This is a genomic window from Dyella terrae, from assembly GCF_004322705.1.
GTDB classification, from domain to species: domain Bacteria; phylum Pseudomonadota; class Gammaproteobacteria; order Xanthomonadales; family Rhodanobacteraceae; genus Dyella_D; species Dyella_D terrae.
Genome location: NZ_SIZZ01000002.1, coordinates 457,079 through 514,749, shown reverse-complemented (window position 1 = coordinate 514,749; position 57,671 = coordinate 457,079). Strand labels below are relative to the sequence as shown.

Genomic DNA, 57,671 nt, shown 5'->3' with positions numbered 1-57,671 from the left:
GCCTCCGGCATGGATGCGGACGCCGCGCGGAAGACGCAACACCCGCTGGTTATGCTCGCCCAACAATTGATCGCACCGAGGTCGCCATGAACGTTCGCTCGCTTTCTCCCCTGGACCGCCTGCTGGCCGGTGTCGAGCGCGCCCTGGAAACCGTGGCCGGCGCACCGGAAGCGGCACGCCCCTCGCCCGCGCTCGCTGTCGAAGAAGCCGAGCTGGATGATGCCGAGCGTCGCCACGCCGCCGGCCTGATGCGCATCAACCACACCGGCGAAGTCTGCGCCCAGGCGCTTTATGACGGCCAGGCCGCCCTCGCCCGCAGCGAGGAGAATCGCCAGCACCTCCAGCACGCCGCCGCCGAGGAAACCGATCACCTTGCGTGGTGCGCCGATCGCCTGAAGGAACTGGATAGCCGACCCAGCCTGCTCAATCCGCTGTGGTATGCCGGCAGCTATGCCATCGGTGCGCTGGCCGCCCTCGCTGGCGACCCGGTCAGCCTTGGCTTCGTAGTGGAAACCGAAAACCAGGTGGAAGCGCATCTTGCCGAGCACATGGACACATTGCCGCCGCAGGACGACCGCTCCCGCGCCGTGCTTCAACAGATGCAGGACGATGAGATTCGCCACGCGCACAACGCCCGCGAACGCGGCGGCATCGACCTGCCCTTCCCGATTCCCTCGGTGATGCACCTCACCTCGAAGCTGATGAAGACGGTCGCCTACCGGATTTGATCAGGTCGTCCCGATCAGCGCGCCAGCAGCGGCGCGCATTTCTTCTCAAGCAGCGACACCAGCTCCGGCTGCATGTAGTCGTAGCGATCGGGAATATCGAGACAGACGATGCGCTTGCCCTGAATGGCGCCGGCAAATCGCTGCGTGAGCTTGTTCCGGTGTTGCCGCTCCATCACGACGATCAGGTTGGCCCACGCGAGCATGTCTGCATCCAGCGGGGTCTCGGCATCCGGCGCCAGGCCGGCGGAAGCCGTTTCCACGCCCGGCCTGCCTGCGAAGATCGCCTCGGCAGTGGGACTACGCAGGCGATTACGACTGCAGAGGAAAAGAATGTGCTGCATGGCCCAAAGAAAAACCCGCCTTTCGGCGGGTTTTTCAGTTACATCAGGTTGCGACCGTGGAAGAGCTCTTCGATCTCGCGGCGCAGCAGCGACTCGATGCGCTGGCGCTCCTTGAACGAGAGGTCGTCCGCGTGGGCTTCGAACAGGTACGTATCCAGGTCGAAGTCCTTGATGTGCATCTTCGTGTGGAACATGTTTTCCTGGTACACGTTGACGTCGAACATCTCGTACTTCTGACGGATGTGCTTGGCCAGGTAGTCCTGCACGGAGTTGATCTTGTGATCGATGAAGTGCTTCTTGCCCTTCACATCGCGGGTGAAACCACGCACGCGGTAGTCGGCGATGACGATGTCCGACTCAAAGCTGTCGATCAGGTAGTTCAGGGCCTTCAGCGGCGAAATGACGCCGCAGGTAGCGACATCGATGTCCGCGCGGAAGGTCGCAATGCCGTTGTGCGGATGCGTTTCCGGGTAGGTGTGGACGGTGATGTGGCTCTTGTCCATGTGCGCGACCACGGCACCGGAAATGGTGTCGCGACCAAGCTTTTCGACCACCGGCTCCTCGGAAATGAGGATGGTGACCGACGCGCCCTGCGGATCGTAATCCTGGCGGGCGATGTTCAGGATGTTGGCGCCGATGATCTCCGCCACATCCGTGAGGATCTGGGTCAGGCGATCGGCGTCGTATTGCTCATCGATGTACTCGATGTAGCGCTGGCGCTGCTCTTCGGACACCGCATAGCAGATGTCGTAGATATTAAAGCTCAGAGCTTTGGTAAGGTTGTTGAAGCCCTGCAGGCGCAGGCGCGGGAGTGGTTTCACCACAGCGACTCTCCAGGCCGTTGTTCGGCCAAAAGCAGAGGCGGGTTAGCGACAAGGGTCCCCGCTGGCATAGTACGACGCGAAATAGGAAGCTTCCGCGACCCTTGTTACCGGCTCGCGACAGGCTGTCGCGACCGAAAGATCGTGAAGTATGCGGCAAAAAAAGGAAAAACTGAACCTTGGCAGGGCCAGTTCCTTTGCCATAATGCCGTGGGGACTGAATGAGACCTGCCGCCCGTCGCCCTGGGCGACGGCGAGACACCATTTTGCTGGGACTGACCGTGGCGCAACTCAAATACCAACTCCAACAAGCTTTTGAACGCTCCCAGGCTCCGGCGAACTTCGCGCCAGACCCGGCTTCCATGGAGCGATTCCTGGCCCTGTGCCACCGTCGGCGCTACCCGGGTAAAACTGCCATCATCCGCCCGGGCGACCCGGCGAACACGCTTTACTACATCGTGGATGGCTCCCTGGCGGTCTGCACGGAAGACGAACAGGGTCGCGAACTGATCCTCGCCTACCTCAGCCGCGGCCAGTTCATCGGCGAAATGGGGCTGTTCGTGGAGCAGGCCCAGCGCGAATCCATGGTGCGCACCCGCACGCCGTGCGAAATGGCCGAGATCAGCTACGAGCGCCTCTTCCACCTGATGGAAGGCCCGCTGCGTGAGGAATGCCCGAAGATCCTCTTCGCGATCGGCTCGCAGCTCACGCATCGCCTGCTGCGCACCTCGCGTCAGGTCAGCCGCATGGCCTTCATGGACGTCACCAACCGCATCTCGCGCACGCTGCTGGACCTGTGCCAGGAGCCCGATGCCATGACCCACCCGGAAGGGACGCAGATCCGCATCTCGCGCCAGGAAGTCAGCCGCATCGTGGGTTGCTCGCGCGAAATGGTGGGCCGCGTACTCAAGCAGCTCGAGGAGCAGGGCATGATCGACGTGGCCGGCAAGACCATCGTGGTGCGCGGCACTCGCTGATATCCGCCCGCGAAGTACGCACGCCAAACCCGGCTTCGGCCGGGTTTGTCGCATCTGGCGTCAGGCCGCCCTGACTGCGTCGGGCTGGTAAATCATGTACACGTCCGCGCGCGCGTAATGCGAGCCTGGCCGGATCGCGGGCTGGAACACGAAGCCGGCCTTTTCGTACATGTTGAGCGCCGTCTTCAGGCGGCTGTTCGACTCAAGGAACAGCGTCGTCCCACCGCGGCGGTGGTATTCAGCGATGGCCGCATCAAGCAACTTTCGCCCCACGCCAAGGCCCTGGAACAGTTCGTCCACGCACATCTTGGACAGCTCGTACACCCCGGGGGACTCACGCAGCAGCGCTACCGTCCCGACCACCTCACCGCCTTTGCGCGCGAAGAACACCGCGCCTCCGGGCTCGATCACGTAGCGTCCGGGGTTGCCGAGCATCTCCCGGTCGATGTCCTCGATCTGGAAGTACTTCTGCAGCCAGTGCGCGTTGAGGCGATAGAAGTCCGGCGCCAGTTCCGGCTGGTAGGCCACGATCTCGACCGGCGCTTCATTGAGCTGCGCATACTCGGCCAGGATGGCTGGCACGATCGGACGCTCGGCCAGCGCCTTCTCGCAGGCGGCCAGCGTAGCCAGCAAGCGCGTGCCTTCCTCACCCAGGGACGCCACGACGCCGCGGCGGATCGCGCTCCAGATGGGCCCCAGCGTACCGAGCGCCTTCACCGCCTTGTCCGTCAGCGCCAGCACGCTGCGGCGGCCGTCGTCCGGATCGCGCAGCCGGCGCACCATGTCCTGCTTCTCAAGCTTGTCAGCCAGCTGGCTCACGGCCGAATGGGTCTGGCCAATGGCTGCGGCGACGTCTCCCACTGCGCTGGGGCCGCTCTCCCACAGATAGCGAAGCACGGGGAACCAGCGCGATTCGATATCGGCACCGCAGGCGCGGTAGACCTCGTCAGCGGCCAGGTAGAAGTGATCGCTCAGCGCCTTGAGGCGGCTGCCGAAGGCCAGTTCGGAAAGGGAGGACAGGTACATGGGGACGTCCGTGATTTGTGTAAGTGCTTACGTAAACACTTTCTTAAATGCGACGCAAGTGGCTTCGGGCCCACGCGCCGCCGCCCCTAACATGCCCTTTACCCCCAAAGGCCTAGCTTCGCCTTCCGTTTGAAGGGAAGCAGTGCATGGAGTGGTCCGAGTTTTTCACCTTCGCCATGGTCGGCCTGCTGGCCCAACTGGTCGATGGCGCCCTGGGCATGGCCTACGGGCTGGTTTCCAACTCCATCCTGCTCGCCATCGGCCTTCCCCCCGCCGTGGCCAGCGCCACCGTGCACACTGCAGAGGTCGTGACCACAGGCGCCTCCGGCGCGTCACATGCGTGGTTTGGCAACGTCCGCTGGAAACTGTTCTGGCGCCTCGCCATCCCCGGCGCCATCGGTGGCGTGCTGGGCGCCACGGTGCTTGCGCGCATCCCGGGTGAGGTGATCCGGCCCTACGTCAATGCCTACCTGCTCATCCTCGGCGTCATGGTGCTACTGCGCGCCTTCGGCCGACGCCTGACGCGGCATCAAGTCCACCACCCCGGCGTGCTGGGCTTCGTCGCCGGTCTGCTCGACGCCATCGGCGGCGGGGGCTGGGGCCCGCTCGCGACCAGCACGCTCATCGCTCGCGGTGGGGCCGTGCGCGGCACCATCGGCTCCGTCAATGCCGCCGAATTCGTGGTCACGATCTGCGTCTCCGCCACCCTGATCGCACACATCGGCATCGATCACTGGACGATCGTCCTGGGTCTCCTGACCGGCGGCGTCGTGGCCGCACCCTTCGCGGCGTGGCTGGTGAAGCATCTGCCGGAAAAAGTGGTGATGCTGGCGGTGGGGCTGCTGATTTCGGGGATCAGCGTGTTTCAGCTGATCAGGACGCTGATCAGCTAAGGCCGTTAGTACCAGTCGACGCGACTTACCGTCCGGCCCAGCGCACGCTCAATCTTCTTACACAACTTGGGTGTGCCGTTGACCAGCACGGCCTCCGCTGCCGGCTTGAGCATCGGGATATCGGCGAAAGAATCGCTGTAAGCCAGGTGCCATTCCTTGATACCCGCCGCATGCAGTTTCTGCACCTTGCGACGGCCTATGTTGTGCAGCTTCACGCGCATGCCGAGCAGGCCCGGACGGAACTCCGAGGCCAGCACTTCCACGTCGGGCAGGCCCAGCTCGGTGAGGATGGAAGTCACCACATGCAGCTCGCAGCCCGTCACAACGACGACGCGATCACCCTCCGCCTGGTGGCGGCGCAACGCCTGCAAGGCATCGCGGTGAAACTGGTTGGGACGACGCACCAGATTCGCGCCGAACGCGCGTGCCGTCGCGGCGTAGCGCTTGTCACTGAAGCCAAGCAACGCCACGTGCACCAGCGTACGCACCGGAATGCGCCAGGAAATCGGCCAGGTGAGCAGCATCCACGGCAAGGCCGGAAGCAACAGGAGCCGGCGGAAAAATGTGCCCGCGTAACGCTCGCGCACGAACACGCTGAATGCGTCGCCGCGAAAAATCACGCCATCGAAATCGAACAACACCGTACGCGGACCGCACGGTGTCGCGCCGACCTCAGTCGACGCCTCCATTGAATCGTCCCCTGTACTCATGGCTTACGTCGTGGCGAACAACTTATGCAGCTCGGCACCCGGATCAGCGGCACGCATGAACGCTTCGCCGACGAGGAAGGCATTGATGCCGGCATCGCGCAGTCGCTCGACGTCCTCGGGAGTGTGGATACCCGATTCACTCACCAGGATGCGGTCGTACTCCATCAGGCTCTGCAGCTCGATGGACGTGTCCAGTGTGGTTTCGAACGTGCGCAGGTTGCGGTTGTTCACGCCCACCAGCGGCACCGGTAGCGCAAGCGCGCGCTCCAGTTCTTCTGCGTCATGCACTTCGCACAGCACGTCCAGATCGAGGTCGGCGGCCAGCAGTGACAGCTCCAGCAACGTCGCATCGCCCAGGGCCGCGACGATCAGCAGGATGCAATCGGCGCCAATCGCGCGCGCCTCGTACACCTGGTAAGGGTCGATCACGAAATCCTTGCGCAGCACGGGCAATGAACAGGCTTCGCGCGCCTGGCGCAGGAAGTCCTCGCTGCCATGGAAGAAGTCCTTGTCGGTGAGCACGGACAGGCACGCGGCACCGGCCTTCTCGTAGCTGCGCGCGATGTCGGCCGGATGGAAATCCGGGCGAATGATGCCCTTGCTCGGACTAGCCTTTTTCACCTCGGCGATCACGGCCGGAAGGCCCGCGTCGATCTTCGCCTCGATGGCGGCCGCGAAGCCGCGGGTCTCCGGCATGTCGGCCACGCGAGCCGAAAGCTCCGACAGCGGCAGGCGGATGCTGCGCTCGGCGATTTCCTCGGTCTTGCGGGCCAGGATGCGTTGCAGGATGTCGGTCATGTTTTGAATCCAGTGGGCGCACCGTGCGCCTAAGTTATACCGTCAGTGCTGCCCTGCGGGCACCGGCTTCAGTTTTCCGCCAGGCGGCGGGTCGCCGCCACGAATGCGTCCATTTTTGCACGAGCCGCGCCGCTGGCAATGGTGTTTCGCGCCAGCTCGATACCCTCGGCAATGGAAGAGACGACATCGGCGGTGTACAGGGCAGCGCCCGCGTTCAGGCAAACGATATCGTGCGGCACGCCGCGACGGCCTTCCAGCGCTTCCATGAGCATGGCGCGGGACTCCCCGGCATTCTCCACGCGCAGGTTGCGACTGGAGGCCATGGACAGGCCGAAATCCTCCGGCTCCACTTCATATTCACGCACTTCGCCGTTGCGCAGCTCGCCCACCAGGGTGGCCGCCCCCAGCGAAATCTCGTCCATGCCATCGCGTCCCCACACCACCATGGCGTGCTTGGCGCCAAGCTGCTGAAGCACACGGACCTGGATGCCGACGAGATCCGGATGGAATACGCCCATGAGGATGTTCGGCGCGCCCGCCGGGTTGGTCAGCGGGCCAAGGATGTTGAACAGCGTGCGCACGCCCATTTCCTTGCGCACGGGCGCAACAACCTTCATCGCCGGATGATGGTTGGGCGCGAACATGAAGCCGATATCCGTATCAACCATGCACTGCGCCACCTGCGCCGGCTGCAAGTCGATCACGGCACCGAGTGCCTCCAGCACGTCGGCGCTGCCCGACTTCGACGACACGCTGCGGCCGCCATGCTTGGCGATACGCGCTCCGCCGGCAGCCGCGACAAACATCGATGCCGTGGAAATATTGAAGCTCGACGCGCCGTCACCACCGGTGCCGACGATGTCCAGGAAATGCGCGTGGTGCGGCGCATCCACCTTGGCCGACAGCTCGCGCATCACGCGCGCCGCGCCGGTGATCTCGCCCACGGTTTCCTTCTTCACGCGCAGGCCGGTGATGATCGCCGCCGTCATCAGCGGGCTGACTTCGCCGCGCATGATCTGACGCATCAGTTCGATCATTTCATCGTGAAAGATTTCGCGATGTTCGATCGTTCGCTGCAGCGCTTCCTGCGGCGTGATCGTGATGTTGCGACCCTGCGCGCTCATGCCGCCAGCTTCAGTGGCTGGCCAAGGAAGTTGCGCAGCAGGTCATGGCCATGCTGCGTCAGGATCGACTCGGGATGGAACTGCACGCCTTCGATCGGAAGCGTCTTATGGCGCAGGCCCATGATCTCGTCGATGGAGCCATCGGCGTTCTCCGTCCACGCCGTCACTTCCAGGCAATCCGGCAGGGAACCCTGCTCCACCACCAGCGAGTGATAACGCGTCGCCTCGAAAGGATCCGGCAAGCCAGCGAACACGCCCTGCCCGCGATGGCGCACCGGCGACGTCTTGCCGTGCATGATCTGCTTGGCACGAATGACCTTGCCGCCGAACGCCTGCCCGATCGCCTGGTGGCCCAGGCATACGCCGAACACCGGGATTTCCCCGGCCAGCTCGGTCAGCACCTGCAGGGAAACGCCGGCATCGTTGGGCGTGCCCGGCCCCGGCGAGATCATGATGTGCGAGGGCCGCAGCGCCCGAATACCCGCCAGATCCAGCGCATCGTTGCGCACCACCTTCACGTCCTGACCCAGCTCACCCAGGTACTGGACGAGGTTGAACGTGAAGGAGTCGTAGTTGTCGATCATCAGCAGCATGGGGACGTCCGCAGGCTTGCGGCCGCTGGCCGCAGGGGGTGGGGACCCCAGTATAGCCGGCCAAATGCGGGATGTCGGGCAGCCGCTGATGCGGATCGGGCTGGCACGCACCTTCGTGCCGACCCGGACCAGGCTTGCACCCGATCCGGGCGAAAGCCCCATCCGCTTAGCGTCCCATGCGCATCTCTGAGCTAAACAGCAGCCAACCAAGTCCCGCTGCCTTGCACTGACCCACCCAGGAAGGTGCCACGCCCCTCGCGCGCGGCGGCGCTGCCTGATGATGCCCAGGCTGCGACGCAACCCAATGCCGAACCGCTGACGGCGCAACGCCCTCCAGCCAGCGACGACGCGCGTGGCCACCACCCTGCACTTTCAGCATGCCGTAGAGCCAGTGAATGAGCCTCGGACGCAGGTGCATCGAACATTGCTGCCTCGGGTTACGCGCCTCCGGTGGGATGGCATAGCGCTCGAGGTCGTCCAGTGCACGTACGGTGTCTGCACCCCACTCCAGACCCGTCAACGATGTCATCAAGGCCGACAGCGTCATGCGACTGAAAAGGTCGGATTTGATGTCGCCTTCCACGTACTTCGCCACGAACTCTTCCAGCAACGCCGCTTCATTGTCTTTGCTGGCACACAAGTCACCCCACAGGGACTTCAGCTCTGCGCTGACATCCGCGCCACGGGATGACGATGCCGCGCCTTCATGCCCAGCGCTTCGGAAAGCCGGCTGTCTGGGCGGCAAGGCAACGGTCGTTGAGGTATTGCCGACATGAGAAGGCTTTCCATCTTCCGAAGATGTGGCGGAAGCATCCGCCCGAACGAACCCGGAGCGTAAAGGGCCGAATAGCTCTTGTGTCGCGTTGATCAAAATGACTGTACCTCGTGTGAAAGTGACTGGCTGAGCGACGACGGCCTCAACAACGACGCCGGCACCGGGCCATCCAAAGATGTCGTGGCAGATGTGCTGCACCTAGCCCAAAACTTCGTAACCCGCCGCGCGGAACTGCATGATGATCGGAATGCGAAGGAACCCAGGAAGCACATTGGAGCCGGGCCGATCGCCTGCCTCTCCGAGGCATTGCCCCAGGCTGCAAGGCTGATGACGCGGATTGAGCGACCAGGAGGTGAACTTCAATCGCACCACGCGCTGGGCTGACAGGTAGCCACTGAATCCCCCGAAGTTTTCCAGCGGCTGCCCCATCATCTTGGCAAGCACCTGGTGACCCGGTGTATCGCGCAATTCGCCATCGATGCGACCAATCACATGAAATTCCGAAATCGGCATGGGCACGGGGTTCGCACTGGGCCCAACGTGATACACCATGCCATCGGGTAATCGACGCTCGACCAACACACCCGGTTTGCCCATCACATAGGAAGGCGCTATATCGATGCGCCTGGTGTGGACATTGATCACGCCAACAAAGTGGCGTTCCCTCTCCATCATCCGGAGATTGCCCAGCGCTTCCGTCGACAGCTGGCCCACCCTGCTTTCGCCGATGAATTCGTCGGGAACCGGTCCGAGGTACTCGCGCCAACGGCCGTCGACATACTGAAGATACGAGTGGCTTCGCACTTCGCCCGATCGACTTTGATTGAGGATTTCGATGACGCCGTCCTGCTCAGGCAGTCGGACGCTGAAGAAGTCTCCGCCATCCTCGCTACCTGCCCGCACATACGTGCGGGCACCGATTGAATAGAAGCGCGCCTCAGGTTGCCGAATCGATGCGCGGTTGAGCTTGACCAGAACGCGGTGCGCTCGAACGCGCATATGCATCACGTGCGGCGACAGCTCCGGCGACCATAGATGGGCCGCTCCAGCCAGCCGCCAATCGCCGTAGACGCGGTGGATCGCCACATTCGACGGGCTCGCATCGCGCGGATACTCGACATCCGCTGCACGCCCCTCGTCGTGGACGATTCGCCAGATGGCGTCACCCGCCTCACTCGCTTCCGCATCCCTCAGTACGCGATAGGAGTGACCGCCCATGATGACAAAGTTGCCTCCCTTCCAACGATGGATGCCGTCGGCCTCTGCCACCGAGGCGGCGATAGCGTTCCGCATGCGAAACGTCCGAAGTTGTTCGGCAGTGGGCACCGGATCGAATAGTTCCACCGGCGTTGTCGCATCGAGGCGAATTCGAGGCACGTGCGCCGCGATGCGGCGCTGAAGTGCCGAGGCGTCATTGATCGGCAAACCCAGGGCACCACGCGCGCCATCGTCCATCCCCTGCAGCATCACCGAGGCAAGACTATGCTGCCGTCGCATCGGATCGACCCGATCGTTTCCCGGCATCTGCGCCTGGTAGGTATAGGAGCCACCGCGTTCAGAGTGCCGCACGATCGTGATACCGGGCTCCGCCTGGGCGTTACCCCACGCCCGCAGCAGTCGTCCTTGAGCGTCGCGGACGGCCACACTCAGGTCGGCGGGATACCCGGGAAGCTGCCGCACCGTTTCGATAAAGAGCGCCTCGGCCCGGAGTGTCATGCCAAGGCCATCCACCGATTGAATGGCCATCCACGCCAGCGCTTCCCGACGCTCAGCACTGACGGCATCCAGCCAGGCAATCACCTCAGGCGACAAGGCGCCCGAGGGATGTTCCGGCCAACGCTTGACCAGCTCAACCAGAACCTCTTCCCGCAATTCCGGATGGCGTCGACGGGCTTCAACTCGCGCTTCCGGATAGCCTCCGATGAATGGCCCGTAGTCAACAGGCCTCAGGTCGCCTTCGCCCAGAGGCACCTCCTTGCGGCGCCGCGCGCGATGATGCAAGGCCGCCAGCACATTGCCCCGGTTGGCGGGATCGGTAAACCACTGCGCAGTTTGATGTCGCAGCCACGCCGCGCTTTGCGTGCGCGACATATGGGTTGGCCACGTGATCGCCCGATGCACCGCCACCTTTTCCCGCGCACGGATCACGCTCTGGAAGAGCGAGTCCTCCGGCTCGACGGAAGGGCCGAGCATGTCAGCGTAGGCGCGGTATCGCCAGGGTCCTTCACGAACCACCCTGACCACTGGCAAAAAGTCGCCCCGCCGGTCCCAGCCAAAGGGCAGGAACTGGATCGGCGAGTCGTCACTGTGACGATCGACCACATGCAACTCGCACTCGGCCATATCAGCCAGTCGCGCCATGACAACGTATTCGGCGCGCGGCTCCAGCGCCCCGTAGTGCGATGACGCCAGGCGCGTGCCCAGGGAGCGTGCAAGGAGGCGATCCGCGGCCGATATGACCGCCTCGGCGAGGCCTGCCGGCGCCATCCGCTCACCCCTCCAGACGGCTTCCAACGTTGCGCGGGATGTGCCGCTGGCAGAAACCACATGTTCGAGATCCGCGTCGGTCAGATCCCGCAGCTCCGGATGCAACATGCGACGCAAAAGACGAGCCTCGCTCAATCCCGCAGCGTCATCGACATGCAGCCGCCAAAACCCATCACCACCGCGCCGAAGCAGCGGCGCGATGCCGCCAAGCGACGCATGGACAAGCCGGTACTGCCCCTGCTCGTCCATCACCTTGGCATAGCGGACCTGGCCATCCGATGCGAGGACCATGGCGCGCACGTCTCGCCCCGTCCTCCACAGACCTTCACCCAGCGGCGTGCTACCGGCAGGCAATATCGATTCGCTATAGCGCGCCAGATCGTTCTCGGCCCACACCACCAGCCGACCATTGGCGCCTCGACCGACATGCAGTCCCACCGGCAGGCTCCTGCGAAACCCCAGGCGACCCAAATAAGCCGTCCCTTTGGACGCCACGACAAAGTCGACGAGATCAGTGACGCTCTGCACGACGTCCTGCCACTTCGACAACGTTGCATCGTAAGTGAGCTGCCGGAGGTTCCACGCCATCGCCCCCATGAAGATGTAGTTGCGTCCAGGAAAGACCACGTTACCCGGCACCGAGAGCGTCAGAATGCTCAGCACTTCCTTGCCCAAAGCGCCAAGAATCTGCTGCGAACGCTCCCAGGTTGCCATTCCGTTGCTCTTGAACGCATGACGGGCGTCATCGCGCAATCGCTTGGCTCTCGCACTGGCAAGAAATTCGAGTAGCGGCACGGGTTCGTCAGGCGGCGATCGAATCGTGACACTGACCTGCTTCAACGCATTGTCGCGACCGAGCCAGTCATAGAGCACCTTGGCGAGCGGATTGAGTCCGGCTTCGTTCACCGGCTGCCTTTTTACGGCGCTCATCACCGCCTGCCGGTCTTGCTCGGAAAGCAGATCCAGCATCCAGTTGGCGCGCCCGGCGCGAAGGTCGTTCCTCAACGCATCCGTGATGGTTTGTGCAAGTTCATCACCACCAGCACTCAGCTGCAGCTCGCCATCCTGGCACCCCGGAAGGTAGACGAACTGACGAAGCAGGCCATGCTCATCGACGATGTCGAAGAGGCAGCCGGGGATGTCGAATTCATCACCACCCAGATGCACGACTACCTGACGCCAGATGGGATGAGCGCCCTCGCCCGCACTTGATGAAAGCACCTGGCGGGTAATCAGCGCGACGTCGCGCAGCGTGATCGCCTCGCTGCGCTGCGCTTCGAGCAACGCAAGTTCGAACTGATCCCTGACCTCCTGTCGAAATACCGGCCAAAGGCCTTCCTCACGACGTCGCCCGCCCAACTGACGCTCGACCCAGCCATCCAACAAGCCACCCGGATCGAACTCGCGAACGGCGTCAACCACGGCTCGCAGATCAAGCAAGGAACCGCGCGCGCCGGTCGGGTCACCATTGATCCAGGATTGCGAGAAAAAGAGCTCGGCGGTCCCGCCCCTCAATGGCAAGGTCGCATCAACGCCGTGCCGGATGAAATCGGCGAGGCTGACGGTGGCGACACCCGAAGGCTTGGTTGGCACTCCCATGCCCACGAAGAAATGCGTGATCCCGCTGGACTTGGCGGCCTCTCCCGGTAGACGGGTATGGACCCAGTAACCGCCCAGCGAGCTGATCTTCAAATGAGCGCAAAGCATGGTTTCAATGCGCTTTAACTCAGGCCCCAAAGGATCGGGTAACGCGGGCCTTCGCGCCAGGGCGAGATACCGTTGCCGCTCCACGGGTTCGAGGGATCCGAAATACTCATCGACCTGCTGCTCCGCCAGTTCGATCCAGAGCAACACCTCCGATTGCTGCTTCGTGATTAGTCGCTCGGCGCCGGCATGCGGCACCTGCCTTGCGCCAGCCGGTGCCGCGCGATCAAGCCGATCGTCAACCCGCGGTAGGGACGACGTGCTGTGCAGGGGCCCAACGTCACCCTGGGGAGCCCGCTCGTTCGATAGGGCTCGCCGGCCGCGGTCAGGCAGACCCGACGAACGTGCGCGGAACGATCCGATGGCCGCCACCCGCTTCCACAAAGGCGACAGCCACCCCTCCCCCTGGGCGGCCGGCGGCGACGTCATGCGTTTGCTCCACGGGGGAAGCCTGAACTCAAGCAGGGAACCGTCCATTGCGTTGCCAACGCCCGTCGGCCGCGATGCCTCCAGCGCCACATACGGCACGAACGGGGTCACCCCAAAAGATCGCGAAGGGGCGTGACTGGGAGCAAGGTGCATGGGCGATTCCAGAAGCAGGTCGTCCGCAGCCAACCTGGCGGACCGCACGTGCATGGGGAATCTACGGCGCCAGGATGCGCGCCGCATGAAGCAGACGTTGAGCTGGGATGAACATCGCTTGCGCTGCACCCGGCGATTCGCGCGCCAGGTGCGTAGAAGCCGGTCAGTTGCGCGGTGCCAGCATGCCCGCCTGTAAACCGGAGTCCTCAAGGTGAGTCGGCAAACCATGACCAAGCGCGAGTGAAGCGCAGGCTTCACCCATCGCGGCACTGGTCTGGATGCCATACCCTCCCTGGGCCGCCACCCAGAAGAACCCGGGTGCGTCCTTGGCGAAACCGCCCACCAGGTCACCGTCCGGCACGAACGAACGCAGGCCGGCCCAGGTTCGCGTCGGGCGACGAATCGTCATCGTCGTGGCCTCTTCGATGCGATGGATGCCCATGGCAATGTCCAGTTCTTCGGGCTGCACATCGTGCGGCAACACGGGATCGGCATTGGCGGCCGATCCGAGCAGCAGCCCCGCATCAGGCTTGAAGTAGAAGCTCTCGTCGGCGCCGATGACAAACGGCCAGCGCGATGCATCGATCCCTTGCGGTCCTTCGAACAGGAACGCCGAGCGTCGCCGCGGCTCGATGCACAGGGGCGCTACGCCTGCCATCGATGCCACCTGATCCACCCAGGCACCGGCCGCATTCAGCAGCAGTGGCGTGCGGTACACGGTGTCGCCTGTGTCGATATACCAATGCCCCGGACCGCGCTCGATCGACTGGATGTGTACCTGGGTGCGCAGCTGTCCGCCGCGCGCCTTGAGTCCGCGGAGGAATCCCTGGTGCAGTTCGTGCACATCGATGTCGGCTGCGCCCGGTTCGTACAAGCCAATGCGCGCAGCTTCAGGCCGCACGACGGGCACGGCATCGAGCACCTGCTTCGTCGTCCACAGCGCCAGATCGTGCGTGAGGCCCCGCATGGCATCGAACATGGCGTGCACATCGACCTCCTGCGCATCATTACCGATGATGACCGTGCCTCGGGGCGTCAGGATCGGGTGCTGCGCAAAGCCTGCCGGCGGACGATCAAGAAACGGACGCGTCGCACGACTGAGCGCACGCACCTGCGCGGACCCATAGGTTTCGGAGAACAGCGCCGCCGAACGGCCAGTGGAATGAAAGCCCGCGTGCTCTTCACGCTCGAGCACCAGCACCTGCACATGCGGTGCCAGGAAATACGCCACCGATGCACCGGCCATGCCTGCGCCGATCACCACCGCATCGATATCCACCACTTTGCTCATGCGCCATCTGCCCTGGATTGACGTGCCACCACGCTGGTTGCCGTGATGTCCCCCGTGACGTTGCCGAGCGTGGCCAACGCGTCAGGCAAGGTATCGACCGCCAGCATCAAACCCAGCGGGCCCACCGGCACGCCCATGGCTTGCGCCACCGGCAAATTGGTTGCCATGAAGCTGACGGCGCCCGGCAGACCCACCGAGCCCAGGCTGATGACCACGGCCAGCAGGGCACCCGTCACCAGGGGGCCCGGTCCAAGATGCATGCCAAACGCCCAGGCGATGAAACACGCCGACGTGACGTACTGCACCGGACTGGTCAGCCGAAAGAGACTGACGGCCATCGGCAGGACCAGGGCCGTGACGTGAGGCGGATAACCCAGACGCTGTCCCGCGCTTTCGATCATCGCCGGAAGCGAGGCCAGCGATGACTGCGTGCTGGCGGCAACGATCTGCGCAGGCACGAGTGCAGCCACATAGCGACGCACGTGCTCACCTCCCCAGATGACCGCCACCGGCAGCATCATGGCCGTGACCGACAGGTAAAGCAGGCATTCCACCAGCACATAGATACCGAGCGCGCCGAGCATGTGCAGCCCCGCGCGAGCGCAGACCGACAGGATCAGCGCAAACACGCCCAGCGGCGCGACCAGCAGGACCCAGCGCACGATGACGATCATCGCTTCGGCGATGGCCTGGAAAAACTCGACGATCAAGGCGCGACGCTTGTCATCGATGCGCGTGATGGCAAAGCCGAAAAACAGTGCAAAGACCACCAGGGGAAGCATTGCGCTCTGCGCCGCAGCCATCAGTGCATTGCTCGGCACCACGCCATTGAGCCACTCGGACCAGCTCACCGCAGGCACATTCGCCGTCGACCCGGCGACCGCACGACCAAGGGCGTCGGCGAGCGCCGGACTGCGCGGAAACAGGTTGAATACCAGGGGCGCAGCCAGCGCCGCAAACAGCGCACCGACGACCAGGAGGACGATGAAGACCCCGATGGCACGACGCGCGACGCGTCCGGAAGCCGCCGCATCGGTGGCGGTATTCACGCCGACGACAATGAGCGCCAGCACGAGCGGCACGACGGTCATCTGGAGGGCGTTGAGCCAAAGGCGACCAAACGGCTGGACCACATCGGCCACCTGGACGGCGATGCCGCTATCCCAGGCATCGAGCGCCAGACCTGCCACCGCACCGAGGGCAAGCCCTGCCAGCACACGCGAGGTGGCACTCATGGACGACCGTCCCACGTGGGCAGCGACCAGGCTTCGGCGAGGGTGTTGTATTGGCGCTGAGGCATCAGCACAAACACCGGATGCTCCTCGGGCTTCAGCCAGCCAAGTATCCGACGCATGACGTCTTCGCTCATGGCGGTGCAACCGGCCGTGGATTCGGTGGGCGTGCGGTAAAGGTGCGCAAAGATGCAGGAGCCCGAACCTGCCTTGTTGGCCGGATTCTGCTCGATGACAAAACCCAGCTTGTAGCGCGTGTCGCCGTTGGCGTGAAGATCGCGGCGCATCGGCTCGGTCGATCCCTTGACGGCGGCGTCGCCAACCTTCCTGGCATCCACAATCGTGTTGTAGAGCGGCGACCCGTCGACGTCGACGCAGTAGTCACTCACCTGTAGGCCGCGATAGCTCATGGCCGTGGGAAAAGTCGCGCTGTATCCGAATGCGTCGCCAATGTGAAAGACGCCCGCCGTCGCACGACCATCGCCTTCCTTTTTCTGCGGCCCATCCTTTTGCACAGGCTGCAAACCCAGCCCCCATGCCGAACCGGCGCGACCCACCATCACCGGCACGGCGTCGGCGGTGGCCACCCATCGTCCGCTGCGCCGCTCGAAGGTGCGCATCGTGCCATGGTCGGCATTCCAGTCCGGCGTCGTCACCACGATCACCTGCCCCGCGTGATGCCAGGCGGCGGCTTCGGGAACCGGCGTGGCGGACTGGGCGCAGGCGGCGGCAAGCAGGATGCCGCTTACGCACAACCAGGTCAGGACACTACGAAACGTGGAGCGCGGCGGCTGGGACATGGTGGACTCAAGGTTCGTGCAGCAACTGGATGCGTTCGAGATTGGCCATCAGCGCGGCATGGCGCTTCTCGTCGTTCTCGCACAGATGGATGAAGATGCCGTCCAGCAGATGCTGCAGGGCCGACTGATAAACCAGCGACTGGATGTACTCGCGCTCGTCGTGCGCGGACACCAGCAGTGCGATATCGGCCAGAGCGCGCACGGGATTGGACGTATGGCGGGTGACCGTCACCACACGGCCGCGGCGGTCGCGAAACTGCCGCGCGATCTTGCACAGGGCCGGATGATTCCCGTGCTCGGAGAACACCACCAGCACATCGCCCGATTCGGCCCCGGAAACGCTGGCCGTCATGCGTGCCATGTCGAAACTGTGCAGGACGAGCATGCCCAGCATCGACAACTTGAAAGTGAAAGCGCGCGCGGGAATATCGTCCTCGCCAAGCCCCACGACGAAAACCTTGCCTGCGGCGGCAATCGCATGCGTCGCGGCATCCAGCGTCTCCGACGGATTGATCAATCGCGTCGCCTCCTCCGCTTCGGACTTGCGTCGCCACAGGCCGCTGCCACTTTCAGTGGCATCCCCGTCGTGCTGCGCCACGACCACGGCCGCATCGCCATTGTCGGCACGTGCCATAGCTTCGCCGACGGCGTACTTCAGGTCGGGATAGCCCTTGAAACCGAGCTTCTGCGTGAACTTCACCACGCTGGACTGGCTGATGCCCAGCGCATTGGCCAGCTGCTGCGACGAGTAGTCGCGCAGCAGCTGGGCATTCTCCAGGATGAAGTCGGCGATGCGCCGCTCCACCGCGGACATCTGGTCGCGTTCGGAACGGATCTTGACCAGTGCCGTCATGATCAGATGCGCTCGAGATCGCGGATTTCACGCACGCCCAGGCCTGGCGCATCCGTGATGGTGATTTCCGATTCATTGAAGATCACGCCGCCGTCGATGGGATTGAACTGGCAAAGCGAAGGACCATCGAGGTCAATCTTGGTGATCACATTGGCCTTGGCCACGGCGACGTGCACCGCCGCCGATACGCTGATGCTCGACTCCAGCATGCAGCCGATCATGCACTCGATGCCGTACATCGAGGCGATATCGGCGATGCGGATGGCATTGGAGATGCCACCGGTTTTCATGAGCTTGATGTTGATGATGTCCGCCGCGCGCATGCGGATCAGGTCAATCACTTCCATCGGCCCGAACACGCTCTCGTCGGCCATCACCGGCGTATGCACGCGCTCAGTCACATAACGCATGCCTTCGAGGTCGCGCGCCTTCACCGGCTGCTCGACCAGCTCCAGGCGCACGCCCGCGTCTTCGAGCGTCTGCAAGGCATACACGGCTTGCTTGGCGGTCCAGCCCTGATTGGCATCGAGGCGCAGCAGCGCGCGATCTTCAACGGCGGCATAGATCGCCTTCACCCGTTCGATATCGACGCCGATGTCCTTGCCCACCTTGATCTTGAGCGACTCGAAGCCGCGCTCTACGGCACTCACCGAATCGGCCACCATCTTGTCGATGTAATCGACGCTGATGGTGATGTCGGTGGTGATCACCGGGTCGCCACCGCCGAGCAGCTTGTACAGCGGCGCGTTGTAGAGCTGGCCCCACAGGTCGTAGATGGCGATCTCCACCGCCGCCTTGGCGCTGGTGTTCTTCTCCATCGAACTCTGGATCAACTGCGTGATGCGGTTGAGGTTAGAGATGTCCTGGCCGATCAGGCGCGGCGAGATGTAATGGCGAATGGCATCGACAATGGAGCCGTGCGTATCGCCCGTGATGACCGCGGTCGCGGGCGCTTCGCCGTAACCGATGTTCCCGGTGTCCGTATGCACCATCACGATGATGTCTTCGACCTTGCTCACCGTGCGCAGCGCCGTCTTGAACGGCGTCTTCAGCGGTACGCGCAACATGCCGAACTGGATATCGGTGATTTTCATGAGATCCGTCTTTCTGGGTGTCTGGTCGATGAGGCGAAGTGCGGCTTTCAGCGAATGCGCACGATGCTGGTCATGCGGTCGATGTAAGTCTGATGGTCGTTGAACAGCAAAGGGCGAAGCGGCGTGACCGAAACGGCATTGAGCTTGACGCGGTGCATCTTGCCCTCGCTATCGCGGTAACTCATGCCGCCGGTGTCGTGGATGACGTAAGGCTCCCCGTCGATTCGACCGATCATCATCATCACGTGGCCGGGGATGTAGATCAGGTCGCCCGGCTGGAGTTCCTCCACGGCCTTCTGACGCGTAGCCTTGTCGCTCTTGTCATTGAACAACTGGTGCTGCAGGGCCGGACTCACCGCCTGCGCGCTGGTATTGCGCGGCATGACGACGCCCATGCTCTTGTAGACGTCCGACACGAATCCACTGCAGTCGCGGCCGTCGTAGTCGTGACCCCAGCCGTAGCGTTCGCCCAGGAACTTGAAGGCCTGGCGTACGATGTTGGCCTGCGTCAGGGGCAGGTAATCGGCGTGCGTGTCCTTGTTGTGCTGGACCAGCGCCGAGGCAAAGGCAAGCTTGCCGTCAGGTCCACGCACAGGCATCTGCAACGCGTAGGAACTGTAGGCCGTCTGCCCGTTGACCGGCTGATCAGGCGCCAGCGCGGTGTCCAGCGGAAGGCGCGTACCCATGTCCAGCTGCAGTTCGGACACCGCCGGTTGTTCGCGGGTGTAAACCGTATGGACGGTGGCGCCGGTCACCACTCGGTAGGGTTGCTTGTCCGCATAGTCGAGCACGGCCTTCGCATCGCCCTCGGCCACCGCGTCAGCACGGATCCATGCGCCATAGCGCGGGCTCAGCACAAAAAGCCAGCGACCATCGCGACTCGCGTGCAGAATCGCCACCGGCGTCCCGGGGAATTCTGCCGATTCCTGGAAGCGATCGATATCGGTGTCGCCCCGGGAGGTGAACACACGCATCTCGGTGGGCAAGGCGCGCATGGCGGCGCGACGCACCACCAGGCCGAAGCGCGGCGTGATGTTGTCCGGGAGGTTTTCCAGTGCCATGGCGTTCATGGCGGCGTCGACATCGGAAGCCGGCACCGTCTGTCCATTGACGTCGTAAAGCGCCTTGGTCGGCCGCGTCGACACCATGTTCAGCCATTCCATGACCTGCGCCTTGCTCACCGAGGCCGGCAGCTTGCGCAGGTCGTGCATGGTCTTGTCTTCGGCGAACACGCGCGCGTTCTGCGCGTCAATGGCCTGGCGATCAAGAATCACGCCCTCCGCCGTCGGCAGGCGCTGCACCCAGAACTCAGGATCGAGCTGCGTATCGGTGACGCCCATGACGCCCGACGGCGGCACCGGCAACGCGCGCGGCGCGTCCTTGGCCCATGTCGCGCCACCCGGCACGGCAAGCGCGAAAACAATGGCAGCAACGAGCGGAAGACGCATGCGTTTTCTCCTACTTGGGCGCGCCGCTCAGGGCGCGGCCAGTTTCGACAGGACCGAAGCCACCATCAGGCCGTAACCGGTACCGATGATGTAACCGAGCAAGGCGAGCAAAATTCCGACCGGCACCAGCGCGCGTGAGTACGTCGCCGCCAGCACCGGCGTGGCCGCCACGCCACCGATATGCGCAAGCGATGAGATGCCGCACAAATACAGGTCGAACCGGAACAGCTTGGCAAAGCCCACCAGCAGGACGGCGTGAATGGTGATGATGGTGACGCCGCACAGCAGGTAGATCGGCGCGGCAGCGATGCCCTGGAAATTGCTTTGCGAGGCAAGCACGGCCACCACGCTGATCAGCAGCGTGCCGGAGATCGTGCTGGCACCCGGGAAGCGGGCCAGCGGCGAATGCGCGGCAACGAGTCCGATGATGGTCGACAGCAGGATCGTCCATGTCGTTGCACCGATCATGCTGGACGTGGGCATGCGCTCACCCAGCCAGCTCGAGAGGGCCGCCACCAGCAAGGCCATGCCGAGCCAGAGCAACACGCTGTCTGGCGTCGTCGGACCGGTCTTGCGCGTCTCCGCCACTTCCATGTCGCTGCTGGACTTGGCCTTGGTCCAGGCGTTGAATGCCGGCGCCAGCCTGGCGACCGAGAACAGCACCACGACCCACATCGAATAGCACAGCGCGTCGGTCAGCAGGCTCATCGCCAGGTGCGTATCGGACATGCCAATCGCCTGCTTCACCGCGATCATGTTGGCCGTTCCGCCCACCCAGCTGCCGCTCAATGCCGCCAGCGGATGCCAGGCATCACCCGGCAACAGGCGCTTGAACAGCAGATAGGTGGCGATAAAGGCCACGAACAGGCTGATCGACGTGCAGACAAAGACACCAAGAACCCGCGGCCCCAATCGCAGGATCGCGCGCAGGTCGCAATTGATCATCAGCAAGAAAAGGAGGGCCGGCACCAGGCGCTGGACCAGGGTGCTCTGGGCCGCCTGGATGGCCTCGTTGTTCTGCCACAGGCCGGTGACGGCCAGTGCGGTCACCAGCAGATAGGTGAGCACGATGGGCGGCAGCACGTTGAAGATGCGCCAGCCGGAATAGCGCTCCACGGCGGGAAACAGCCCGGCAGCCAACAGCATTACGGCCAGGTATGGCCAGACCGTCTGAATCATCGAACCCCCTCGTCTACCCCGCGACCCCGGACCCTATTCCTCCCCGTGGAATAGGTAATTCCTGTGCCATTCGTTGGAAGCATAAATTATTGACCACAGATTGCAAGCATGCTACACAGCCATTTCTGCAACTACTTGCGGGGAGTAATGGCAGTGCATCCGGCTGATTCGCAGATCATGACGAACAAGGGGCGACGCCTGCGCGTTACCGTCCTCGCCTGCGCACTTTTCTGCGCCCTTCCTTCGATGGTTCTTGCGCAAAACAACGCGCCGGACACTACCGTCTCGCACACCATACAGGCGATCGACGCCGGGCACTTCAAGGACGCCGAGGCGGATATCGCCAAAGCCCTCGCCCAGCCCGGCATCGCCGCGAGCGAGCGCAACGCGCTCCTTTATCAGCGCGAACGCATGCGCCGCATCCTCATCGACTTCACGCTCGACGAAGCGGCGGTGAAGGAACGTGTACGCAAGCAGATTCCCGATCTGACCGATGCCGAATTCGATCGCTGGAACAAGCAGGGTCTGTTCGAGCACCAGGTCATCGACGGTCGCACGCTCTACTTCAAGCGCTCGCCGGGCAACCTGTTCCGGCTGAGCAAGGAAGCCGTGGCGCGTCGCAAGGACCACAAGGCCGACGATGACGGCCCCATGGAAAACCTCAACGACACGCACCGCGCCATTCGCGCGGACGCCATCGCCACCGGCAAGCACAACGGCCTCGTGCCGCATCGCGTGCGCATGACGCAGATTCTTACCGTCAATGCCGATGCGGTACCGGCCGGTGAGACGGTCGATGCATGGATTCCGTATCCGCACGACCTGCCCGGCCAGCAGGACGACGTCAAGTTCATCGGAAGCGAGCCGTCGACGCATGAGCTGGCAGACAACTCGGTGGCACAGCGCACCGTGCACATGTCCAAGCCCGCCAAAGCCGGCGAGAAGACGCAGTTCAAGGTGACCTACGAGGTCACGCTTTCGGCACAGGATTACCGCATCGACGGCAACAAGGTCACCAAGACGGTGATCACGCCCGAGCTGGCGCCCTATGTCGCCGAGCGCGCACCGCATGTCGTCTTCACCGACGACCTTCGCGCCTTCTCGAAGAAGGTGCTTGGCGACGAAAAGAATCCGTACCGCATCGTGCAGAAGCTTTTTGCGGCGGTGGACCAGATCCCGTGGGCAGGTGCTCGCGAGTACTCGACCATCTCCAATATCAGCGACTACACGCTGCACGCCGGGCATGGCGACTGCGGCCAGCAGACGCTCTTGCTGATCACACTGCTTCGCCTCAATGGCATTCCGGCGCGCTGGCAGTCGGGCATGGTTTTCTCCAAGGGTGACTACAGCAACATCCACGACTGGGGCCAGGTCTACCTGCCGCCCTACGGCTGGGTGCCGATGGACGTCACCACCGGCCAGTTGCACGGCTCCAGGCCGGGCGACGCGGCCATGCAGTGGTTCTACCTGGGCGGCCTGGACAACTGGCGCATCGCCTTCAACAGCGACTTCGGCACCGACTTCGTGCCGCCGAAACAGCAATTCCGCTCCGACAACGTCGACTCGCAACGCGGCGAAGTCGAGTGGAAGGGCGGCAATCTTTATTTCAATCAGTGGGATTACGACTTCAAGTGGCAGTTGTTGCCGACGTCGCAGGGAGGCGCGTCAGCCAGCGCAGGCAAGTAATTCCTTCCAACGATCGACAACATCTGGGGAGATGGGGAAATGGGGGCTTTGAGCAGTCGACGCATGTTTCGCAGGACCGCACTGAGTGCGGCGCTTTGTCTTGGCCTTGGCGTGTATGTCGCGCCCACCCATGCGGCCAATAACGACGGTACGGTGGTGGGCCGGACGACGGCCGGTGCCGTGGTGACGATCAAGGATCCGAATACCGGCTTCGAGCGCACGGTTACCGCCGACGACAAGGGCAACTTCCGTATCCCCTTCCTGCCCGTGGGCAAGTACCTGATCGAGTCCACTAAGGATGGGAACATCACCGCGCAAGCGTCCGATGTCGTTGTCACGCTCGGCAACGCAACGACAGTGAACCTTGGCGTGAAGGAACTCGAGGGCGTCAACGTCAGCGCCACGAGCATCATTACCGCGGTCGATGTGACGTCCACCGAGTCGGCCTTCAACATTTCCCGTGAGGAACTGCGTCGCCTTCCGGTTGATCAGACGGTTGCATCTGTCGCACTACTTGCGCCGGGTGTGGTCAAGGGCAACGCCGGCTTCGGCGGTATTTCGTTTGGTGGCTCGTCCATCGCCGAGAATGCGGTATACGTCAACGGTCTGAACGTCACCGACTTCTACAACCGCAACGGATTTTCCGAAGCGCCCTATAACTTCTACCAGGAGTTCCAGGTCAAGACGGGCGGCTACTCCGTGGAGTTCGGTCGCACGACAGGCGGCGTCATCAATGCCGTTGTCCGCTCGGGTAGCAATGTCTTCCACTGGGGCACGGAACTTACGTTGGAACCGGGCAACTGGCATTCCCGCGCCGATGACCATTACACCGCCGACGGCTCTCGCTATTTGACGTCAGGCGAGGATCGCGACTCGCTGTTCAAGGCCAACGTCTACGCATCCGGTCCCATCGTAAAGGACAAGCTGTTCTTCTTCGCGATGTACGAAGCCCAGGGCGACAACCCGCGAAATACCGACAACTATGGCACCAAGCTGTATAGCAACAGTGCCACACCGAACTTCTGGGGCACCAAGCTCAACTGGAACATCAACGACGACAACGTGCTTGAGCTGATGGCTTTCTCCGACAAAAAGGAGAACACGGCCGATGTCTATCGCTTTGACTATGACACAAAGACCCGTGGCAACAAGATCGACGAGGTCTACACTGATACGGGCGGCAAGAACTGGGCCCTTACCTACACCAGCTACCTGACGAGCAATCTGTCGATGAAGCTGATGTACGGCCAGAACAAGCGCGAAGCCTTCCAGCGCTCGCTGATGGATATCGATTGCAACGTGGTGTCCGCGACGAGTGCCGTGCCGCGGCCGGATCCCAATACCCCGGTCGGCTGCGCCAGCAATACGTCGGTTGCCAAGCGCAACGACGATCGCAAGCAGTACCGCGCCGACTTCGAATGGAAACTGGGTGACCATCTCGTTCGCTTCGGTTACGACCACGAGCAGGACACGTCCGACTACAGCCGCTACTATCCCGGTCCCGGTGCGCTCTACTACAACGTCTACACCGCCAACCCGGGCGACAGCATCTCCAACCCCGCAGGCGGCGGCGTTATTCCTCCCGGCTACTACGGCTACGTTCGTGCCCGTCGTTATGAGATCGCCGGTACGTTCCAAACCACCAACAACGCCCAGTACATCGAAGACAGCTGGCAGATCACACCGAAGCTGATGTTGAACTTCGGGCTGCGTCGCGACGGCTTTGACAACAAGGCAGCCGACGGGGCCAGCTACATCAAGATGGACAACATGTGGGCGCCGCGCCTGGGCTTCTCCTGGGACATGAAGGGCGACGGATCCACCAAGCTCTACGGCAACCTCGGGCGCTACTATCTGCCGGTCGCCAACGTCATCAACATCAAGCAGGCAGGCGGTCTCCTCGACCAGCGCACGTACTACGCGTTCGGCGGCTGGGAAACACGCACGGATGCTGCAGGCAACGATTACTACTTCCCGATCCTCGGGCCGCAGCTCGGTGGCGTGGACGTCTCCCAGGGTAACGGCACGGTTGGCGACCTGCGCTCGGAAGTCGACCACGACATGGACCAGGTCTATCAGGACGAGATGATCCTTGGCTTCCAGCAGATGCTTTCCTCGACTTGGTCGTGGGGCGTCAACGCCACATACCGCAAGCTGCATAACGCAATTGATGACATGGAGATCAGTGCGACCAAGCAGTGTGGCGAGAATGGCTACATCGGCTGGGTCATGGCCAACCCGGGCAAGAAGGTCACGGTCTGGGGCGACACGAATTGCGACGGAGTCGCCGATGGCTGGGTCACGGTCGACACGTCCAAGGAAGGTTGGGCTATGTACGACGCAGACGGAAACTACCTGGGCCAGCGTGGCTGGGTGAAGCCCAAGCGCACCTACACGGCACTCGAATTCCAGATTGATCGCGCCTGGGACGACAAGTGGTCATTCAATGGTTCGTATGTCCTGTCGTGGAACCGCGGCAACGCCGAAGGACCGGTGAACTCCGACACCGATTTCGACGATACGGGCCGAACCGAGAACTTCGACAATCCGTGGGTGAACTACGGCGGCAATGGTTACCTGCCGAACGATCGACGCCATCAGTTCAAATTCCGGGGCACTTATGCCATCACACCGCACTGGCAGGTCGCGGCAAACCTCGCTGTCCAGTCCGGCGGACCGGTGACAGGCTTCGGCGTGGGCAACCCCTATGACGCGACGAACTATCACAGTTACTACGTCTGTGTTCAGAACTGCGATTCGCCGGTGTCCGAAGACCGCATTTACGAGAAGTCACCGCGCGGCAAGTACGGCCGACTGCCATGGACGTACAACCTTGGCGCCAGCATTGCCTACATCCGTCCGTTCGAAGGTGGTGGCCAGCTTCGCGTGAAGCTCGCGGTCTACAACCTGCTTAACCAGCAGCGCGTCGTCCAGGTGGACCAGGATCTGCAGACCACGATCTCGGACCAGACCAATCCCACATTCCGCCAGGGCCTGGGCTTCCAGCAACCCCGTTTCACCCAATTGACGGTGTCCGTGGACTTCTAAGACACCTCCCCGCGGCGGCCCGCTTCGTGCGGGCCGCCTTTTTTCTTATCGCCATCCGTGGTGATGGCAAGGCACCACATGTCACTGCAGCAACCTGACCCGCCGCGCATCGATGCGGACGCCTGGTTCGACGGCGTCGATCTGCGCGAACTGGCCGCACGCTATCCCACCCCGTTCTACGCTTACTCCGCCAACGCGATCCGTACGCGCATCCGAGGGCTGCAGCAGGCCCTGGCCGGGCTGAACTATGCGATCTGCTACGCGGTGAAAGCCAACTCCAACCTGGCCGTGCTTCAGCTGATGGCCGCCGAAGGCGTGGGCGCGGATATCGTGTCGTCGGGTGAACTGTGGCGCAGCCTGCATGCTGGCATTCCGGCGCAGCGCATCGTCTTCTCCGGCGTGGGAAAGACCGAACAAGAAATGGCGGAGGCACTGGCAGCGGGCATCCAGCGATTCAATGTCGAATCGGCCGACGAACTGGAAGCGCTTGAGCGCCTCGCGTCCTCGCTGCACGTAACGGCGCATGCCGCCGTGCGCATCAACCCCGACGTGGACGCGCTGACGCACGCCAAGATTTCCACCGGCAAGGCCGAGAACAAGTTCGGCGTCAGCATCGCAGAAGCGCGACGCTGGTTTGCGCGCGCCGGATCGATGCACCACGTGAAGCTGGACGGCCTCCACGTCCACATCGGCTCACAGATGCTCAGCGTCGCGCCCATTCGCGAAGCCCTGGCCCGCGTCGCAGCGTTCTGGCGCGAACTGGAAGCGGCCGGGCACGCGCTGAACAGCATCGACGTCGGCGGCGGCCTGGGCGTGCGCTACCGGTACGGCCATGACGAGCCCGTCACCCCTGAGGCGTACGCGTCGGCCATCCGTGATCATCTTGGCGCCTTTAAGGGCCGCATCCTGCTGGAGCCGGGACGCTACCTCGTGGGCGAAGCGGGCGTGCTCCTTACCCGCGTCGTGCGCATCAAGCAGGGCGATACGCATCGTTTCGTGGTGCTCGACGCCGCGATGAACGACCTGCTGCGCCCCAGCCTGTACGACGCCTGGCACGACATCGTGCCGCTGGTGCCGCGCCCGGGACCCTCCCAGGCCTGCGACATCGTCGGCCCGGTCTGCGAAACCGGCGACACCTTCGCACGCGGCCGGATGCTCCCGCCGCTCGAGGCCGGAGACCTGGTCATGATCCGTACCAGTGGCGCCTACGGCTCCTCCATGTCGTCCACCTACAACTCCCGCCCGCTGGTGGCCGAGTTGCTGCTCGACGAAGGCCGCCATGCGATAGTGCGTCGCCGCCAGACTTTCGAAGACATGATCGCCGGCGAGCAGCCGGCCCGATGGGAGACCGTATGACGCTGCGCCGCCCTGCCCTGAGCCTCGCCCTGCTCGCCTGCCTGCCCGTCGCCGCCATGGCGCAGCAGGATCCGCCTGTCACCATCGACACGCACGTGGACATTCCCGCCACGTACATGCGTACGGCACAGTTCGATGTCGGCAAGGACACGCCCCTGCGCGTCGACCTGGGCAAGATGGAGCGCGGCGGGCTCAATGCGGCCTTCTTCATCATCTACGTCGAACAAGGCCCATTGACCAAGGCCGGCTACGCCAAGGCGCTGGCACAGGCGACGCAGAAGTACGACGACATCGACCTGATGCTCACGAAGTATCCAGACCGCATTCGTCTTGCCCGAACACCCGAACAGGTGATGGCCAACCGCAAAGCGGGCGTGCTTTCGGCCATGATCGGCATCGAGAACGGCTACTCGCTCGGTCATCAGCTTGGCAACCTCGACAAGGCGTTCGCGCGCGGTGCTCGCTATATCGGCATCACCCATGTCGGGAACAACGACCTCTGCACCAGTTCCATGCCCGAAGCAGATCTGGGTGACGCGCCGCTGGCGGAAACGGGGCTCACGCCTTTCGGGCACAGCGTCGTGACGCGCGCCAACCAGCTCGGCATCATGGTCGACGTCTCGCATAGCTCAGATGCCTGCGTGCGCGACGTGCTCAAGGCGACCAAGGCGCCGATCATCGCATCGCATTCGGGCGCACACGCCATCGTCAACCATCCCCGCAACCTGCCCGACGATTTGCTGCGAGCCATCGCGCAGAACGGCGGCGTCGTGCAGGCGGTGGCATACAAGGGCTTTCTCAAGCTCGATCCGGGCCGCGAGCTCGCCGAGAAGGCGCTGGCAGCCCAGGTCACCAAGGCTGCCGGCGACAAGCAGTACGACAGCGACAAGATCGATTTCCTGCCAGCCTATGTGGAAGGCATGCGCAAGATCGACGCGGCCTTTCCGCTTCCGAACCTCGACGACTACATCAAGCAGATTCGCCACATGGTCGGCGTCGCCGGCATCGATCATGTCGGCCTTGCTTCGGACTTCGACGGTGGCGGCGGTATCGATGGCTGGCAGAACGCCGAACAGACGCGAAACGTGACGGAGGCCCTGCGCAAGCATGGCTTCAGCGATGACGACATCGCCAAGTTGTGGGGCGGCAATCTGCTGCGCGTGTGGAAGCAGGTCGACGACGTCGCCGCGAAGGAAGGCAAGAATCCATGAAAGCGATGCGCCTGATCGCTCTTGGCCTGCTTTGCGCAGCATCGACAGCACAGGCTCAGACGTCCCACGATGACCTTGACCGCGTCGTCGACGCGACGATGGCGCGCTACAAGCTGCCTGGCATCGCCGTGGGTGTGATCGATCACGGCACGGTGGTTTACACCGCGACGCGCGGCGAACTCAGTCGCGGCAGTGGGCAACCCATCACGCGCCAGGCGCTTTTCAAGATCGCCTCCAACAGCAAGGCCATGACAGCCTCGTTGCTCGCGCGACTGGTTCAGCAGGGCAAACTGCGCTGGGACGATCCCGTTACCAAGTACCTGCCCGACTTTCGCATGCACGATCCGTGGGTGACGGAACACATGCAGGTCGGCGACCTGCTCACCCATCGCAGCGGCCTGCCCGAGGGTGGCGGCGACCTGATGCTGTGGCCCGAGCCCAATGATTTCACGCGTGCCGACATCGTGCATGCGCTAGCCTACCTTGAGCCGGCCTACGACTTTCGCGCCGGTTATGCCTACGACAACCTGCTCTACGTCGTGGCCGGCGAGGTGGCCGCCAAAGCCGGCGGCGCGCCCTATGAAACCCTGATGCAGCAGGAAGTGTTCAAGCCCCTTGGCCTGACGGGTTGTCGCGTGGGTGACTGGAGGCGCAGCGACGCGGGACCGTTGGCCGTTCCGCACGGCCTGCGCAAGGGCGTCGCCGTTCCGGAACCCGAACAAGGCGACACCATTCGCAGCACCACCATGGAAGCCGCCGGCGGTGTTCGCTGCAGCCTCGACGACATGCTGGCGTGGGCCCGAAACTGGCTGGCACCGGATGCCGATCAGTTGAAGTGGCTCGCACCGGATCAGCGCGATGCCTTGTGGACTCCTTACACGCCCATGCCGATCTCCGCGCTGCGGCGAGCCTGGGATGGCACGCGGATCTATGCCTATGGCTACGGATGGCGCATCGCCGACGCGGATGGCGAGCTGACGGTGTCGCATACGGGCACGCTGTCGGGCATGTACTCGGCGCTGATGTTGATGCCGCATCGACAGAGCGGCTTCGTCATCCTGATCAACGGCGAAGCCGACGATGCGCGCGCCGTGCTGACGGAAGTACTGCTCAAGCACTTTACGACCCCGGGTGGCGCCCGCAGCGTCGACAGCTACGCCGACGAGCTGGCGAAGCTCGAGTCCACGCGGGCCGAGCAGCACGTGCCGGACACGTCGTCACGCAAGCCAGCCACCACGCGCGAGCTGGACTCGCAGCTGGGTGTATGGCGTGATCCGTGGCTTGGGGATGTTCGCCTGTGCGCTGGCGAAGGTCACGTGCACTGGTCTTCGGTGAAGTCGCCTCGCCTGACCGGCCAGGTCATGCGTGTCGGCAAGCGCTACCTGGTGCAGTGGGACCACGGGATCGACGAGGCATGGATCACTTTCCCGAATGCGCCCGGTGCCGCCATGCGCATGAACAAGGTTGACCCCGACGCCGACTTCAGTTCGGATTTCGAGGATCTTCGCTTCAAGCGGGTCGGCGGCTGTGAATAAGCCTCTCCTCGTCGTGATAGGGCTGCTTGGATGCAGCGCGCTCGCTGCGCGCGGGCCTGTGAATGCACCGGATGGCGCACTCGCCCGCGCCGGATTTGTCGACGTTCGCCAACTCGTTCCCGATATGGCCGAAGACATCAAATACGCGGGGAGTGACAATTTTGTAGGTGTCCAGGTGGATGGCTACGAAGCACCCCGGTGTTACTTGCTCGCCCCGGCAGCCAGGGCATTGGCGCGCGTGGAAGCATCACTGCGGCCAAAGCACCAGCGCCTGCTGATCTGGGACTGCTACCGGCCGACGCAGGCCGTGGCGCACTTCATGCGCTGGGCGAAGGACCTGGGCGACCAACGCACCAAGGCCGTGCACTATCCCGCGCTCGACAAGACCGTCCTGCTTGGCGATTACATCGCGCCACGCTCGGGCCATAGCCGTGGCGCCACGGTCGACTTGACGATGATGCAGTGTGACGCGAACGATCAGCATTGCGTGCCGCTCGATATGGGTACCGGTTTCGATGTCTTCGACACACTGGCCCATACCGATTCGCCGCGCGCCACGGCCATGCAACACGCCCATCGTGAGCAACTGAAATCCGCGATGGAAAGCGCGGGGTTCAACAATTACGCGATGGAGTGGTGGCACTACACGTTCAAGCCCGAACCGTCGCCCGACACATACTACGACTTGCCCGTACGTTGATGAGGAGTGTTTCATGCGTCGAATGATCATCGCCGCCACGGCGTGCATGGCGTTCTCGGGCATGGCGCCCGCCAGGGACGCCGGTTCCCTGCAACGTTATGAAGGGCATGTGCCTGGCGCATCCGTATTGGTACTCAAGGATGGCAAGCCCGTCCTGCGAAAGTCCCTCGGGTTTGCCAACCTGGAAACCGGCGAACGCGCGACACCGGCGACGGACTATCGCCTTGCTTCCGTCAGCAAGCAGTTCACCGCCGCGCTGATTCTCCTGCTGGCGGAAGACGGCAAGCTCAAGCTCGACGACCCCGTGCGAAAGTGGCTGCCGTCGCTGCCGGCGAGCGAGCAGGCGATCACGCTTCACCACTTGCTGTCGCACAGTTCCGGCCTGGTCGATTACGAAGACCTGATGCCGGCGGATTTTCCCGGGCAGATCAGCGATGCGCAGGTGCTCGATTTGCTGTCAAAGGAATCACGCACCTACTTCGCGCCGGGCACTTCATACCGGTACAGCAACAGCGGCTACGTACTGCTTGGACTGGTCGCTCAAAAAGCCGGTGGCAAGGACCTGGCCGCGCTGCTGAAGGAGCGCATCTTCGCGCCACTGCATATGGACAACACGCTGATGTATCGGCGCGGCGGCCCGGAGCCGGCGCATCGCGCCTATGGCTATAGCGAGGAATCAGGCAAGTGGGTGCGCACGGACCAAAGCCCGACGAGTGCCACGCGTGGCGATGGCGGCATTTATTCGTCCATCGATGACCTCGCGAAATGGGATGCCGCCTGGTACGACAACCGACTCCTGAGCGCACATTCACGCGAACTGGCGACAACGGCGCATACGCGCATCACCGACGAAGCCGACGTCGATGCCTACGGCTACGGCTGGCGGATTCATGGCGACGTTCGCTGGCATTCGGGCGAAAGCATGGGCTTTCGCCATGTGATCGTGCGGTGGCCCAGGCAGCACGTGACGGTGATCATGCTGACCAACCGCAATGACCCCGAGCCTTACCACCTGGCGCTTGAAGTCGCGAAACCCTACGTGGATTGATGCGCCTGTGGCCCGGCTCCGTCACGGGAGTCGATCATCGGGGGCACACGGGCCGCTCATGCTGCGGCCCTAGCATGCGTTCCAGCTCGTTTCCTGCGTTGTACATGACACGGGTCAGCAAGCGGCGGGGCCCGTCCCTTCCCCTCGCCGCTTGCGCTTCATGGCCTCAGGGCGCGATGGCCGGCTCCGCGTCGCGAATGGCAAGCACGTTGGAGGTATAGCTCTCCACCACCAGGCTGATCGGGTGGTTTTCCGGCGTCAGCAGGACGGCGCGATGCTGGAGCACATGCGCGGGGATATCGAGGGGCGTCGCGCTGCGATGCACGTCGCTCGGCAAGGGCTGGTCTTCCCAACCCGTCGGCAACGGCTGCCACAGCAGCTGCGCCGACAGCGTTTCGCGACGGAAGTGCAACGACTGGACTACCTTGCCAAAGGGCACATCGGTGCTGTCGAGCTCCTGGTTCATCGCGGCACTGAGGCGCGACGGCACGTACCAGTTGTCCGCTTCGGACAGCACGAGATTTCCGCAAACCAGCTGGACCTGGCGATAGCGCACTTCGTCATGCTCGCCAATGCCCAGCTGTTCACGCGCGCCGGGCGGCAGCGGCTTGTCCGCGCCTTTGACGCGACGCGCCACGACCCGCGCGTCATCGGCCAGGTGATGTGCGCCGCACCAGCTTTCCAGCGTCAACGTGGCACTGGGATGACTGAGCAGGCTGGCGTTGAGCGACTGCAACATCGCCAGCGCTTTCATGCGGCTGTAGCTGTCGTCGGTCCACACCAGGGTGCCCGGCTCATGCGCGGACGCCGTGAGCGAGTAGAGCAAGGGCAAGGCCGCCATTCCATAGCGCATGAGGGTGTGGTTCACGACTCAGAGTCCGCGCGCAGCCTGGGCCACGGCGCGGAACAGCGCGCGGCCCTTGCTCATGGTTTCTTCCCACTCGGCGCTGGGATCGGAGTCATACACGATGCCGGCACCGGCCTGCACGTGCAGGCGGCCGTCCTGGATGACAGCGGTGCGGATGGCAATCGCGGTATCCGCATCACCCCACCAGCCGATCCAGCCAATGGCACCCGCGTAGATATTGCGCTTGTACGGCTCCAGTTCCTGGATGATCTCAAGGGCGCGAATCTTGGGCGCACCGCTGAGCGTGCCCGCGGGGAACGTGGCCTTGAGCACGTCCATGTAGCCGATGCCATCGCGCGCCTTGCCCTGCACCTGCGAAACGATATGCATGACGTGGGAATAGCGCTCGATCACGAACGATTCGCTGACCTCGACGGTGCCGGTCTCGCTGATGCGGCCGACATCGTTGCGACCCAGGTCGATCAGCATAACGTGCTCGGCACGCTCTTTCGGATCGGCGAGCAGTTCGGTTTCGAGTGCCTGGTCTTCCGCTTCGGTTGTGCCGCGCTTGCGCGTGCCGGCCAGCGGACGCACCACCACCTTGCCGTCCTTCAGACGCGCGAGGATTTCCGGCGACGAGCCGACGATCTGCGTCTTGCCCAGGTCGACGAAATACATGTATGGCGACGGATTCAGCGCACGCAAGGCGCGATACACATCCACCGGGCGCGCATGGAAGCCGATGCTCAGGCGCTGCGAGGGCACCACCTGGAAGATGTCACCGGCGCGGATGTATTCCTTCGCGCGCTCCACCATCGCCTCGAACTCCTCCTTGGTGAAGGACGATTTGAAATCGCTTTCGTCGAGGGCGATGGACTGGGTGAGTTGCGGATACGACGCGCCGCCCTGACGCAACCGATAGACCAGCGCATCCAGGCGACGCTGCGCCTCGGCATAGGCATGTGGCTGCGACGGATCGGCATGCACGATCAGGTACAGGCGGCCCTTGAGGTTGTCGAACACCGCGACTTCCTCGGCCAGCATCAGCAGCACGTCGGGCGTGCCAAGCTCGTCGGCGCGATCCCACTGTGCGAGGCGCGGTTCGATGTAGCCGATGGTTTCGAAACCGAAGTAACCCACGAGGCCACCGCTGAAGGCCGGCAACTGCGGCAGGCGCGGCACGTCGTACTGGAGCCGCAGCTTCTCGATCTCCGCCAGGGGATCTTCGAGATGGCGACGCTCGGTGACTTCGCCGGAGTCTTCCACTTCCAGCTCGTGGCCGCGAAGGCGATAGACCCGCTTGGCCGGCAGGCCGATGATCGAATAGCGCCCCCAGGTAGCACCGCCTTCGACGGATTCGAACAGGAAGGTGTACGGGCCATCGGCCAGCTTCAGGTACACCGACAGCGGCGTGTCGAGGTCGGAGAAGACCTCGCGCACCAGCGGGATGCGCGTATGCCCTTGGGCAACCAGCGCGTCGAATTCGTCTCGGGAGATCACGTGGGGGGACGTTCCGGGTAGTCGAAGGGCCATTGTAAGGCGTTACGCCAGCGTGAGGGCGCCTGGCCCTGCCCCCTTCCGCCCCTTTGCAAGCCCCACTACCCTTGGCCGATCGCCCAGGGGGAGCGCGAACCGATGGAACACCGTTGTCTTGTCGTCACCGGACGACTGCTGGAAGGCCAGGACGCCGATGCGGTACAGGCCCGCATGGCCCAGGCCTTTGGCATGGAGATGGCCGATTTCCGCAAGCGCGTTTTCGAGCGGGCACCGCTGATTATCCGGCGCGGGCTGGACCAGGACGCGGCCAATGCCCAGGCCACCCAACTTCGCCAGCTGGGCGTCGAAGCCGACGTATTACCCGACGATGCGCCCCTGATCTGGCTTCTTCGCGACGTCACCTTGCGCGGCCCCCTGCCGGAAACGGCACTGGGACGGTACGCACGGTCCGGCGACCAGTGGTGCCACGACGGTGGCCAGCAGTGGTTTCCCTGGGACGTTCCGACATCGCGCTCCTCTTCCCTGCCGCCGCCCATCCCGGAGCCTGCGGACCATCCGCTGCCGCCGCCCTTGCCGGTCGAGGCGCAGGAGATCGACGGATCGCTCCCGCCGCCGCTTCCTGACGAAACGGTGGCCTTCGAACCGCCGCCGCTGCCGCCGGCCAGGCGCCCTCCGGTATCACGCTGGGCCATCGCGGCGACTTGCCTTGCCATTGTCTCGCTGATCTGGACGACGATCGCCCCCGTCGCACTGGTGCTGGCCCTGGTTTGCCTGCTGGTGCTGATGCGCCGCAAGGACATCCGCGGGCGGGGCTGGTCGGTGACCGCCCTGGTGATCGCCCTGGCAGGCACGGGCATCCACTTCATGCCCGCCGGCCCCGACCCCGGCAAGGTGGCCCAGCAACCCGCGCCTCGTCGCCCGCTACAGCCCTTGCCGGCACCGGCGGCGGCCGCGCCGTCCAAAACCTCAACGTCACAGGTACCCGTGGCAGCGGCGAGCACCAGGGCACCGGCCGCAGCATCCAGCGCTGCAGCACCGGTCGCCCATGCGGCTGCGCCGGCATCGCCATCGACCGCGGCGACGGTAGTGGCCACACCCACGCGCTGTACGCGTGAAAACGTGCAGCCGCATAACGACGAAGACCGCTTCCTGCTCACGGGAGGCCAGCGCCTGCTAACCGGTCGCTCGCAACGCAAGGGCGACACCTACGTCGCCGAAGCGGCGACCGGCCTGGACCAGGCCTGCCGCCCCGATGACGTGCAGCTGTACGTCTTCCGCCGCGGCGTGTTCGTCGGCACCGCGCTCGAGGAGGCCGCGAGCAAGGCTTCGGCACGACTGGCGGATTTCGAACTGAGCGACGACCTGCACCTGCGCATCAACCTCGCACCGTGCAAGGCGGAGATTTGCGAAGCACCCATAGCGCGCCAGGTCGAACTGCTGCACGACGCCGGCGGTTGGGTGCTGAAGCGGCCTTGAGCGATCAGATGCCCAGGCGCTGCCTGGGCATGCCGTGCAGTCGCAAGACGAACGCCACGCCGCTGCCATCGGCCAGGTTGTGTGCCATCGCCTGGCCCTGGTGGCGTTCGGCCACCAGGCGCACCACGTAAAGGCCCAGGCCCAGGTGGGGCGCATCACCCGGCGTGGCTTTGTCGCGCAGGCTCACCAGCGAATCGAACAGGCGCCCCTGCATGGCGGCCGGCAGCGGTGCACCCTGGTTGGAAAGCTCGATCTCGGCGCCGTCGTCCAGCGCGCGCAGGCTCAGGCGAATCCAGCCGTGTTCCGGCGTGAATGACAAGGCGTTGTCGAACAGCTTGTCCAGCGCCTGCGCGATGAGTTCGGGCGCGCAATGCAGGATCAGCGGCGAGCCCGGCAGCTGGCACGTCAACTCACGCATGCCAGCCAGCGGGCGATAGGCGTCCGCGCAACCGCGCACCACCTCGCCCAGATCGACATCCTCCGGCTCGGCCGCCGCGATCGCGCGCTCCATGCGGCTGGCCTCGCTCATCGCACGGACGAGCTGCCCGAGGCGCGCCACGCCATCGCGCGCCCGCGCCAGGTAGGGCGCCGCATCGGGCGGCAAGGCGGCATGCTCGAGGTTGTCCAGCGACGACTTGACGATGGCGAGCGGCGTATTGAGTTCGTGCGACAACTTGGAAGCGAGCGTGCGCAAGTAGTCGGTGTATCCGCCGACCACATCAAGCAGGCGCTCGAAGCTGCGCGCCAGATCGCCGATTTCGTCGGGCGCATCCGTCATCGGGAAACGATCAAACAGGATTTGGCCGTCCAGACGTCCATCGTTGGCCTGCGCGCGTTCGGCGGCATCGCGCAAGCGCGACAGGCGCACGCTCAAACGCGTGGCGAAAGTCAGCAGGATCAGACCGGCGACAAGCAGGACGCCGAAGCTGGTCATCAGCAATCCGAACAGGGCCCGGTTGGCGAGCAAGGGCACGGCACGACTGGCCTGCTCCAGCAGAAGCACGCCGTCTTTGGCGTCGCCACCCAACGGCACGGCGACTGCAAGCACGACGCTGCCGCGCGTTTCACCCTGCCGCCACAGGGCGGTCGCGCCACCCCCGCCTGCCGTGTGCACGTCAGCCAGGTTCATGCGCGGCGCTTCATCGGCCCAGGGCTGCGCATCCTCCAGCGGGTTGGCCAGCAGCGATCGATAGACCAGGGAAGCGAACCAGCCGGGTTGATCGCTGGCTTCTGCCACCGGCGCATTCAGATGCCCGCTGCGCGCCACCACCCAACCATCGGGCGACAGAACCCGCGCACGCACGTGCTCAGTGAGCAGCTGCGCCAGCTCGTCGGACAACTGGGGCGAGTAACGCAACAACGGGCGCCAGCTGGCGATGGGTTCGTCGACGCTGCCCGCATCGTGCACGGCCACGTCGATCGCATCGATGCCGAGCTTGCGCGGCAGGCGCCCCTCGACGCGATATCCGCTGCCGTCCTCTTGCCACTGCGCGACCAGCAGGTCGGGAAATCCCGGCGCCGGGGGATCCAGCGGCCGCGCCGACACGGGACCGGGTGCGGCGCTGGCAAGGAGATACCGTCGCTGTTGTTCGCCAACCTGCAAACCCAGCACCACGTAGTCCGCCGCCATGACGTTGGCGTCTCCGGCGTCGGCGCGGACGCGATGCGTAGCGCGCACGTCGACGTAGAAGTAGAGCCAGTTGCCATCCTCCGCCAGCATCAGCTTGCCGCGCGCGCCCAGCGGCTGCGACCACGGCGTCATCGGCGCCCAGTCGTCGCCATAACCGTCGATGGTGATGGGGTTGGGCGTTTCCTGGACAAACCACGCGCCTCCGCCCTGCGGCAGCGGCGCATGCGTGACAACGAGGCTGCGCGCCATGGCCCGCGCGGACGCCTCCAGCGCCTGCGCCTGGCCTTCGCGCAGCAGCATCTCCATCTGCCGCACGTACAGCCACCCGGCCACCGGCAACGCCAGGGTGCACAGGGCGACAAGGAGGAGCTTGCGACGGAGAGTCATGATGGAGCGATGATGTTGCGGCGATGGCGCATTCTGGCAGCTTGCGGCGGGATGGCGAATGCCCGCCGCGCGCCGGACGTCACGACCGCATCAGGGGCGCCAGCGGTAACCCACGCCATGCACCGTCTCGATCCCATCGAATTCGGGGGCGACGGCGATGAACTTCTTGCGGATGCGCTTGATGTGCGACGTGATGGTGGCGTCGTCGACGACCAGCTCTGCCTCGCGCATCAACTGATCGCGGTTCTTCACGTGGCCAGGGAAGCGGACCAGGGTGTGGACCATCCAGAACTCGGTGACGGTCAGCGGAATTTCCTCGCCATTCCACGTGATGCGCATGCGTTCGGACTCGAGCTTCAGCGGGCCGTGTTCGATCACGGTCTCACTCGATGCCGGCGCCTTGAGGGATTCGATGCGGCGGAACAGGGCAGCGATGCGCGCGGCCAGCTGGTGCAGGCTGGTGTCCTTGCTCAGGTAATCGTCGGCACCGAGGCGCAGGCCGGAGATCACATCGAAATCGGAGTCGCGCGCGGTCAGGAAGATGATCGGCAAGGTCGCGGATCGCGCGCGAAGTTCACGGCAGAGATCGAAGCCGCCTTCGGGTTCGTCGCCAAGGCCGATGTCGATGATCACCAGTTCAGGCAGGCGCATGGCAAAGGCCGTGGATGCATCGTGGCGCGAGCCGTAGCCGCGGGTGTCATAGCCGAAGCGGTTCAGGGCTTCGACGTAGTTGGCGCGGATGAGGGGTTCGTCTTCGACAATGGCAATGCTGCGGCCCATGGCTGGTTCCTGCGTTCGATGGTGCGCAGCGTGCATTTCCCCCGGCGGACGCGCAAGCCACTGTGAGGCTTTGCCCGCGTTTTGTCAGATACCGCCTCGTGCGCGCCCGTTGTCCGCCGTCAGTCGTGCCGACACCGGGCGCCTTATAGGCACCAACGCCACTCAGACGCACGATCATGAGCCACCCCGATATCGCCAAACCCGATCCCAACGCCGAACTTCGCAGCTTCGAACCGCTGCGCGTCGTCCTGGCCGTCGGCGCGCTGATCCTCGGGCTCGTCATGAGCCTGCACTGAGCCTGTCGCCAGAGCACTAAGCCCTCCTGCCGTGGAAGGCAAGGTGGGCGGCCGTCGGACCATGGAAGGACCACGGCCGCCCGGGGCGCCAGCCAGGCTCCCCCGATCCGTTTCTGTTGGTGGTTCCCGACCGTGGATGATGATTGCTGCCCCGCTTCTTGCGGGGCTTTTTTTGGTCGCGGCCTGCCGATTCGACCGTGCGGGCCGGTGACGAGCTGCCATGCATGGCGCGTCTCAGCCTGCGGGCGACCATTAGCGAATTTCCCTGCGCCTTACGGGCCATGTCAGGGAACCTTTCGGGAAAACCCCGGTCAGAACTTACGGCAACCATCCAGATCCATTGCCGTGGACCTGCAGGAGCGTTGGACGGTTGCCAACGTGGTCTCCTCTGAAAAACGTCGTTCCGACGTCCTTATCCCGGCGCCACCCCTGCGCCGGGATTTTTATGCCCGATGACCGGCCCGCTCAGCCGATTTGGCGACGCATCGCGTCGATGACGGCCTTGTAGTCCGGGGCATTGAAGATGGCCGAGCCGGCCACGAAGGTATCTGCGCCCGCAGCCGCGATCTGGCCGATATTGTCCGCCGTCACGCCGCCGTCGATCTCCAGGCGGATGTCGCGACCGGTCTCATCGATGCGCCGGCGCACCTCGCGCAGCTTGTCCAGCGCACCCGGGATGAACTTCTGGCCGCCGAAACCGGGGTTCACCGACATGATCAGCACCAGGTCCAGCTTGTCGATCACATGGTCGAGCCAGCTGAGCGGCGTGGCCGGATTGAAGACCAGGCCGGCCTGGCAGCCCGAGTCCTTGATCAGGCCGATGGTGCGGTCGACGTGCTCGCTGGCCTCCGGATGGAAGCTGATCACGCTGGCGCCAGCCTTGGCGAAGTCCGGGATGATGCGGTCCACCGGCTTGACCATCAGGTGCACGTCGATCGGCGCGGTGATGCCGTAATCGCGCAGCGCCTTCAGGACCATGGGGCCAATGGTCAGGTTGGGCACGTAATGGTTGTCCATCACGTCGAAATGCACCCAGTCGGCGCCATCGGCCAGGACCTTGGCAGTGTTTTCGCCCAGGCGGGCGAAATCGGCGGACAAGATGGAGGGGGCGATGATCGGGGTCATGGGAGCCGTCGGGAGTGAGGAATGAGCGGTGGCGGGCGGCGGCCAGGGACATGCCCGGGTCGTCCCCACGCGAAGCCGCTAGTTTCTCACGCGAGCGGACCGGGCGCCCGTGAAAACGGGCCGCCGGCGCACTACTTGAAGCCGCGCTCGGCCTTGATGCGCTCGTAGGCGGCGTTGATTTCACTGGCGCGGGCTTCGGCGCGCTTGCGCATTTCCTCCGGCAGGTCGCCCAGGCGATCCGGATGGTGCTCGGAAATCAGCTTGCGGTAGGCACGCTTGATCGCACGGTCGTCGGCGCTGCGGTCGATGCCCAGAACCGTGTAGGGATCGGGACCGTTGGTGTTGCGCTGGGGCGGCACGTAACCGCCGCCGTGACCCTGCCCCGGGCCGCGGTAGTTGCCGCCCGCGCCGGCATTCCAGGCGTAACCCTTCATGGCCATCAGCGCCATCAGCTCCATGTCGCTGACGCGCAGCGCAAAGGCGAGCTGGCGCAGGATGGCCATTTTTTCAGGCGGCGGATTGCCCTCGGCGATGACGGTTTCGATCACCACGTCCAGCACCGGGAAGGCGTGGTCGCGGCGCATGCCCACCCACTGGCGCAGGCCATTGATCGCCGGCGTGACGTCGAATTCCGGCTGCTTGCCGGCATTGAAGCTGCTGATGGCCTGCTTGCGCTGCTCGGCGTCCAGGCCCATGCGCGTCATCAGGCGCTCGGCCACCGCGATTTCTGCTTCAGAGACGCGGCCATCGGATTTGGCCACCGCGCCCAGCAGGGCAAACAACGGCCCGATGTAGCCGCCGGCTTCGGGCGTCGCCCGCCGACGCTGGTTCTGCTTGAGGCTATCGATGATGAAGCCGGCGATGCCGCCGACAATGGCGCCGGGGATGCCGTGCCCGAAGATCAGCCCGAGGAAGGCCAGCAGCAGGGTCCACGAGATGTTCATGGCGTGGCCTTGACCGGGGTCTGCTCGCTGTACCACGTCGCCAGCTCGTCCAGGTCAGCCTCGCTGACCGGCCCGATGGCGGCCTGCATGACCGGAATCTTGCGGCGGCCGTCTTTGTACTGGCGCAACGCCTCGCGCAGGTAATCGCGCTTCTGTCCCGCCAGGTTGGGCGCCCCGGGAATCTGCGCCGCGCCGGTTTCCCCGTGGCATGCCGCGCACAGGCCCAGGCGCGCCGGCTTGGTGGCCGGTGCTGCCATGGCGAACGATGGGGTGGCGAGCAGGAAAACCGCAGTCAGGAAAAAGCGCATGGCGCGAATCGAGGGTGAAAGCGTCGATTCTAGCAGCAGGGGTCTTGTCGATAGGCTGACGTTTTTCGCCGCGCCCCGACCCGCCGCTACAATAGCCCCTTCCCCGCGCCCAGGAGCCCGCCGTGCCCACCACTTTGCTGCAATCGAACCTTCCCGGCCTGGACCTGATCCATCGCGGCAAGGTGCGCGACGTGTACGCGCTGCCGGGCAACCGCCTGCTGATCGTGGCGACGGACCGGCTGTCGGCCTTCGACGTGGTGCTGCCGGACCCGATCCCGGGCAAAGGTGAAATGCTCACCCAGATCTCCAACTTCTGGTTCGGCAAGACGGAACACCTGGTGCCGAACCATCTGCTGCACACGCCGCTGTCGGAGGTGCTCCCGGCCGGCACCGACCTGGCGCTGTACGAAAAGCGCGCGGTGGTGACGCGTCGCCTGAAGCCGGTACCGGTGGAAGCCATCGCGCGCGGTTACCTGATCGGCTCCGGCTGGAAGGATTACCAGGCAACGGGCTCGCTGTGCGGCATCCAGCTGCCCGCCGGCCTGCAGCAGGCGCAGCAATTGCCCGAACCGATCTTTACGCCGTCGACCAAGGCCGCTGTGGGCGATCACGATGAAAACGTCAGCTTCGACGCTGTCGTGGCAGCCGTCGGCACCGACCTGGCCAATCAGGTGCGCGAGGCCACGCTGTCCATCTACAAGTGGGCGGCCGCCTACGCCGCCGAGCGCGGCATCATCATCGCCGACACCAAGTTCGAGTTCGGTACGGACGAAGACGGCAAGCTCTACGTGATGGACGAAATGCTCACCCCCGATTCCTCGCGCTTCTGGCCGGCCGACGAATACCGCGTTGGCATCAGCCCGCCGAGCTACGACAAGCAGTTCGTGCGCGACTACCTGGAAACGCTGGACTGGAACAAGAAGGCGCCGGGCCCGAACGTCCCCGCCAACGTCATCGCGGGCACCTCGGCCAAGTACGCCGAAGCGCTGCAGCGCCTCGCCGGCATCACGCTGACGTGAGTGCCTGGGCAACGCTGGCCCTGGCGATCGTCGCGGAGGTGATCGCCACCAGCGCGCTGAAGTCCTCCGAGGGCTTCTCGCGCCTTTGGCCGAGCGTCATCGTGATCGTCGGGTACAGCGTGGCCTTTTATGCACTGAGCCTCACCTTGCGCCACATGCCCGTCGGCATCGCCTATGCGGTGTGGTCGGGCGTCGGCACGGCGCTGATCGCACTGATCGGGCTGGTGGTGTTCAAGCAGAAACTCGACGCACCGGCCCTGGTGGGCATCGGCCTGATCGTGGCCGGCGTCCTGGTACTGAATCTCTTTTCCCGCACGAGTGCGCATTGATGAGCGACGACACTTCCCAGCGCAGCCTGGCCGACTGGCTCGAAAGCTATGCGGGCGACCACCGCAACCCGATCAACCAGGCGCTGCACTGGATCTGCGTGCCGCTGATCGTGTGGTGCATCATCGCCGCGCTGTGGACCGTGCCGGTGCCGCCCAGCTTTGCCAAGCCGGGCTTCTGGGCGGTCGGCCTGCTGGTCATTGCCTTCTACGGCTACTACAAGCAATCGCGCGCGATTGGGCTGGGTTTGCTGGTGGTCTTCGCGATCATGGCCCTCATCTCGCACGTCGCCTTTGAACACCTGGGCCCCGTCACGCTTCGCTGGTACGCGCTGGGCGTGTTCGTGGTGGCGTGGATCGGCCAGTTCGTCGGGCACTTGTTCGAAGGCCGTCGCCCCAGCTTCTTCACCGATCTTATTTACCTGCTGATCGGCCCGGCCTGGCTCATGGACAAGCTCCTGCGCCGCCTGGGTCTGGGAACGCGCGCATGAACACTTTTCTCGTCCTTGTCAGCGGTCTGCTTTGGTGGGTGCTTTACAGCAGTATCGGCGCGCTGTTCGTCGCCATCATCGTGTGGGCGATCCTGCGCTGGATGGAGCGCGGCATGGTGGTGTTCAACCGCACGTACCTCGCCTGCCTGATCTGGCTGATGATCGATGCACTCGTGGGCGCCGTGGTGTTCTATCGCGCCAAGGGTCACATCGATGCCACCGTCATGATGCACAGCGTCGGCTGGCGCATCGCCATCATCGTCAACATGTTGCTGGGTGCCTGGCTGCTGTGGCGCATGGTGCCGCGCATCGACGCGCGTCGCATCAAGCCAACCAGTGCCTGCCTCGCGGTGGCCGTGGTGATGATGGTCGGCTTTGGTCTCTATACCAGCCTCGTCGGCTAACGCTCGAGTGCGCGCGCATTGGCGGCGCGCACGGCGTCGGTAAACGATTGGAACGGGATGTCGGTGATGCCGACCAGGCCGATGTGCGCGTTTTCGCCGTCCAGCAGGCGCCCGGTGACCGGCTGGTCCGTGTACTGGAACCAGTGTGCGCCCACGATGCTCGGATCCTTTGCGGCAGCTTCGACGTAGCGTGCATACGCTTCGCCGCGCTGCTGTTCGTTCCACACCGACACCACGCCCTTGCCGAACGGGCCGCGATCGTCCGAGCCGAAGTGGAATTCCGTGATCAGCACCGGCTTGCCCAACTTGCCTGCTGCTGCGGTGTCGACCCCATGCTGTGGTACGTCGGTGTAACTGTTGAAGCTGATCACATCGCAGTACTTCGCGCACGACGCCACGGCTTCGGGCGTATTGACGGCGAAGCGACCTCCCAGGAAGAGGTGATGCGGATCGTGACGATGCAGTGCTTCCGTGACCACCCGGAAGTATTCGTCGGCATACGTGCGCAGCCATGCGCTGGCGTCGTCGACGATGGCCGGATGCGCCTCGTTCGGTGACGGCATCTGGAAGCCGGTCGCGTTGAGCGCGTCCCATGAGGCGAGAGGCATGCCCCAGGCTTGCGCGAGTTTGCCGACGTCGCCGTACTTGGCTTTCAATACGGCAATGAAGCGCTGCTTGGCGTCGCTGCGCGACTCACCACGCAAGGTACCTTGCGCCAGCCCCCATCGACCATCGGGCCCCTGCCCCGCCCAGGCGAGTTCGTTATCGGCAAAATAGCCCAGCAGCCAGGGATCGTCGCGGACGTCCTTCGTCGCGTTGGCCACGGCGGCTTCGGCCGCAGCGACGAAACGCGGATCGAAGGGGTCGGGCATGCGGCCCCAGTAGTCGTAACCGCTGGAAACGTTGCCGTAGACACCGCCGATATTGATCGAGCGGGTGTATGGCAGGTGCTGGCCCTTCGCCAGTATGTCATCGCTCCAGTTGCCGACGGTATTGAAACCCCATGCACGCAGCCGCGTGGCAGTGCGTTGCATCCACGCGTTGCGCCAGCCATCGCCATCGATCCGACGGAGATTGGCGGCGTAGAAATCGAACCATTGGCCGTGGTTGTAGCCAATGCCCTGCGTGGAGGAAGCCTCCGCATTGCGGTTGTCGCCCGTGCCATAGAAGGGAGTCCACTCACCCTTCGCGGCGGGCAAGCCCTGGAACATCCATTCACGGCCCTGCACGTAAGTGCGCCCGCCATCGGGTGTGACGGCATTGACCCCGAGAGAGAAGAAGGCATGGCCTTCGGGCGTCACGAGCGTCCATCGCCCATCCCGCCGTTCGGTCCGGAACCAGCCCGTCGCCTTGAGCGTCGCACCGGCCAGTGTTCCGCCGTACTTGTCCTGATTCCCGCCAGCCGCAGCCAACGCCTGTCGAGCTCCCTCGCGAAGCGCTTTGTCGTCAGCGATTTTTTCTGGCCACGTCGCGCGCGTGTATTGCCCATAGACATCGACCAGTCCGGTGTAGGCAGACCGGAGCGCGTCACCCGGCTCGCCATGCAGACGTCCAAACGCCACCACCTGCGCGGCCTGCGGCGATGGCATGCTGATGCGCAGCCGTTCGATGGCACCGCCCTTCCATTGGCCTTCGACAGTGGTCGCCACGAGTTCGCGCTCACCGGCGTTTTCGTAAGGCATCGGTGGGGCCGCCTGCATGCCTTCGGCACGAGGCGATGTCGGATGAAGCGGCACGAGCAGCGTCTGTGCCGGGCCCGCAGGCACGCCGATCACGGCATGGAGCTTCTGATCCGGACGGCTGCCCTGGATGTCGACGACCAGGGTCACGGCCCAGCCCATCATGTTCTGCATGCGCAGGGCGATGGCACCACGGTTTGCGTCCAGCGCCGGCTGTTCGAGCACGATGCTGGGTTCGGTGGATGGCGTGAAGGTGTAACGCAGCAAGCCATCGCCCGCGTCCGGATGCTCCGCTCGCTGCACACCGTTCAAGGTCAGCGTCGCTTTCGGATCGGACAGCGACGTGGAAGGTGTCGCCTCGCACGCGCTCAGACACAGTGCGAGACAAAGGCCAGTGGCGAAACGCTGCATCATGTTCGCAACCCGTGACGGGGAAGCGGCCAGTATGTCAGCGCGGGCAGCGACTGGCGCATGCCCGGCGGATGCGGTTTTCCGGCCCTTCAGCCTGATGGGGCGTTAAAGGGCCCTGCGGCGCTGTATCGCGCGCCAGGCGTAGAACACGGGCACGCCGATCAGCACGAGCATCAGGCTCATGCCGGCATCGCCAGGCGAATCCAGCGTCGTCGCTCCGATCACACCCAGTACGGTCAGCACGAAGACCAGAGGCAGCACCGGATAGAACGGTACGCGATACGGCGACGGTTGGTCGGCGAAGCGACGGCGATACCAGAACAGTGTCGCGATGCCGAAGGCATGGAACAGCCACTCGCCCACCGTGGTGTAGTTGAGCAACTGGCCGAAGCTGCCCGACAGCACCAGCACGATGGCCCAGCCGCCCAGCACCGCGAGCGCGATCTGCGGCGCACGCGTGCGCGATTCGATGCGGCCCACGGCGCGGAAGAACATGCCGTCGGCGCCCATGGTCTGAAGCACGCGCGCACCGCCGGCAATGGCAATGCTGCAGTAACCGAAGGTTGAGCAGGCAATACCTACCGCGATCAAGCGCGCACCGGGCTCGCCGAGCCACTGGCGCAGCAGGTCCGCCGCCGGCGCACGGCTGGCGGCCAGACCGGCATGGCCCAGGCCAGCGAGGTACGCCAGGTTGACCAGCAGATAGCAGATCACCACACCGGCGAGGCCCAGGCCGAGCGCGCGCGGCATCGTGCGCTGCGGGTCTTTGACTTCACCGGCGAGGTCATTGAGGTAATGGAATCCGCCGTAGGTGAACAGCACCGGCAGCAAGGCGCCGAGGAAGGCCCAGGGCGGCAGCGGATGCGTTTCGTCGGTATCCAGCGCTACACCGAGCTGACCGCGGACCAGGACCAGGCCCGTGACGACCACGAGCACGATCGCACCGAGCTTCAGCAGGGTGAAAAGGTTCTGCATGCGCGCGCCTGCACGGATGCCGTAAAAGTTCACGCCCACGATGAAGGTGATGGCGCCCGCGGCCGCAGGCTTCACCCACATCGGCCCGAGGCCTATAGCGGCGCAGAAATAGTCCGCGAAGGTTGTCGCCACGGCGGCCACGCTGCCGGGGTAGTTGATCAGCGCCATGGTCCAGCCGAACAGGAAGGCCGGGAGCTTTCCGAAGGCTTCGCGCAGGTAGATGTAGATGCCGCCCGCCTGCGGTCGTCTCGCACCCAACTCCGCATAGCAGAGCACGCCAGCGAGCGTCAGCAGGCCGCCAACGGCCCACAGCGTCAGCAATTGCCAGCCGGAGGAGGTGCGCTCGGCCACGGTGGAGGCGCTGCGGAAAATACCGCCGCCGATGACACCGCCGATGACAATGGCGGCGGCATCCCAGGTACCGAGACGTCGCAAATAGCTTTGGGAATTTTCGGAGTCGCTCATGCAGCGACGATAACCTGTGAGACAGGCTTTAGTAGAGGGGGAAAGAAGTCAGGGGTGAGGCGCGGCGCACGCGGCGGCCGCGCCCCATGGCCGAAGGCTCAGTCCACGGCCTCGCTGCCGCGCAATGCGGCAAGCACGGCCTTCGCCGTGGCAGCGGACGATGCGGGGTTCTGCCCGGTGATCAGATTGCCATCGGTGATGGCATACGACTGCCAGTCCGCCTTTTTCGAGTAGGTGGCGCCGCTCTGCTTGAGCATGTCCTCCACCAGGAAGGGGACAACCTGCGTCAGACCGGCTGCATCCTCTTCGCTGTTGCTGAAACCGGTGACGGATTTGCCCTTCACCAGTAACTCGCCATTCGGCGCCTTGACGTGTCGGAGCACCCCGGGCGCATGGCAGACGGCGCCCACCGGTTTACCCGCGGCGTAATAACGTTCGATCAGACGAATCGAGTCCTTGTCCTCGGCCAGATCCCACAGCGGCCCGTGGCCACCCGGATAGAACACGGCGTCGTACTGGTGCTTGACCGCTTCGGCCAGCGGCAAGGTCGACGCCAGCGCCTTCTTCGCCGCGTCATCGCTGTTGAACCGCCGCGTGGCATCACTCTGGTTGTCCGGATCGTCGCTCTTGGGGTCGATCGGCGGCTGGCCGCCTTTGGGCGAGGCCAGGGTGACCTGGGCACCCGCGTCCTTGAACGTGTAATAGGGTTCGGCGAACTCTTCCAGCCAGAACCCGGTTTTCTTGCCCGTGTTGCCGAGCTGATCGTGGGACGTCAGAACCATCAGGATCTTCATGCGCTACTCCAGGGACCGGGGTATGGCCACCGATCATGAACAGGCCGGCGGCAAGTCGCCGTGATGTGGGTACGGGCCAGCCCCGGACAAGCGGCCGCGACGACCGCGTGGAGCATCGGGCAAACATCGCGGCGGATCAGGCATCATCGGCACCGGCCCCCAGATATCTTGCTGAATCGTCTTACACCCTGTCGTGTCGCCCCCTGTCCGAAAAATCCTTCACGTCGACATGGATGCGTTCTACGCCTCCGTGGAGCAGCGCGACGATCCGTCGCTGCGCGGCCAGCCGGTCGTGGTGGCCTGGAAGGGCGCGCGCTCGGTGGTGTGCGCCGCCAGTTACGAAGCGCGCAAGTTTGGGGTTCGCTCGGCGATGCCCGCGATCCGGGCCGAGCGGCTGTGCCCGCAGGCGATCTTCGTGCCGCCGGATTTCACACGCTACAAGGCGGTATCGCGCCAGGTGCGCGAGATCTTCGCGCGCCACACCGACCTGATCGAACCCTTGTCACTGGACGAGGCGTATCTTGATGTGACGGCGAGCAAGAGCGGGCTTGCGTCCGCGACGGCAACCGCCGAAGCCATCCGTGCGGCGATTCGCGAGGAGACACAGCTCACCGCCTCGGCTGGCGTGGCGCCCAACAAATTTCTGGCCAAGATCGCATCGGACTGGAACAAACCCGATGGCTTGTTCGTCGTTCGTCCACGCGATGTCCTCGGTTTTCTCGAACCCCTGCCCGTCGGCCGGCTTCCCGGCGTCGGCAAGGTGATGGAGTCGAAACTGCACACGCTGGGCTGGCAGACCGTCGGCGATATCCGACAGGCTCCGGCGTCTGTGCTGGAGCAACACTTCGGACGCTGGGGACGACGCCTGCATGAGCTGTCGCTGGGCATCGATGACCACGCCGTGCAGCCGGATCGCCCCACCATGCAGATCTCCTCCGAAGACACGTTCGCAGCGGATCTCACCCTGGCCGAACTGGAACCACACATCCGCGACCTGGCCGGAAAAACCTGGGCCGCCTATGAACGAGAAGTCGCGAGCGAGCACGGCCGTATCGCCCGCACCATCGTCTTAAAGCTCAAGACCGGAGATTTCCAGACACTGACGCGCAGCCTCACACCATCAACGCGGCCAGCTTCGGCCACGGAGCTCGCGGACATAGCCTGCGCCCTACGCGAACGCGTCGATCGCCCTGCCGACAGCCGCTATCGACTCGTTGGCGTAGGCCTGTCCGGATTCGTCGACCGCGACAGTTTCGCGGCACAACCCGATTTGTTCGATGGGGAGGAAGAGCGGTGAACAGGTAAACGGTGAACAGTAAAAGCAGGGCCGCCGCTGCGACAACCCGCTTCTCTCCGTTCGCCGTTTACAGCCCGCCGCGCGGGCGACCCAACCGCTCGCGGGGCGGCGTCGAAGAACGGTGAACAGGTGAACGGTGAACAGTAAGAGCGCGGTCACCCCGCTTTTCTCCGTTCACCGTTCACAGCCCGCTACGCGGGCGACCCACCCGCCCGCTACGCGGGCACCACCGTCAGTAGCCGCCGCGCCCGAGAAATCCGCGACCGACCACGCACATGCCGCAGCTGTCGCAGGTATCGAGTGCGGCCATCAGCCGGGATTTGTCTTCCTCCGACAGCTGATCCATCGCTTTCTTTTGTTCGGTGACATCGTCCGACCGGAAGACCGCGTTGGCCGCTGGCGTGGCGCTGATGACCTGCCGATAGAGGCCACGGCACTGGCTGTCGACATAGCAGAAGCCGTCGTGCACCGCGACGTAACCTTTGTAACCTTTCTTTTCCAGCGCAGCCTTGCACCCGACGGTTGCACCCGAGAGAAAGCTCTTCATGGCGCAGGTTCCCGAGGAGCACTGCAGGCCGGCGGCGCACGTCGCCTTGATGTCTTCATTTTCGCCGCAAGCACCGCCCAGCTGGCGTGTCACTTCCTTCTTCGCGACGGCGTCGAAGGAAAGGAAAACCAACAACACGAGACCGACGACAAACAGGCATTTCCTCAACATGGTGAGCGTTCCCTCTTCGTGCGGATTTGCACGACCTCAAGCTCGATCAAGCGTTGTGATTGACCGGTGAGATCTGGCCCGCCGCAGAAGCAGCGGGCTGAAGATTGGGAAACGTCTGAGTGCCGCAAGCGCCGTGATTCAAATCTCCAGAACGGAGTCGAGTCCACGGTGCAAACCGGACAGGCCACTCACCTTGCGGATGGCCAGCAGGGCGCCGTCCACATAAGGCTTGGCACTTTTCCCGGCGTTGTGACGCAGCGTGAGGGTCTGGTCAGCCATGCCGAAAATGACCTCGGCTCCAAGCACGAAACCGGGCAGTCGTATCGCATGCACTTGCGCGCCACCCATCGTTGCGCCACGCGTTTCGCGCACACCGCGCGTCTGGTCGACCGGGATCGTCAGTTGTGCCTCGCGCACCTTGCCCAGGCGCCCGGCCAGTTCGCGCACGGTGCCGCTGGGCGCATCCGGCTTGCCGTCGTAGGCGTAGTCGATGATTTCCCAGCTCGGGATGTACTTCGCCGCCATCTCGGCAAACTTCTGCATCAGCACCATGGTGAGTGCGAAGTTGCCGCAGGCGAGGACGCCGCGCTGCTTGCTGCGGGCGACGGCATCGATCTCCGCATAGTCCTCGTCGGACAAGCCGGACGTACCAACCACGACGTGGGCCCCGTGCTCGAGCGCGGCCAGGATGTTGCCCTTCGCCGAATCGGGCCTGGTGTATTCCACGAAAACGTCGCAGGGCTGTGCCAGCGCTTCGGCGGCCGTGGCGTAAACCCTGGACTTCAGCCGATCCTCGCCAAGCACATCGCCAAGGATCTGGCCGGCTTTCGAACGGGAAACCGCGCCCACGAGCTCGATATCGTCCGTGCCGGCCATACCGCGTGCGAGCTCCGAGCCCGCCCATCCTGTCGCGCCTGCGAGTACGACTTTCAGCGTCATGATCGTGTCCTTTGCGAGGGGAAACCTTCGACGTGGGGGACCATCATGACGCGTTCAATGCGTCAAAAGCGCAAAAGAAAACCGGCGCTCCGAAGAGCGCCGGTTTCTGTAACCGAGGGACCGCCGCTTACTTTTTCTTCTTCGGCAGGTACAGGTCGGTGATCGTGCCTTCGTAAGCCTCCGCCGCCATGCCGACCGATTCGCTCAGCGTGGGGTGCGGGTGGATGGTCAAACCAATATCGGCCGCCTCGGAACCCATCTCGATCGCCAGGGCGACTTCGGAGATAAGGTCACCGGCATGGGGGCCGACGATGGCGCCACCGACGACGCGGTGGGTTTCCTCGTCGAAGATCAGCTTGGTGAAGCCTTCGGTGCGATCGATGCCGATCGCGCGGCCGCTGGCGGCCCACGGGAACTTGCCCACGCCGATCTTCAGGCCCTTTTCCTTCGCCTCGCGCTCGGTCACGCCCACCCATGCCACTTCCGGATCGGTGAATGCCACGGACGGGATCACGCGCGCATCGAAATGGCTCTTCATGCCCGACACGACCTCGGCGGCAACGCGCGCCTCGTGCGTGGCCTTGTGCGCCAGCATCGGCTGGCCGACGAGGTCGCCGATGGCGAAGATGTGCTTCACGTTGGTGCGCATCTGCGTGTCGACGTTGATGAAGCCACGCTCCGTCACCGCGACGCCCGCCTTGTCGGCACCGATCTTGTTGCCATTGGGCGAACGGCCCACGGCCACCAGCACGCGATCGAACAGCTTGGTGTCCGGCATGCTCTCGCCTTCGTAGCTGACTTCGATGCCCTTCTTGGTGGCCTTGGCTTCGACGACCTTGGTCTTCAGGTGCACGCCCTTGAGCTTGCCGCCCAGACGCTTGGCCAGCGGACGCACGAGGTCGGCATCGGCACCCGGAATGATCTGGTCCATGAACTCGACCACGGTCACTTCGCTGCCCAGTGCGGAATACACCGTCGCCATTTCCAGGCCGATGATGCCGCCGCCCACCACGAGCAACTTGCCCGGGACATCCTTCAGTTCCAGCGCGCCGGTGGAATCCATCACACGTTCGTCGTCCCACGGGAACGCGGGCAGCTTCACCGACTGCGAACCGGCGGCGATGATGGCGTACTCGAAGCGCAGCAGCTTCTTGCCTTCGGCCGTCTCGATTTCCATCTCGTTTGGCGAGACGAACGTGCCGACGCCGGTGACGTTACGCACCTTGCGCTGCTTGGACATCGTCGCGAGGCCGCCCGTGAGCTGGCCGACGACCTTGGTTTTGAAACCGCGCAGCTTGTCGAGGTCGAGCTTGGGCTTGCCGAAGCTGACGCCGTGCGCTGCCATGGCTTCCGCCTCGTCGATCACGGCAGCGGCGTGCAGCAGCGCCTTGGACGGGATGCAGCCCACGTTGAGGCAGACGCCGCCAAGCGATGCATAACGCTCGACCAGCACGGTGTCGACGCCGAGATCCGCGGCGCGGAAGGCGGCCGTATAGCCGCCCGGGCCGGAACCGAGGACGACGAGTTTGCATTCGATGTCGGCGGTGCGGCCGGACGCGCCCGCGGCCTTCGGCGCCGGTGCGGCGGCAGCTGCGGGTGCGGGTGCGGGTGCGGGTGCGGGTGCGGGTGCAGGTGCCGCGGCAGGAGCCGGCGCAGCAGCCTTCGCAGCTTCCGGCTTCGCGGCGCTTTCGGCCGCTTCGACGATGGCGATCACGGCGCCTTCCGACACCTCATCGCCGATCTTGACCTTCAGTTCCTTCACGACGCCGGCGGCGGTGGAGGGAATCTCCATGGTCGCCTTGTCCGATTCGAGCGTGATCAGGCTCTGTTCCTTGGCGACCGTGTCGCCGACGTTCACCAGGACCTCGATCACCGGCACGTTGTCGTGACCGCCGATGTCGGGAACCTTGATTTCAATGGTGCTTGCCATGGGGAATCCTTCAATTGCGTGTTCGCAGGCGGGCAGCGATGTTCGCCGGGCCCGCCCTACCCCAACCTTCGCCCCGCAGGGCGAAGGAGGTCGTCAGAGCAGCAGGCGGCGGATGTCGCCCAGCTGCTGCGCGAGGAACGAAGCAAATCGCGCGGCCAGCGCACCGTCGATGACGCGGTGGTCGTACGACAGCGACAGCGGCAGCATCAGGCGCGGCGCGAATTCCTTGCCGTTCCACACCGGCTTGGTCTGCGCCTTGGAGACGCCGAGGATCGCCACTTCCGGTGCGTTGACGATCGGTGTGAAGGCCGTGCCACCAATGCCGCCGAGCGAGGAGATCGAGAAGCAGCCGCCGGACATTTCAGCAGGACCGAGCTTCTTGTCGCGCGCCTTCCTGGAGATTTCGCCGAGCTCGACCGCCAGGTCCAGCAGGCCCTTCTTGTCGCAATCGCGGATCACCGGCACCACCAGGCCATCGGGCGTATCCACCGCGATGCCGATGTGGAAGTACTTCTTGAGGATCAGCTTTTCGCCGCTCTCGTCGAGCGAAGCGTTGAACTTCGGGAATTTCTTCAGCGCCGCGACCACCGCTTTGATCTGGAACACCAGCGGGGTGATCTTCAGATCCTTGTTTTCCTCGCCGAGCTTCTTGCGGAAAGCTTCCAGCTCGGTGATGTCAGCGTCTTCGTGCTGGGTGACGTGCGGGATCATCGCCCAGTTGCGGGCGAGGTTCGCGCCGGAAATCTTCTGGATGCGCGACAGCGGCTTCTCTTCGATCTCGCCGAACTTGGCGAAGTCGACCTTGGGCCACGGCAGCAGGTTGAGACCACCCACACCGCCGGAAGCGGCACCGCCGGAGACCGGACGTGCGCCGGAAGCGAGCGCGTGCTTGATGTAGGCGGCGACGTCTTCACGCACGATGCGGCCACTGCGACCGCTGCCTTTCACCTGCTGGATGTCCACGCCCAGCTCGCGCGCGAAAGCGCGGATGGACGGGCTGGCGTACGGGGCATCGCCCGGCATGACGATGCGCGAATCGAACGGCGGGCGTGCGGTCGGCGCAACGTCGCCTTCCGGCGCATTGCCCGGCAGCACACTGCGGCCACCGATCGGCTCGGGCTTTTCTTCGACCTTCGGCGCCTCGACGGCAGCCGCAGCGGGAGCCGGTGCCGGAGCGGCAGCACGGTCCGTCGTTTCGATCAACGCGATGACGTTGCCTTCGGAGAGTTCGTCACCCAGCTTTACCTTGAGTTCCTTGACGACGCCGGCGAAGGGCGACGGCACTTCCATCGTGGCCTTGTCCGACTCGAGCGTGATCAGGCCCTGGTCCTTGGCGACGGTGTCGCCGACCTTCACCAGCACCTCGATCACCGGCACGTTTTCGTTGCCGCTGATGTCCGGCACCTTGGCCTCGCGCACGCCGCCACCGGACGACTTCGCCGGCTCCGCTGCGCGGGCCGGGGTCGATGCGGGCGCTGGTGCGGCTGCAGGGGCCGGAGCCGGAGCGGGCGCGGCGGCGGCCGGGGCGGCGGCGGGTGCGCCGGCGTCTTCGGCCTCGATGATCGCGATCACGGCGCCTTCGGAGACTTCGTCACCGACCTTGAGCTTCATTTCCTTGATCGTGCCGGCAAAGGGAGCGGGCACTTCCATGGTGGCCTTGTCCGACTCCAGCGTGATCAGGCTCTGCTCTTTGGCAACCTTGTCGCCGGGCTTAACCAGAACCTCGATCACCGGGACATTGTCATGTCCGATGTCGGGTACGCGGGCTTCTTTCAGGTCGGCCATGATGTCTCCTGCGGATGGCATGTGGCGCTTGCCCGGGGACGGCAAGGCGCAAGAGCCCAATCATAGCGAAGACGTGCCAGTTCCGTACCAGTTTGGAGGCCTCAAAGGCACCATGCGCCCACGTATGCTGACCAAAAAACAGACCAATGCGCGAAGTGGTATCGCCCGGCTCGACGAAGGTCAGGCTTGCGGCGGCACCAGCGGCGCGCCCTGCACCACCGTCAGCTCCCGCTGAGGGACCGGAATGCTGATCCCGTCGGCCTCGAAGCGCTCCTTGATCGCACGCAGAAGGTCGGTCTGGGCAGGCCACAAGTCGTCGATCTTCGTGTAGGCCCGGATGACCAGGTTCACTGCCCCCACGCCCAGGCTTTCAGTCCAGATACCCGGCGCCGGCGTGCGCAGGATGCGCGCATCGGCGGCAAAAAGCGCCTGCACCGTGGCCATGGCCTTGCCCACGTCGTCCTTGTAGGCGATGCCCAGCTTCACTTCGAAGCGCCGCACGCCGCGACGATTGAAATTGACGATGGCGTCCGCCCCGATCTTGCCGTTGGGCACGATGGCTTCGCGGTTGTCGGGGAGCACCAGCAGCGTGTGCATGAGGTTGATGCCTTCGACCGTGCCGTCGACACCCGCGGCAGTGATGAAGTCACCGACCTTGAACGGACGGAACACGATCAGCAGCACGCCCCAGGCAAGATTGCTCAACGAACCCTGCAACGCCAGGCCGATCGCCAGGCCCGCCGTACTGAGCGCCGCGATCAATGGCGCCGACGGCACGCCCAGTTGCTGCAGCGCCATCACCACCAGCAACACGATCAATACGCCATTGATCGCATTGCGCAGAAAACCACTCAATGTCGAATCAATGTTCGCCCGCTGCATGGCACGCATGGCAACGTTCGCCAGCCGCGCCGCCAGCCACATCCCGATCACCAGAATCGCCAGCGCACCGAGAATATTGAAGATCAGCTGGATGCCAGCCTCGGAAAAATGCAGCCGCACAAGAAAGTCATGCATGAGCCCGTACCCGATAAAAAATCTTATCGAAGCTTACCAAGCCCAAATGAGACGCCACATGAAAACGCGGCCTTACGCTCTTACCGTTGCCCCTTCACCGCTTTCCCATCCCCCATAAAAATGCCGCGCCCGGGGGAAGGGGGCGCGGCGGCGGGACGCGACTGAGGGAGAGTAGGGTGCGTCCCGGCAAGAGCCCCGTGCAGGCTCGAACTGGGGTTAGCGAGAGGCCACCTTCGCAGGCTTTCCTTCCGTGGAATGGCGATAGTCGTTGTCCTTGTTGTACGTGATCAGCTGCAGCCTCGAACCATCGGAAAGGCGGAACTGAAATTGCTGCTGCGTCTGCGCCATCGCTTCAATTCGCGGGCAGAGCGCGTCGGCACGGACACTGAGCTTGTCGGCACGCGCCTCGATCTCCTTGTTGACCGACTTGTCCAGGCTGTTGGCGCGCGCTTCCAGCGCTGCCACCTTGCTTTGGTCGCCGGTCAGCGCGGCAGCGACGGCGTTGGCCGCCACGGTGCTGGCGAGATCGGCGATCGTCGAACCCATGGCTTCGCCCATGGCATCACCAAAGGACTCGCGATTCCACACGCCCTTGGCAAGCGTGTTGTCGATCTCCGTCAGTGCCTTGTTGCGGCTGGCCTCGAGCTTGGACGTGTACTTGCGGCGATCGCCTTCGTTTTCCGAGAAGGTCGCCAGCACGGTGCGCATGGCAGTGAATCCGATATCCACGCCTTCGCGTGCGATGACGGTCACCTCGGGCAGCATCTGGCGGACGCCGTTTTCGTAGTTGCGCAAGCGCTGCGCGTCATCGTCCGTGACCGCAATGCTCTTGCCGTCGACCACCAGCTTGCCGTCATGCATGTAGACGCTGGCCGGCTTGGCATCCTTGTTGTCGAAGAACACGCCGTTGCTGTTGACGCGCACGTCGTAGTTGGTCGTATAGCCGCAGGTGCCGTCGTTGATGTGAACATCTTTCGCCTGGGCCGTGGCACCGAAACTCAGGCCGGCCGCAAGCGCCAACACGGTAAGTTTCATTCGCATGACATCCCTCCTGGTCGTCAGGCCTTTCCCCAGGCCAGTGCCGCAAAGATGCGCGTTGACAACGCGGCGGACATGGGCCAGCCGTCATGCCCTGCCATCGGTCATGCGTGACTAACGGCGTCTCCGGAGCGTTTGAAACGCTGGCATGCCGCGTTGCGCATAGCGACGTCGCGACGGACCCGCTAATTTCGGCGGATCGACCGAAGGGGGAACGGTGGCATGGTGCAGGGGTTTGACGTAGTCGTGGTGGGTGGCGGTCTGGCGGGCCTGGTGGCGGCCACGGAAGTGGCCGATGCGGGCAAGCGTGTCCTGGTGGTGGACCAGGAGCCCGAACAGAGCCTGGGTGGCCAGGCCTTCTGGTCGTTTGGCGGGCTGTTCTTCGTCGACTCACCCGAGCAGCGACGCATGGGTGTCCGCGATTCGCACGCGCTGGCCCTGACTGACTGGATGGGTACGGCCGGCTTCGACCGCACCGAAGACCACTGGCCGCGCCGCTGGGCGGAGGCCTATGTCGACTTTGCCTCCGGCGAGAAGCGTCGCTGGCTCCATGACATGGGCATGCGCTGGTTTCCGGTCGTGGGCTGGGCCGAGCGCGGCGGTGGCGGCGCTTATGGGCACGGTAATTCGGTGCCGCGTTTCCATGTGACCTGGGGTACCGGCCCGGGCGTGATCGAACCGTTCGTTCGCCGCGCGCTCGAAGCACGCGACAAAGGCTTGCTGAGCTTTGCCTTCCGCCACCGTGTCGACGAGCTGCTCGTCGAAGGGAGCGCCGTCGTGGGCGTACGCGGTGCCGTGCTCGCACCGGACGGGATGGAACGCGGCAAACCCAGTTCGCGCGACGTCACGGGCGAGTTCGAGTTTCGTGCTCAGGCCGTCGTCGTGGCGTCCGGTGGCATCGGCGGCAATCACGAACTGGTGCGTCGCAACTGGCCGGCCCGCCTGGGCGAACCGCCCAAGCACATGATCTGCGGCGTGCCGGCGCACGTCGACGGACGCATGCTCGGGATCACGGAAAATGCCGGCGCCAACCTCATTAATCGTGACCGCATG

The 57,671-nt window shown here is 64.2% G+C and carries 50 protein-coding genes (2 of these 50 running past the window's edge); 18 read left to right on the top strand and 32 right to left on the bottom strand.

Translation table 11 applies throughout. From position 1 onward, the window contains the following. A protein-coding gene (locus EYV96_RS13130; protein WP_240732535.1) for a (Fe-S)-binding protein crosses the window boundary here: on the top strand, positions 1-90 show its 3' end. The gene continues 1,089 nt to the left of window position 1, outside the view; 90 of the gene's 1,179 nt are visible here — the last part of the coding sequence; the start codon falls outside the window, past its left edge; it ends in the stop codon at positions 88-90. Then, the gene (gene coq7 / locus EYV96_RS13125) at positions 87-728 is read left to right on the top strand and encodes a 2-polyprenyl-3-methyl-6-methoxy-1,4-benzoquinone monooxygenase (protein WP_131151992.1); all 642 of its coding nucleotides are present in this window, start codon (positions 87-89) and stop codon (positions 726-728) included. Before EYV96_RS13130 ends, coq7 begins: the two co-directional genes overlap by 4 nt. A gap of 14 nt (positions 729-742) precedes the next feature. Here coq7 and EYV96_RS13120 read toward each other — a convergent pair whose 3' ends face one another. Together EYV96_RS13120 and speD are read right to left on the bottom strand one after the other, a co-directional pair. Beyond that, the gene (locus tag EYV96_RS13120) at positions 743-1,069 is read right to left on the bottom strand and encodes a low molecular weight protein tyrosine phosphatase family protein (RefSeq protein ID WP_131151991.1); all 327 of its coding nucleotides are present in this window, start codon (positions 1,067-1,069) and stop codon (positions 743-745) included. Positions 1,070-1,107: 38 nt separating this feature from the next. Then, positions 1,108-1,893, bottom strand: coding sequence for an adenosylmethionine decarboxylase (gene speD, locus EYV96_RS13115; RefSeq protein WP_026633844.1), 786 nt, complete (start codon positions 1,891-1,893; stop codon positions 1,108-1,110). Between the two features lie 272 nt (positions 1,894-2,165). On the opposite strand from speD, the gene crp reads away from it, so the two are divergent. After that, positions 2,166-2,867, top strand: coding sequence for a cAMP-activated global transcriptional regulator CRP (gene crp, locus EYV96_RS13110; protein ID WP_205746179.1), 702 nt, complete (start codon positions 2,166-2,168; stop codon positions 2,865-2,867). A 60-nt stretch (positions 2,868-2,927) separates the two neighbouring features. On the opposite strand, the gene EYV96_RS13105 is transcribed toward crp, so the two are convergent. Further along, entirely contained in the window at positions 2,928-3,893 is a 966-nt protein-coding gene (locus EYV96_RS13105; RefSeq protein ID WP_131151989.1) for a bifunctional helix-turn-helix transcriptional regulator/GNAT family N-acetyltransferase, read from the bottom strand. Positions 3,894-4,069: 176 nt separating this feature from the next. Here EYV96_RS13105 and EYV96_RS13100 point away from each other — a divergent pair, with 176 nt between their 5' ends. Further along, on the top strand, positions 4,070-4,786 hold the full coding sequence (locus EYV96_RS13100; protein WP_425478738.1) for a sulfite exporter TauE/SafE family protein: 717 nt from the start codon (positions 4,070-4,072) through the stop codon (positions 4,784-4,786). A gap of 5 nt (positions 4,787-4,791) precedes the next feature. Here the strand turns inward: EYV96_RS13100 and EYV96_RS13095 are convergent, their stop codons facing one another. The 13 genes from EYV96_RS13095 to EYV96_RS13035 form a co-directional block, all read right to left on the bottom strand. Continuing rightward, a complete protein-coding gene (locus EYV96_RS13095) occupies positions 4,792-5,496 on the bottom strand; it encodes a haloacid dehalogenase-like hydrolase (RefSeq protein WP_131151987.1) in 705 nt (234 codons plus the stop codon). A gap of 3 nt (positions 5,497-5,499) precedes the next feature. Further along, positions 5,500-6,294 carry an indole-3-glycerol phosphate synthase TrpC gene (trpC, locus tag EYV96_RS13090; RefSeq protein WP_131151986.1) on the bottom strand — a complete coding sequence of 265 codons (795 nt, stop codon included), beginning with the start codon at positions 6,292-6,294 and terminating at the stop codon, positions 5,500-5,502. A gap of 68 nt (positions 6,295-6,362) precedes the next feature. Beyond that, the gene (gene trpD / locus EYV96_RS13085) at positions 6,363-7,397 is read right to left on the bottom strand and encodes an anthranilate phosphoribosyltransferase (RefSeq protein ID WP_205746178.1); all 1,035 of its coding nucleotides are present in this window, start codon (positions 7,395-7,397) and stop codon (positions 6,363-6,365) included. A 17-nt stretch (positions 7,398-7,414) separates the two neighbouring features. Continuing rightward, positions 7,415-8,011 carry an anthranilate synthase component II gene (locus EYV96_RS13080; RefSeq protein WP_131151984.1) on the bottom strand — a complete coding sequence of 199 codons (597 nt, stop codon included), beginning with the start codon at positions 8,009-8,011 and terminating at the stop codon, positions 7,415-7,417. Positions 8,012-8,177: 166 nt separating this feature from the next. Continuing rightward, entirely contained in the window at positions 8,178-8,984 is an 807-nt protein-coding gene (locus tag EYV96_RS13075) for a hypothetical protein (protein WP_131151983.1), read from the bottom strand. Beyond that, the gene (locus EYV96_RS13070) at positions 8,985-13,127 is read right to left on the bottom strand and encodes a dermonecrotic toxin domain-containing protein (protein ID WP_131151982.1); all 4,143 of its coding nucleotides are present in this window, start codon (positions 13,125-13,127) and stop codon (positions 8,985-8,987) included. 595 nt (positions 13,128-13,722) lie between these two features. Then, the gene (locus EYV96_RS13065; protein WP_131151981.1) at positions 13,723-14,850 is read right to left on the bottom strand and encodes an NAD(P)/FAD-dependent oxidoreductase; all 1,128 of its coding nucleotides are present in this window, start codon (positions 14,848-14,850) and stop codon (positions 13,723-13,725) included. Beyond that, a complete protein-coding gene (locus EYV96_RS13060; RefSeq protein WP_131151980.1) occupies positions 14,847-16,085 on the bottom strand; it encodes a dicarboxylate/amino acid:cation symporter in 1,239 nt (412 codons plus the stop codon). The genes EYV96_RS13065 and EYV96_RS13060 overlap by 4 nt, the downstream gene beginning before the upstream one ends. After that, positions 16,082-16,882, bottom strand: a complete 801-nt coding sequence (locus EYV96_RS13055; RefSeq protein WP_131151979.1) for a L,D-transpeptidase family protein — start codon at positions 16,880-16,882, stop codon at positions 16,082-16,084. Before EYV96_RS13055 ends, EYV96_RS13060 begins: the two co-directional genes overlap by 4 nt. A 7-nt stretch (positions 16,883-16,889) precedes the next feature. Beyond that, positions 16,890-17,735 carry a MurR/RpiR family transcriptional regulator gene (locus EYV96_RS13050; protein WP_131151978.1) on the bottom strand — a complete coding sequence of 282 codons (846 nt, stop codon included), beginning with the start codon at positions 17,733-17,735 and terminating at the stop codon, positions 16,890-16,892. A gap of 2 nt (positions 17,736-17,737) precedes the next feature. Further along, positions 17,738-18,829, bottom strand: coding sequence for a dipeptide epimerase (locus tag EYV96_RS13045; RefSeq protein ID WP_131151977.1), 1,092 nt, complete (start codon positions 18,827-18,829; stop codon positions 17,738-17,740). A gap of 47 nt (positions 18,830-18,876) precedes the next feature. Next, positions 18,877-20,277: a C40 family peptidase gene (locus EYV96_RS13040; RefSeq protein ID WP_131151976.1), complete on the bottom strand. Its 1,401-nt coding sequence runs from the start codon at positions 20,275-20,277 to the stop codon at positions 18,877-18,879. Between the two features lie 27 nt (positions 20,278-20,304). After that, entirely contained in the window at positions 20,305-21,456 is a 1,152-nt protein-coding gene (locus EYV96_RS13035) for a DUF819 family protein (protein ID WP_131151975.1), read from the bottom strand. 147 nt (positions 21,457-21,603) lie between these two features. Here EYV96_RS13035 and EYV96_RS13030 point away from each other — a divergent pair, with 147 nt between their 5' ends. The 7 genes from EYV96_RS13030 (at position 21,604) to EYV96_RS13000 (ending at position 32,040) form a co-directional block, all read left to right on the top strand. After that, complete coding sequence (locus EYV96_RS13030; protein WP_425478737.1) at positions 21,604-23,142, top strand: transglutaminase-like domain-containing protein; 1,539 nt, start codon at positions 21,604-21,606, stop codon at positions 23,140-23,142. 63 nt (positions 23,143-23,205) lie between these two features. After that, complete coding sequence (locus EYV96_RS13025) at positions 23,206-26,190, top strand: TonB-dependent receptor (protein WP_240732533.1); 2,985 nt, start codon at positions 23,206-23,208, stop codon at positions 26,188-26,190. A gap of 78 nt (positions 26,191-26,268) precedes the next feature. Then, complete coding sequence (gene lysA, locus EYV96_RS13020; protein WP_240732531.1) at positions 26,269-27,546, top strand: diaminopimelate decarboxylase; 1,278 nt, start codon at positions 26,269-26,271, stop codon at positions 27,544-27,546. Further along, a complete protein-coding gene (locus EYV96_RS13015) occupies positions 27,543-28,757 on the top strand; it encodes a dipeptidase (RefSeq protein ID WP_131151972.1) in 1,215 nt (404 codons plus the stop codon). Before lysA ends, EYV96_RS13015 begins: the two co-directional genes overlap by 4 nt. Then, on the top strand, positions 28,754-30,292 hold the full coding sequence (locus EYV96_RS13010; RefSeq protein ID WP_131151971.1) for a serine hydrolase domain-containing protein: 1,539 nt from the start codon (positions 28,754-28,756) through the stop codon (positions 30,290-30,292). The genes EYV96_RS13015 and EYV96_RS13010 overlap by 4 nt, the downstream gene beginning before the upstream one ends. After that, the gene (locus EYV96_RS13005) at positions 30,285-30,992 is read left to right on the top strand and encodes a M15 family metallopeptidase (RefSeq protein WP_425478736.1); all 708 of its coding nucleotides are present in this window, start codon (positions 30,285-30,287) and stop codon (positions 30,990-30,992) included. Before EYV96_RS13010 ends, EYV96_RS13005 begins: the two co-directional genes overlap by 8 nt. 13 nt (positions 30,993-31,005) lie before the next feature. Continuing rightward, positions 31,006-32,040 (top strand): serine hydrolase domain-containing protein, encoded by a 1,035-nt coding sequence (locus EYV96_RS13000; RefSeq protein ID WP_131151969.1) that lies wholly within the window; start codon positions 31,006-31,008, stop codon positions 32,038-32,040. 166 nt (positions 32,041-32,206) lie between these two features. On the opposite strand, the gene EYV96_RS12995 is transcribed toward EYV96_RS13000, so the two are convergent. Then, positions 32,207-32,908 carry a hypothetical protein gene (locus EYV96_RS12995; protein ID WP_205746164.1) on the bottom strand — a complete coding sequence of 234 codons (702 nt, stop codon included), beginning with the start codon at positions 32,906-32,908 and terminating at the stop codon, positions 32,207-32,209. A 3-nt stretch (positions 32,909-32,911) separates the two neighbouring features. Next, positions 32,912-34,387 carry an anthranilate synthase component I gene (gene trpE / locus EYV96_RS12990; RefSeq protein WP_131151968.1) on the bottom strand — a complete coding sequence of 492 codons (1,476 nt, stop codon included), beginning with the start codon at positions 34,385-34,387 and terminating at the stop codon, positions 32,912-32,914. 135 nt (positions 34,388-34,522) lie between these two features. Between trpE and EYV96_RS12985 the strand changes: the two genes are divergently transcribed. Beyond that, on the top strand, positions 34,523-35,860 hold the full coding sequence (locus tag EYV96_RS12985) for a hypothetical protein (protein ID WP_131151967.1): 1,338 nt from the start codon (positions 34,523-34,525) through the stop codon (positions 35,858-35,860). Positions 35,861-35,864: 4 nt separating this feature from the next. Here EYV96_RS12985 and EYV96_RS12980 read toward each other — a convergent pair whose 3' ends face one another. The 5 genes from EYV96_RS12980 to EYV96_RS12960 form a co-directional block, all read right to left on the bottom strand. Continuing rightward, entirely contained in the window at positions 35,865-37,877 is a 2,013-nt protein-coding gene (locus EYV96_RS12980) for an ATP-binding protein (protein WP_131151966.1), read from the bottom strand. A 90-nt stretch (positions 37,878-37,967) separates the two neighbouring features. Continuing rightward, positions 37,968-38,657, bottom strand: a complete 690-nt coding sequence (pdsR, locus tag EYV96_RS12975; protein ID WP_131151965.1) for a proteobacterial dedicated sortase system response regulator — start codon at positions 38,655-38,657, stop codon at positions 37,968-37,970. Between the two features lie 761 nt (positions 38,658-39,418). Beyond that, entirely contained in the window at positions 39,419-40,078 is a 660-nt protein-coding gene (gene rpe, locus EYV96_RS12970; protein WP_131151964.1) for a ribulose-phosphate 3-epimerase, read from the bottom strand. A gap of 131 nt (positions 40,079-40,209) precedes the next feature. Further along, a complete protein-coding gene (gene djlA / locus EYV96_RS12965; RefSeq protein ID WP_131151963.1) occupies positions 40,210-41,022 on the bottom strand; it encodes a co-chaperone DjlA in 813 nt (270 codons plus the stop codon). Next, positions 41,019-41,330, bottom strand: a complete 312-nt coding sequence (locus EYV96_RS12960; RefSeq protein ID WP_131151962.1) for a c-type cytochrome — start codon at positions 41,328-41,330, stop codon at positions 41,019-41,021. Before EYV96_RS12960 ends, djlA begins: the two co-directional genes overlap by 4 nt. 122 nt (positions 41,331-41,452) lie before the next feature. Between EYV96_RS12960 and EYV96_RS12955 the strand changes: the two genes are divergently transcribed. Genes EYV96_RS12955 through EYV96_RS12940 form a run of 4 tightly spaced genes read left to right on the top strand, consistent with a single transcriptional unit; the run spans position 41,453 to position 43,570 of the window. Further along, positions 41,453-42,349, top strand: coding sequence for a phosphoribosylaminoimidazolesuccinocarboxamide synthase (locus EYV96_RS12955; protein ID WP_131151961.1), 897 nt, complete (start codon positions 41,453-41,455; stop codon positions 42,347-42,349). Next, positions 42,346-42,678 carry an SMR family transporter gene (locus tag EYV96_RS12950; protein WP_131151960.1) on the top strand — a complete coding sequence of 111 codons (333 nt, stop codon included), beginning with the start codon at positions 42,346-42,348 and terminating at the stop codon, positions 42,676-42,678. Before EYV96_RS12955 ends, EYV96_RS12950 begins: the two co-directional genes overlap by 4 nt. Next, on the top strand, positions 42,678-43,166 hold the full coding sequence (locus EYV96_RS12945; RefSeq protein ID WP_131151959.1) for an Mpo1 family 2-hydroxy fatty acid dioxygenase: 489 nt from the start codon (positions 42,678-42,680) through the stop codon (positions 43,164-43,166). Before EYV96_RS12950 ends, EYV96_RS12945 begins: the two co-directional genes overlap by 1 nt. Then, positions 43,163-43,570 (top strand): hypothetical protein, encoded by a 408-nt coding sequence (locus tag EYV96_RS12940; RefSeq protein WP_131151958.1) that lies wholly within the window; start codon positions 43,163-43,165, stop codon positions 43,568-43,570. Before EYV96_RS12945 ends, EYV96_RS12940 begins: the two co-directional genes overlap by 4 nt. On the opposite strand, the gene EYV96_RS12935 is transcribed toward EYV96_RS12940, so the two are convergent. From EYV96_RS12935 to EYV96_RS12925, 3 genes are all read right to left on the bottom strand, one after another. Beyond that, positions 43,567-45,663, bottom strand: a complete 2,097-nt coding sequence (locus tag EYV96_RS12935; RefSeq protein WP_338068497.1) for a beta-agarase — start codon at positions 45,661-45,663, stop codon at positions 43,567-43,569. The genes EYV96_RS12940 and EYV96_RS12935 overlap by 4 nt on opposite strands. Positions 45,664-45,765: 102 nt before the next feature. Beyond that, complete coding sequence (locus EYV96_RS12930; RefSeq protein ID WP_131151957.1) at positions 45,766-47,100, bottom strand: APC family permease; 1,335 nt, start codon at positions 47,098-47,100, stop codon at positions 45,766-45,768. 98 nt (positions 47,101-47,198) lie between these two features. Beyond that, positions 47,199-47,894, bottom strand: a complete 696-nt coding sequence (locus EYV96_RS12925; protein WP_131151956.1) for a type 1 glutamine amidotransferase domain-containing protein — start codon at positions 47,892-47,894, stop codon at positions 47,199-47,201. A gap of 193 nt (positions 47,895-48,087) precedes the next feature. Here EYV96_RS12925 and dinB point away from each other — a divergent pair, with 193 nt between their 5' ends. Then, on the top strand, positions 48,088-49,191 hold the full coding sequence (gene dinB / locus EYV96_RS12920; protein WP_131151955.1) for a DNA polymerase IV: 1,104 nt from the start codon (positions 48,088-48,090) through the stop codon (positions 49,189-49,191). A gap of 232 nt (positions 49,192-49,423) precedes the next feature. Here dinB and EYV96_RS12915 read toward each other — a convergent pair whose 3' ends face one another. From EYV96_RS12915 to EYV96_RS12890, 6 genes are all read right to left on the bottom strand, one after another. Next, positions 49,424-49,909: a hypothetical protein gene (locus EYV96_RS12915; RefSeq protein WP_131151954.1), complete on the bottom strand. Its 486-nt coding sequence runs from the start codon at positions 49,907-49,909 to the stop codon at positions 49,424-49,426. Between the two features lie 138 nt (positions 49,910-50,047). Next, positions 50,048-50,848 (bottom strand): 4-hydroxy-tetrahydrodipicolinate reductase, encoded by an 801-nt coding sequence (gene dapB, locus EYV96_RS12910; RefSeq protein ID WP_131151953.1) that lies wholly within the window; start codon positions 50,846-50,848, stop codon positions 50,048-50,050. Between the two features lie 127 nt (positions 50,849-50,975). Next, on the bottom strand, positions 50,976-52,778 hold the full coding sequence (gene lpdA, locus EYV96_RS12905) for a dihydrolipoyl dehydrogenase (protein ID WP_131151952.1): 1,803 nt from the start codon (positions 52,776-52,778) through the stop codon (positions 50,976-50,978). 93 nt (positions 52,779-52,871) lie between these two features. After that, positions 52,872-54,563 (bottom strand): dihydrolipoyllysine-residue acetyltransferase, encoded by a 1,692-nt coding sequence (gene aceF, locus EYV96_RS12900; protein WP_131151951.1) that lies wholly within the window; start codon positions 54,561-54,563, stop codon positions 52,872-52,874. Positions 54,564-54,743: 180 nt separating this feature from the next. Further along, positions 54,744-55,580: a mechanosensitive ion channel family protein gene (locus EYV96_RS12895; protein WP_131151950.1), complete on the bottom strand. Its 837-nt coding sequence runs from the start codon at positions 55,578-55,580 to the stop codon at positions 54,744-54,746. 216 nt (positions 55,581-55,796) lie between these two features. Next, positions 55,797-56,621: a DUF2884 family protein gene (locus EYV96_RS12890; RefSeq protein ID WP_131151949.1), complete on the bottom strand. Its 825-nt coding sequence runs from the start codon at positions 56,619-56,621 to the stop codon at positions 55,797-55,799. Positions 56,622-56,840: 219 nt separating this feature from the next. Here EYV96_RS12890 and EYV96_RS12885 point away from each other — a divergent pair, with 219 nt between their 5' ends. After that, positions 56,841-57,671 carry the 5' portion of an FAD-binding dehydrogenase gene (locus tag EYV96_RS12885; protein WP_131151948.1) on the top strand. It continues 828 nt past the right edge of the window, so the window shows 831 of its 1,659 coding nt (coding positions 1-831); the start codon lies at positions 56,841-56,843; its stop codon lies off the right edge, out of view.

Excerpts from the sequence above, each read along its gene's own strand:
- coq7 (WP_131151992.1), top strand. The coding sequence starts at position 87 with ATGAACGTTCGCTCGCTTTCTCCCCTGGACCGCCTGCTGGCCGGTGTC.
- EYV96_RS13120 (WP_131151991.1), bottom strand. The coding sequence starts at position 1,069 with ATGCAGCACATTCTTTTCCTCTGCAGTCGTAATCGCCTGCGTAGTCCC.
- EYV96_RS13105 (WP_131151989.1), bottom strand. The coding sequence starts at position 3,893 with ATGTACCTGTCCTCCCTTTCCGAACTGGCCTTCGGCAGCCGCCTCAAG.
- EYV96_RS13100 (WP_425478738.1), top strand. The coding sequence starts at position 4,070 with ATGGTCGGCCTGCTGGCCCAACTGGTCGATGGCGCCCTGGGCATGGCC.
- EYV96_RS13095 (WP_131151987.1), bottom strand. The coding sequence starts at position 5,496 with ATGAGTACAGGGGACGATTCAATGGAGGCGTCGACTGAGGTCGGCGCG.
- trpC (WP_131151986.1), bottom strand. The coding sequence starts at position 6,294 with ATGACCGACATCCTGCAACGCATCCTGGCCCGCAAGACCGAGGAAATC.
- EYV96_RS13080 (WP_131151984.1), bottom strand. The coding sequence starts at position 8,011 with ATGCTGCTGATGATCGACAACTACGACTCCTTCACGTTCAACCTCGTC.
- EYV96_RS13065 (WP_131151981.1), bottom strand. The coding sequence starts at position 14,850 with ATGAGCAAAGTGGTGGATATCGATGCGGTGGTGATCGGCGCAGGCATG.
- EYV96_RS13060 (WP_131151980.1), bottom strand. The coding sequence starts at position 16,085 with ATGAGTGCCACCTCGCGTGTGCTGGCAGGGCTTGCCCTCGGTGCGGTG.
- EYV96_RS13055 (WP_131151979.1), bottom strand. The coding sequence starts at position 16,882 with ATGTCCCAGCCGCCGCGCTCCACGTTTCGTAGTGTCCTGACCTGGTTG.
- EYV96_RS13050 (WP_131151978.1), bottom strand. The coding sequence starts at position 17,735 with ATGACGGCACTGGTCAAGATCCGTTCCGAACGCGACCAGATGTCCGCG.
- EYV96_RS13045 (WP_131151977.1), bottom strand. The coding sequence starts at position 18,829 with ATGAAAATCACCGATATCCAGTTCGGCATGTTGCGCGTACCGCTGAAG.
- EYV96_RS13040 (WP_131151976.1), bottom strand. The coding sequence starts at position 20,277 with ATGCGTCTTCCGCTCGTTGCTGCCATTGTTTTCGCGCTTGCCGTGCCG.
- EYV96_RS13035 (WP_131151975.1), bottom strand. The coding sequence starts at position 21,456 with ATGATTCAGACGGTCTGGCCATACCTGGCCGTAATGCTGTTGGCTGCC.
- EYV96_RS13030 (WP_425478737.1), top strand. The coding sequence starts at position 21,604 with ATGGCAGTGCATCCGGCTGATTCGCAGATCATGACGAACAAGGGGCGA.
- EYV96_RS13025 (WP_240732533.1), top strand. The coding sequence starts at position 23,206 with ATGTTTCGCAGGACCGCACTGAGTGCGGCGCTTTGTCTTGGCCTTGGC.
- lysA (WP_240732531.1), top strand. The coding sequence starts at position 26,269 with ATGTCACTGCAGCAACCTGACCCGCCGCGCATCGATGCGGACGCCTGG.
- EYV96_RS13015 (WP_131151972.1), top strand. The coding sequence starts at position 27,543 with ATGACGCTGCGCCGCCCTGCCCTGAGCCTCGCCCTGCTCGCCTGCCTG.
- EYV96_RS13010 (WP_131151971.1), top strand. The coding sequence starts at position 28,754 with ATGAAAGCGATGCGCCTGATCGCTCTTGGCCTGCTTTGCGCAGCATCG.
- EYV96_RS13000 (WP_131151969.1), top strand. The coding sequence starts at position 31,006 with ATGCGTCGAATGATCATCGCCGCCACGGCGTGCATGGCGTTCTCGGGC.
- EYV96_RS12985 (WP_131151967.1), top strand. The coding sequence starts at position 34,523 with ATGGAACACCGTTGTCTTGTCGTCACCGGACGACTGCTGGAAGGCCAG.
- EYV96_RS12980 (WP_131151966.1), bottom strand. The coding sequence starts at position 37,877 with ATGACTCTCCGTCGCAAGCTCCTCCTTGTCGCCCTGTGCACCCTGGCG.
- pdsR (WP_131151965.1), bottom strand. The coding sequence starts at position 38,657 with ATGGGCCGCAGCATTGCCATTGTCGAAGACGAACCCCTCATCCGCGCC.
- rpe (WP_131151964.1), bottom strand. The coding sequence starts at position 40,078 with ATGACCCCGATCATCGCCCCCTCCATCTTGTCCGCCGATTTCGCCCGC.
- djlA (WP_131151963.1), bottom strand. The coding sequence starts at position 41,022 with ATGAACATCTCGTGGACCCTGCTGCTGGCCTTCCTCGGGCTGATCTTC.
- EYV96_RS12960 (WP_131151962.1), bottom strand. The coding sequence starts at position 41,330 with ATGCGCTTTTTCCTGACTGCGGTTTTCCTGCTCGCCACCCCATCGTTC.
- EYV96_RS12945 (WP_131151959.1), top strand. The coding sequence starts at position 42,678 with ATGAGCGACGACACTTCCCAGCGCAGCCTGGCCGACTGGCTCGAAAGC.
- EYV96_RS12940 (WP_131151958.1), top strand. The coding sequence starts at position 43,163 with ATGAACACTTTTCTCGTCCTTGTCAGCGGTCTGCTTTGGTGGGTGCTT.
- EYV96_RS12935 (WP_338068497.1), bottom strand. The coding sequence starts at position 45,663 with ATGATGCAGCGTTTCGCCACTGGCCTTTGTCTCGCACTGTGTCTGAGC.
- EYV96_RS12930 (WP_131151957.1), bottom strand. The coding sequence starts at position 47,100 with ATGAGCGACTCCGAAAATTCCCAAAGCTATTTGCGACGTCTCGGTACC.
- EYV96_RS12925 (WP_131151956.1), bottom strand. The coding sequence starts at position 47,894 with ATGAAGATCCTGATGGTTCTGACGTCCCACGATCAGCTCGGCAACACG.
- EYV96_RS12915 (WP_131151954.1), bottom strand. The coding sequence starts at position 49,909 with ATGTTGAGGAAATGCCTGTTTGTCGTCGGTCTCGTGTTGTTGGTTTTC.
- dapB (WP_131151953.1), bottom strand. The coding sequence starts at position 50,848 with ATGACGCTGAAAGTCGTACTCGCAGGCGCGACAGGATGGGCGGGCTCG.
- lpdA (WP_131151952.1), bottom strand. The coding sequence starts at position 52,778 with ATGGCAAGCACCATTGAAATCAAGGTTCCCGACATCGGCGGTCACGAC.
- aceF (WP_131151951.1), bottom strand. The coding sequence starts at position 54,563 with ATGGCCGACCTGAAAGAAGCCCGCGTACCCGACATCGGACATGACAAT.
- EYV96_RS12895 (WP_131151950.1), bottom strand. The coding sequence starts at position 55,580 with ATGCATGACTTTCTTGTGCGGCTGCATTTTTCCGAGGCTGGCATCCAG.
- EYV96_RS12890 (WP_131151949.1), bottom strand. The coding sequence starts at position 56,621 with ATGCGAATGAAACTTACCGTGTTGGCGCTTGCGGCCGGCCTGAGTTTC.